Below are 42,771 nucleotides of genomic sequence, written 5' to 3'. Positions count from 1 at the left end.
AGGTATTAAAATACCTTGAGTAAAGTGTACTTACACACTTTATTTGACAAACCCCATATTGTGATAAAAGTCAGCTGTTTTGCTATGATAACCGAAATGCTCCCTTACCAAAATTCACTTAACTTTTCTTAGACATTCATATTTCAAATGGAAGACCAATCTCTTTTTGTGCTTTTTTTGGTAAATTTTTCAAGACTAGGTTGTAGGAATGCGCAATCAATTTTTCTATCAACTCATTTGATATGTTTGATTCAAAGTAAATTGAGTTCCAGTGTTTTTTATTCATATAATATCCGGGAATGACTGCTTCATTATCCTCTCGTAATTCCTCTGAAAGAATCGGATCACATTTTAATGTTAAGATGGGTTTCCCATTTGAATCTCCACCAATCATTGCATACATCTTGGTTCCGATAAAAAATCGGTCAGCTTCCCAATCCTTTTGGTAATCTTGGGTGGTACCTGCGAGTTTTAAACAATAGGCTTCAATGCTTTTTCTATCCATTTCATTACCTCTTCCTTATCTTTTCTCTTAAACCCATTACACTCACTTGCACTCCAAAGCTGTTTGGTTGAAAAAACAATATAAATGGCTCTCTTTTTGTATTTTATCATCTTTCATGTGACATTTAGTCAATTTTCTCTATTCTTTTTCAAATAGAACACCCCAAAGAAGGAAAATGACGAGAGTTTATCGAAAAAGAAAAGTAAGCGCTTTCTAATAACTAAGGGGGAGAAGTGTTTGAGGGAAGTTGTCATAGTTGAAGCTGTTAGGACACCGGTTGGAAAAAGGAACGGGATGCTAAGTCTTATACGCCCGGACGAGCTGCTTGCCATGGTTTTAAAGGAAATTACTGAACGGGCTGGTGTGGAAGCAAGCTATGTGGAGGATGTCATTGCCGGCTGCGTTACACAGACAAGTGAACAGGCGAATGATATTGCAAGGCTCGCAGTATTGATAGCGGGATATCCCATGACAGTTCCGGGAGTCACCATTGACAGACAGTGTGGTTCAAGCCAGCAGGCTGTCCATTTTGCATGCCAGGCGATTTTAAGCGGAGACATGGATGTCGTTATAGCTTGCGGAGTGGAGAATATGTCGCGAGTTCCCATGCTTTCGAATTTGCAGGGAGCTAGAAACAGTAAACAGCTAACGGATCGTTATGAAATAATTAACCAAGGATTGTCGGCGGAACGGATTGCAGAGCAATGGGGTTTTACAAGGGAAGAGCTCGACCATTTTTCCCTGGAGAGCCATGAAAAGGCAGTAAGAGCTATAAAGGAAGGGCGATTTGATCGTGAGATCATGAAAATCATTACTGAAAGTGGAATGATGAATAACGATGAAGGTCCCCGTGAAAATACATCAATGGAAAAACTAGCAGCTTTAGAACCTCCTTTTATAAAAACTGGAAAAATCACCGCAGGTAATGCGAGCCAAATCAGCGACGGGGCTGCAGCCATATTGCTCATGTCCCGAAAAAAGGCGGAGGAACTTGGGGTAAGACCTCGCTTTCGAGTTATTTCCAGGTCAGTAGTGGGGTCTGACCCCACCTTAATGCTGACAGGACCGGTAGCGGCAACGGAAAAAGCATTGGAAAAAGCCGGAATGAACCTTTCAGATATAGATTTATTTGAAGTAAACGAAGCCTTCGCCTCTGTTCCGCTCCAATGGCTGAAAGAAACCGGAGCGAACCCAGCAAAATTGAATGTGAATGGAGGTGCGATTGCATTAGGGCATCCGCTTGGTGCAAGCGGGGCAAGGGTTATGACGACATTGGTTCATGAATTGGAAAGGCAGAATAAGAAATATGGACTTCAGGCGATTTGTGAAGGTTTCGGCATGGCCAACGCGACAATAATTGAAAGACTTGAACAGTAAATTTCAATACAGGGAGTGGTATACATGGGAGGACCTACACTCAGGGATGTATTTGAGCAAACTGTTTCGAAGTTTCCCTTAAAGGAAGGGCTTGTGGATCGGAGACTAGGAAAAAGCTGGACCTACCGTGATTGGGATCTGGAGGTGAACAAGCTTGCCAATGCATTTAAACATGCGGGAGTAGAAAAAGGAGACAGGGTATCCACTGTTTTATATAACACAGCTGAATTTGCAACTACTCTGTTTGCCTGTATGAAAATCGGCGCAGTTTTCAACCCTATCAATTTTCGCCTGACGGGAAAAGAATTGGAATTCATTTTACGTGATGCAGCCCCGAAAATCGTGTTGTATGAAAAAGCAACGAGCAGTCCAGTTACGTATGCGGCACAGTCAATTTCGGATATCCAGTTTTGGTGCATTGACGAGCCCGATTCGTTTGCAAAAGATTATGACGAGGAAATGTTCAATGCTTCGACCGTGAGGCCAGCTTGTGAACTCAATGAAAATGATCCCTACGCCGTCATGTATACCTCTGGAACAACAGGGATGCCTAAAGGTGTCATACATTCCCATCGTAATATGGTGGATCAAAGTCTCATCATGTCGGCTGTTATGCGTGTGACAAAAAATGAGAGGGGTCTGTGTGTAGCACCTATGTTTCACTGTGCCGAGCTCCATTGTGCTTTCCTTCCACGTCTTATGATGGGCGGTTCCAATATAATTATGCATCAATTTAATGCAAAGGAGCTTATTCATGCTATAAAGGAGGAAAGAATCACCCATTTTTTTGGTGCACCAACAATGTGGAATATGATACTGCGTGAAGATTTAACAGAAGCTGATTTTTCCAGCTTGCGTGCTGGGCTTTACGGTGGAGCTCCTATGGCCCCGGTCCTTGTAAAAGAAGTAAATAATACTTTGGGGATTGATTTATTTCAGGCATATGGAATGACTGAAATGGGTCCTGCTATATCTGTGCTATATGATGATGAGCAATTGTCAAAATCAGGAGCGGCTGGAAAACCTTTGATTAATCATGAAATAAGAGTGGTCAAAGTAAAAGAAGGAGTGCCGTCTGATCCGCACGATATTTGTCCTCCTGGGGAACTAGGAGAAATCATCGTGAAGGGACCCAGTACAATGCTGGGATATTTTAACTGTCCGGATGCTACAAAAGAAGCAATGTATAAAGGATGGTATCACTCGGGAGATATTGGATACATGGATGAAGAAGGCGTTTTGTGGGTAAGTGACCGTGTGAAAGATATGATCATTTCGGGTGGCGAAAACATCTATTCAAGGGAAGTCGAAGATGTCCTTTTTGAACATCCCGGCATTTTGGATGCCGCAGTAGTCGGCGAGCCGGATGAAATGTGGGGAGAAAGGGTTGTCGCTTTTGTGGTGAAAAAAGACCCTTCGATAACGGCTGAGGAACTGGATAAATTTTGTACGGATAACAATCGCCTTGCTAGGTATAAAAGGCCGCGCCGTTATGAATTCATGGAGGACCTTCCGAGAAATGCCAGCGGTAAACTGCAAAAATTTATGTTGAGAGAGCAGGCTGCCATCGCTAAAAAATAAAACGAGCTCTAAACAGTATAAAGCACCCCTTTTCTTCAAATAATAGTACCGAATCAATAGTAAATGTAGCTGTTGGTTCTTTTGAAGACAAAAGGGGGTGTTCTATATGAGCACACTACGTAAAATTGCCTTGGCCCTGGTCATTATTGGAGCTATCAACTGGGGGTTGATCGGATTATTCAGGTTTGACCTCGTGTCTGCCATATTTGGCGGGCAAACTGCGGGCTTATCACGTTTAATCTATACCTTAGTTGGATTAAGCGGTCTTATTTGCTTGTCATATTTCTTCGATCGGGAGGAAGCGGACGAGAGTGAACGTTATACAAGCCCAGTTATAGATGAAGAAACAGGCGTTCGACCAAACTATGGAACGGAATTTGCCGAAGATCCAGATCTAGATCTTAACTTCAACCCATCCAAAAATTTGTATGATAATGAGGAAGAATAATTGAAGGCCATGCAAGCTGTAAAAGCGAGCATGGCTTTTTATTTGTTGATGTTAAACTTTCATTGGAGCAATATGTTGATTAATTAGAACGTATGTTCTATAATGATAAAAGAACTATTTATTAGCACATTAAAATGTGAGAATAAATATTTGTCTTATGAGAGCCTTTATGTTATAATTTCTCTCTGTGAGTAATGAAAGTTGCTCCTTGCCCTCGATTATTTTTGAGGGCCGCACAGACCATAAGGAGGTGGATCATTGATGAGAAAGTACGAAATCATGTACATTATTCGTCCTAACATTGAGGAAGAAGCGAAACAATCTGTTGTAGAACGTTTCGATAATATTCTTACTTCTGAAGGGGCTGAAATCATCGAATCGAAGGATTGGGGCAAGCGTCGTTTGGCATATGAGATTGAGGATTTCCGTGAAGGATATTACCGCTTAATCCATGCAAATGCAAATGCTGAAGCTGTTCAGGAATTTGATCGTCTTGCTAAAATCAACGATGATATCATTCGTCATATCGTAATTAAACAAGAAGAAAAATAAACAGAAATAAATGTTCCACGTGGAACATTGTAAGAATAGTAAATCGGGAAGAGGTTGATTCTGATGATGAACCGAGTAGTATTAGTTGGCCGATTAACTAAAGATCCAGATCTGCGTTATACTCCTAACGGAGTACCGGTTGCGAACTTCACATTAGCTGTTAACCGTACGTTTACAAATCAGCAGGGGGAACGTGAAGCAGATTTTGTCAATTGTGTTATTTGGCGTCGACCGGCAGAAAATGTTGCCAACTTCTTGAAAAAAGGAAGCTTGGCTGGGGTTGACGGTCGTTTGCAGACACGGAGTTATGATGATCAGAATGGAAAACGGGTGTATGTAACTGAAGTAGTTGCAGACAGTGTTCAATTTCTGGAGCCTAGAGGTGCTGCTTCACAAGATCGTGGCCGTGATTTTGGTGAAAGCCCGTATGGTGGCGGTGGCGGCCAACGAAGCCAAGGCTCATCCTACGGCGACCAAAAGAACCAGGGCTATACTCGGACAGATGAGGATCCGTTCTCAAATGATGGACAACCAATCGATATCTCAGATGACGATCTTCCATTTTAATAAAATTGTGAAGGAGGGTTTTAAATGGCAGGTGGACGCAGAGGCGGACGTAAGCGTCGGAAAGTGTGTTTCTTTACTTCGAACGGTATTACACACATCGACTATAAAGATGTTGATCTACTTAAAAAGTTCATTTCTGAACGTGGGAAAATTCTTCCACGCCGTGTGACTGGAACAAGCGCTAAGTACCAACGTAAATTGACTGCAGCTATCAAACGAGCTCGTCAAATGGCACTTCTTCCATTCGTGTCAGGAGAATAATCAAAAGGGAGCAATGAGGAGAAATCCTTGCTGCTCCTTTTTTGATTGTGAATAAACCTTAGAGTGTCACGTCTAGTATCGACGCAGCCAAAAGTCTTGGTGCAGGAACATCATCACAACTTTTTCAGCACTTCCCTAGACTTTAGTGGCATCCTCATATTTCATTCTTCTTTACTTTATTAGAGGTATCCAATATCCCCACCTATCTCAATAGCTGCATAAGATATCTAGCAGTACAATAAAAATGAGTCATTCAACCTCGGCAAATCCTTCCGCAAGATTCTTGATTTATCCGGTCCGAAGTAATCCGCTTACCAAATAAATGCTTACTTTAAGAATGTCCTTGTGGATTGTGACTTATCAGGTGTTTTTTGTTAAAATAGACTGGTACATACTTAATGAGGTGAAAAAGTGAAAAATACGCGCATGTTGACAGAAGGGGCGCTGATGCTTACGATTTTTACAGTGTTGCTGCTTTTTTCTGTCTTCGTTCCGATGGCGACGCTCGCCACTCAATTTTTTCTAATATTACCCTTTCTTTTCTATAGTTCAAAATATCCTTTGAAAAATTCAATTGTTTTAGTCGTAGGATCCATTTTTATGGCTATGGTAGCAGGGACGGTGCTTGCTGCTCCAATTGCTATCCTATATGGGACAACTGGTATAATGATGGGATATTGCATTCGGACCGGAAAAACTAAGATGGTTACCTATATGGCTTCGAGTTTGGTGTTTTTGGGTAATGTTTTATTATTTTACGTGCTTGCGACTCAACTGTTTGGTATGAATTTCTTTGATGAACTGATTCGGGTCTTTTCAAGTTCTGCCGACCAATATGCTGACATGATGAGAGCGCTAGGACAGGCTCCTGATCCTAACCTGCAAAAGCAGGTTCAGCATATGATCGGATTAATAAAAACCTTGGCCCCAAGCCTTCTGTTGGGTAGTGCATTCTTATACGTTATTCTTTTCATGGTGATCAACTTTCCGATTATTAAGAGGTTTGGGATTCATGTGCCGAAATTCCCTCCTTTTAGGACGGCTAAATTCCCAAAAAGCATCTTATGGTATTATTTAATCACCTTGATGGTTACCCTCTTCGTTAAACCTGCAGAAGGAACGTTTTTACATATGACCGTCGTCAATGCTGCTTATATATTGCAGATATTGCTGATGATTCAGGGACTGGCTTTCATCTATTACTACAGTCATGTGAAAAAGTGGTCCAAAGCTATACCGGTTACGGCAACGGTTATGACTTTTTTACTGCCATTGTTTTTCTCTATCATCAGGTTATTAGGTATAATTGATTTAGGCTTTGATTTAAGACAACGATTGGCAAAGAAGTAATGATATGAAAAAAATTAGTATGGAGTTAAGGGAGCTGAAAGGATGCCGCCGTATATAAATAGAAAGAAGAGCCTTCCTCCGATAATTGGGATTGTAGCTTTAAGCGCCATTCTTCTTGTAATCATCAGTCTTCGTTACTGGTGGGCAGGCGCGATAGGAGCTCTCTTGCTCGTAATTTTCGTGGTATTATTTTTAAATTCCCAGAAGGACAGGATGAGAGAGATTGAAAAGTATATTTCCACCCTTTCTCACCGTGTGAAAAAAGTGGGGGAAGAAGCGCTACTGGATATGCCGATCGGAGTGATGTTGTTCAATGAAGATTATATCATTGAATGGAGCAATTCTTACATGGCATCACGGCTGAATGAGCCGTCACTTGTGGGGCGTTCACTGTATGAAGTAGCCGAATCACTCATACCATCCCTTCAACAGGAAAAAGAATCTGAGATCATTACATTGAATGAACGTAAATATCGCGTACTTTTGAAGATTGAAGAACGTCTTCTTTATTTTTTTGATGTAACGGAAGAAATCGAAACGATGAAACGGTATCAGGATGAACGTCAGGTCATTGCGACCATTCTGCTTGATAATTATGATGATGCGACACAGGGAATGAATGATCAGACGAAAAGTGAACTCAATAGCACGGTTACGGCTTTGTTGAATAATTGGGCCTTGGAACACGGCATCTTTTTAAAAAGAACATCATCGGACCGGTTTATTATTTTATTTAATGAAAAAACATTGCATGAGCTAGAGCAGGATAAGTTTTCTATCTTGGATGTCGTCAGGGAAACGACAGCAAAGCAGCATGTGCCGCTTACTTTAAGCATCGGTGTGGGGCTTGGCGTTTCTGATTTTCCAGAACTCGGATCACTCTCCCAATCAAGCTTAGATTTGGCATTGGGACGCGGGGGAGACCAGGTCGCAATGAAACTGCCAAATGGAAAATTGAAATTCTATGGCGGGAAAACAAACCCAATGGAGAAAAGAACTCGGGTCCGTGCCCGCGTTATCTCTCATGCATTGAAAGACTTAATCCTGGGAAGCGACAAGGTGATCATCATGGGGCATAAATTCCCAGATCTTGATGCAATCGGAGCTTCGATAGGGGTCAGAAAAGCGGCAGAGATGAATGGAAAAGAAGGCTATATAGTCATTGACTTCAATGAAATTGATACAAGTGTCAGAAGACTTCTGGAGGAATTAAAGAACGAGCCAGACCTTTATTCCAGGTTCATTTCGCCTGAGGATGCCCTAGAAATTGCAACGGAAGGTACACTACTTGTCGTTGTAGATACACATAAACCTTCTCTAGTGATTGAGGAAAAACTGTTGAACAAAACCGACCGGGTCGTCGTCATAGATCATCACCGGAGAAGCGAAGATTTTATCAACAAGCCGCTGCTAGTTTATATGGAGCCATATGCTTCGTCTACAGCTGAGCTTGTGACAGAATTGCTCGAATACCAGCCGAAGAGTAAAAAGCTTCACAGACTGGAAGCGACGGCACTTTTATCTGGTATTATTGTTGATACGAAGAGCTTTACTTTGCGAACGGGATCCCGGACATTTGATGCGGCTTCTTATTTGCGGGCTCGCGGAGCGGATACAGTTCTTGTACAAAGCTTTATGAAGGAAGACATCGAATCTTATATTAAAAGAGCTAAGCTGATTGAAACAATGGAATTTTACGGAAACGGAGTGACCATCGCGACCGGCGTTGAAAATGTAGTCTATAGCCCGGTCATGATTGCACAAGCGGCTGATACACTATTGACAATGGATGGTGTAGCTGCATCGTTTGTTATCTCCAAACGAGCGGAAGAGGTTGTAGGAATCAGCGCGCGTTCCCTTGGAGAAGTGAATGTGCAGGTTATTATGGAAATGCTCGGCGGAGGGGGACACCTGACGAATGCAGCAGCACAGCTTCCGGGAATCACGGTAGTAGAAGCGGAGCTGCAGTTAAGACAGGTGTTGGATGAATATTTTGAAGGAGGTCAAACATCGTGAAAGTAATTTTCTTAAAAGATGTAAAAGGGAGAGGTAAAAAAGGGGAAGTGAAGGATGTTGCTGTCGGTTATGCACAAAACTTCCTTTTAAAACAAGGGTTGGCAGTTGAAGCAACACCTGGAAATTTGGCTAATCTTAAAAACCAGCAAAAGAAAGAGCAGAAATTGGAAGAAGAAGCTCTTCAGGATGCTAAAAACCTTAAAGAGAAAATAGAGAAGCTTACGGTTGAGATTAAAGCGAAATCTGGTGAAGGCGGACGATTATTCGGCTCTATTACCAACAAGCAAGTGGCAGATGAGCTGAAAAAGACGCATGACATCAAAGTGGATCGCAGAAAAATTGAAATGGATCAGCCGATCCGGGCGCTTGGCGTTACGAAAGTGCCGGTTAAACTTCATCATGAAGTGACAGCGACTCTCAATGTCCATGTACTGGAACAAAAATAATATACTTCTCATTGATCGATTCATGATAGAATAGAATAAACGATAAAAATGTGATCTGGTTACTACGGGTCACATTTTTTTACTGATTAGTAATGATAAAACACATAAATTTTAAAAAGTTTCATCCCATTATACTGGGACCGGCTTCTACGGAGAGGGGGGTCCCAGAGCCACCGACGGGACAGAACTTAGCCCACAAAGAAGATTGTGCTCCTGAGAAAGCCTCGTCACAAAGCTGCAGGAGTTTAATCCAAGAGGCATCCCATAATTTGAAACCAGTAGTTTGACTGAAGAATTGTCGTGTTTTCCCGCGCTGCTCCAGGAGCTTGCGCCTTTATTTTGGATCAATGAGGTTGAAGAAAGGGGAGGTGACCTGTACATTGAATGAGTTGATGATTGACCGTACGCCGCCGCAAAATATAGAAGCTGAGCAGGCGGTGATCGGGGCGATTTTTCTTGATCCTGCGGCTATCGTATTAGCATCTGAGATTTTGCTGCCGGAAGATTTTTACCGCAGTGCCCATCAGAAAATATTTGAAGTCATGATCCATTTAAATGAAACAGGACATGCCGTTGATTTGGTTACCGTTACGGAACAACTGGCCGCCTCAAAATTGCTGGAGGATGTTGGCGGGATCTCTTATTTGAGTGAGCTTTCCGTATCCGTCCCGACAGCAGCCAATGTTGGCTACTATGCCAGAATCGTAGAAGAGAAGGCTCTGTTGCGCCGTCTGATCCGAACTGCTACAGATATTGCAACAGAAGGCTATACGCGCGAAGATGAAGTGGAAGCACTCCTTGATGAAGCTGAAAAAAATATCATGGAAGTCGCCCAGCGCAAAAATTCAGGAGCCTTTCAAAATATTAAAGACGTCCTCGTCCGAACATACGACAATATTGAACTGCTTCATAACCGGAAAGGGGATGTGACGGGGATCCCGACAGGGTTCTCGGAATTGGACCGGATGACTGCTGGATTCCAACGCAACGATTTGATCATTGTTGCAGCACGTCCATCTGTGGGGAAGACAGCTTTTGCTTTGAATATTGCCCAAAATGTTGGAACGAAAACAGATGAAAATGTAGCGATTTTCAGCTTGGAAATGGGATCAGAGCAACTTGTGATGAGGATGCTCTGTGCAGAAGGGAATATTGATGCTCAAAATTTAAGAACAGGCTCTCTTACTGATGAGGACTGGCGAAAACTGACGATGGCAATGGGGAGCTTATCCAATTCAGGTATTTATATTGACGATACACCAGGAATCCGGGTCAGTGAAATCCGTTCGAAATGTCGGAGACTGAAGCAGGAAAGCGGACTAGGAATGATTTTGATCGACTACTTGCAGTTGATTCAAGGGAGTGGCCGTTCAAAGGAAAACCGGCAGCAGGAAGTATCGGAAATCTCCCGTTCACTTAAGGCACTCGCCCGTGAATTGGAAGTTCCGGTCATTGCTTTGTCACAGTTATCCCGGGGAGTCGAACAGCGTCAGGATAAACGGCCAATGATGTCCGATATCCGGGAATCTGGATCCATTGAGCAGGATGCGGACATCGTAGCATTCCTGTATCGTGATGATTATTATGACAAGGAAACGGAAAACAAAAATATCATCGAAATCATTATCGCTAAACAGCGGAACGGCCCGACAGGAACTGTATCGCTGGCATTTGTAAAAGAATATAATAAATTCGTCAACCTGGAACGAAGATTTGATGAAGCGGATGCTCCGCCTGGAGCATAGTTGTAGAGCACCTCTTGTATAGAGGTGTTTTTTTTTAATAAAGTATGAATTGGGATTACTCCAGACTTTTTTCATATAAGCAATATTTTAGTTAAATAAAACGCATCTCTAATAAAGGTTCCCGAATTAGGTGTGAGGTCGAAAAACGGTAACCAATCCAATAAAGTGCCCGTATTTGCCGGAAAACGAAAAAGACGGTACCAACTCCTTCGTTGATATCAAACTTATTATTTGTCCAAGTTTCACTCGAAACCTTATGAACTCTGTTCCCGTATATGACATGAGGGGTGAACAGATGTGAAGAAAGTTCTTTGGATCATTGTTGCTGTATTGTTTATTGTGGTATTAATCATAGGTTTTGGTACTTGGTTTATCAAAAAGGAGTTTAAAGAGGATGACCCCGAATTTGTTCTCCAGTTAATCAAAGAGCAGGCAGATTCAAAAAATGTTGCTTTATCAATCGTGCACAACGGAAAGCAGCTTGCGGATGTAAACAGTGACCAGCCTCTGCCGCTGGCCAGCACGATGAAGATTATTGTAGCGATTGAGTATGCACAGCAAGCTGCCGAAGGAACGATTGATCCAGAAGAAAAAGTAAGCCTTCAAGAATTAGAAAAATATTATATTTCGAAGACAGATGGTGGCGCGCATCAGGCATGGATTGATTCCTTAAATTCTTTGGAGCAGGTACCGATTAGCGAAGTAGCAAATGGAATGATTGCCTTTAGTTCCAATGCGAATACGGATTTTCTAATCAACCTTTTAGGGGTGGATCATATTAATGACGTTCTCATCCAAACTGAGCTTTCTGCTCATGAGCCGATCTACTCAATCGGAGGTGGGATGTTTATTCCTCTAACAATAATGGAAGAAGGGAATTTGTCCAAGAAGGAAGCATTAAAGGTATTAGAGGACATGTCCCTGGATGACTATCGGGCAAGAGCGAACGAAATATTCAAGAATTGGAATGAGAAGCCGCCAACTTCCGAGGAGAAAAAGGAATCGGCTTCAGCCCTTGATATGAAATTCCAAAAAATTTGGTCCGATCGTTTGCCGAGAGCAACGACAAGTGATTATGTTTCTCTGATGGAAAAATTAAATAGCAAACAGTATTTTTCCAAAGAAACCCATACTTTTCTTGACCCTGTTATGGAAGGGTTGATGCAAAATCCACAAAATCGCGAGTGGCTCAAACATGCGGGACAAAAAGGTGGTTCGACAGCCTTTGTATTAACAAAAGCCATGTATGCAGAGGATAAGAAGGGCAATCGGACAGAGTTTGCTTTTTTTGCCAATGATCTGGGTACGATTGAACAAATGCAGCTGACAAAAAAATTGAACAGTTTTCAACTTGAAATTTTGACGAATCCTTCTTTTCGGTCAAAAGTGGAAAAAATATTAGGAACTTCGAATTCTGTTAATCAAACTGAATAATAGGGGTTATAATAAGATTAGAGCAAAAAATAAATTGTAAAAGCGAACAAATAATATAAAAATCGCCAACAATGTTCGTCTTTTTATTGGTGTGTGGGATCCGTACTGATAAAATATAGATGTTCCATATTAGGGTTCGTCATGAACTGTCGGAGGTGCTTTTTGCATGTCATCAGTAGTAGTTGTCGGTACACAATGGGGAGACGAAGGAAAAGGGAAGATTACAGACTTCTTATCCGAGAATGCAGAAGTGATTGCCCGTTATCAAGGGGGCAACAATGCCGGCCATACAATCCAATTTAACAGCGTTACATATAAGCTGCATTTAATTCCATCAGGGATTTTTTATAAAGATAAGATCAGTGTGATAGGAAACGGGATGGTTGTAGATCCGAAAGCCCTTGTTCAAGAACTCGCGTATTTGCACGGACATTCCATTTCTACGGATAATTTGCGAATCAGCAACAGAGCGCATGTCATTCTTCCATACCATATTAAAATTGACGAAGTGGAAGAAGAACGTAAGGGTGCAAACAAGATCGGTACAACCAAAAAAGGAATCGGCCCTGCATACATGGATAAAGCTGCACGTATCGGAATCCGGATTGCCGACCTTTTGGATCGCGAAGTCTTTGAGGAAAAATTGACACGCAATCTTGAAGAGAAAAACCGTCTGTTGGAGCGTTTTTATGAAACAGAAGGTTTCACTCTGGAAGAGATTCTGGATGAATATTATGAGTACGGTCAACAGTTCAAGGACTATGTATGTGATACATCCGTTGTCCTGAATGATGCGCTTGATGAAGGCAAACGTGTCCTTTTTGAAGGAGCTCAAGGCGTCATGCTAGACATCGACCAAGGAACCTATCCGTTCGTTACATCATCCAACCCGGTTGCGGGAGGAGTAACGATTGGCTCTGGTGTCGGACCAACGAAAATCGACCATGTTGTCGGAGTGTGTAAAGCATATACATCCCGTGTGGGAGATGGACCATTCCCAACAGAATTGAAAGATGAGATCGGTGACCAAATCCGTGAAGTGGGACGTGAATATGGTACAACAACAGGGCGTCCGCGCCGCGTCGGCTGGTTCGACAGTGTCGTTGTTCGCCATGCTCGCAGAGTCAGCGGATTAACGGACCTTTCGTTGAACTCCATCGACGTGTTGACAGGAATTGAAACGGTAAAAATTTGTACAGCATACGATTATAAAGGTACATTAATCAAAGAATATCCAGCTAACTTAAACATTTTAAAGGATTGCAAGCCTGTATATGAGGAACTCCCTGGTTGGACGGAGAATATCACAGGTTGTAGAACATTGGATGAACTGCCTGCAAATGCGCGCCATTACCTTGAGCGTGTATCCCAATTGACAGGTGTACCTCTTTCCATCTTCTCAGTTGGACCGGATCGTTCACAAACCAACATAGTGAAGAGTGTGTGGAGGTAGAAAAGCGGAAGGCGTCGTTTAGCGACGTACAGACTGGACGACTCCTGACGAGATAAAGGAAACACGGCGACGAAGGCCGCCTCAAGCCGCCACGTCCTGTGGCTTCTGTGGCACTAGGACGTCCTGTCCGTCGGCAGGCTCAGAGCGCGACATTCTGTCGCTTCGATTGCACTAGTACTTCTCCTGTACGTCGGAGCCGATGTTGACTTATCGTAGGAAGGAGAAGGAAGTCTGCTAGTCGCTGACGCCTGTAGCTGGACAAATGGAAAACGCAAGTCGCTGTTTAACAACAAAAGTATATATTATTTAAGTAAGGCATGGGATTTTACAACTCCATGTCTTTTTCTTTTTTTGGGCAGGTGCTGCCCAAAAGATCAGTTCGTGCGCTTATCTCCAGAACAACGGACAAAAATAGGTGGGGAATCCCTACTGGCATCGCTATCTCTACAATACTTTCTTCCTAGCCTGAACAAGATCTTTTTTAGTAAAAAAGGATGATTCCTTTCGGTTTCGCTATTCCTTTCGAAAATCCAAAGTTAGAATATGCTTAAGACTCCAATGGAAAGGAAGAAGAAGGTGAAAAGATTACTGTTTGCGATTTTGGCTACCGGGGTCATTGTTGGTGGCTGTGGCAAGGCGGAGAAGACGAAAAAAGAGTCGGAGCCTGATCTATCTGTTGAGGGCAGTACCGCTGAGGAGACGGAGGTAAAAGACGCCTGGTGGGAAAAAGAACTGGAAGTCTATGAATCGACAGATTTGCCGAGAGAGATGACGAAAGACGAGAAGGACCTCATGAGGAAACCCGGTGAATTTAGCGGGGATCAATATGATGAGCAGGCGGCTATTGAAAAGCTCAAGGAGCTTCCTGATCATTTGACCAGTGAGCAATACTCGGAAGCGATCGTGAAATTGGTAGCTGAAGATTATCATGAGGAAGTTCAGGAATTGATTAAATTTGACCCTACGATTGAAGCAACTGGCAGCCGACCTGATGAGGAAATTGATGAACCGACTGTGAACGGTGTCCATTACGCCATTTTATTGGATGCCAGCGGCAGTATGAACGCCCAAAACAAGGGCGGAACAAGAATGGAAGAGGCCAAAAGCGCGATCCTGAGTTTTATAGATGTCCTACCTAAGGAAAGCACGGTCTCCCTTCGAGTATACGGGCACGAAGGAACCGGAAGTGATGCGGATAAGGAACGCTCCTGCGCATCCACCGAAACACTTTATAATGGAGCAAACGATCCGGGCAAGGTGAAGTCTGCTCTGAATCAAGTAAAACCAGCAGGCTGGACACCGATTGGAAAAGCGATTGCCGAGACCAAAAAGGATATTCCAAAAGATGCTGGTTCCGCCATTGTGTATGTGGTAAGTGACGGGATTGAAACATGCGGGGGAGACCCTGTAAAAGAGGCCAAACAACTGGCCGCGGAAGGAATTGAGCCGATTATCAATATTATCGGTTTCCAAGTGGACAATGAAGCCCAGCAGCTTTTAAAAGAAGTGGCCGAAGCTGGGAACGGTGAGTTCACACTTGCCAACTCCAAACAAGATGTAGAGAAATATTGGCAAGAAGAGTACCAGCGTTTAATGAGGGCATGGGAAAAGTGGCAGCGGGAAGGCCTTAAAGAAGTGGAAGCTAAGCAACAGGATCTTATGAAGAAAGCGGAAGGCTTGGGCCAATCCGTCATGAAAAAATCTGAAATTGAATTCAAACATGCTGAAGCCCTCCATATCGCCCTTTCAAAAGAAGGGATTCAGGAGGAATACGATATTACTAACAAAGTTTGGAACTTGCTTTATGACCGCCAGCAAAAAATTTGGAGATATGGATATGAGACCGGAACTAAAACATGGAGAGAGGCCTACGAAGGCGGAAATAAAGTTTGGAGAGAAATTTATTACGAAGGAAACAACAAATGGCAGGAATATTATCATAAACAATAAAGGTTTGCATAAACTATTTTAAACAGAAAAGACAACCCGCTCAAATTGTAAACATTATGTGACAATCCTAAGAAACTAGTTTTTTTCTTGGAAAATCGTGTCTGCATTTGTTGCACACTCAAAAATCCTGTGATAATATACGATTTATTACATCATCCATCAAGAAGCATTGCGACGACATTGACTCTCGCAGTGCTTTTTCTATTATCCAGGGAATGATTGGAAAAATAATAACGTTGGAGTAGTCACTTTTTGCTGTGTTCAGCTCTGATGGACAAGTACGAGTTTAATCGCAGTGACAAGCGCTGCGTCCCAGGCTGTGGCGCTTGAAACGTGATCAAGTTTGTCTGAAACAAATGGCTGTGGTAGCTAAAAAGCTGCCTCTCCAAATAAATACTGCACTTAGAACCTTTATAGGAGTGGTCCCAGCGGGCTCTTGCCCCATTTGGACTAGTCCTTTTTTTATGATAAAATAGTTAGATTAAGAGACAAAAATAATTTTGTAGAACATATATGATAAATATTGGTTGATGGGAGGAGACGGGGCACTGTGGAGAAGAAGATTTTAGTAGTTGACGACGAGAAGCCGATTGCCGATATCCTGCAGTTTAACTTAAAGAAAGAGGGATTTACGGTACAATGTGCCTACGATGGCGAAGAAGCGCTTGAACTCGTTGAAGAAATGCAGCCTGATATGGTTTTGCTTGATATCATGCTTCCAAGCCGTGATGGGATGGAAGTCTGCAGGGAAATCCGAAAGAAATATGAAATGCCGATTATTATGCTGACTGCCAAGGATTCAGAAATAGATAAAGTTCTTGGACTTGAGCTTGGCGCGGACGATTATGTAACAAAGCCTTTCAGCACGAGGGAATTGATTGCGCGGGTGAAGGCGAATTTACGCCGGCACGCACAAATCGCTGATCAACTGACGGAAGAAGAGAATGATGAAATCACTATTGGTTCACTGACTATTCATCCCAATGCCTATGTCGTGTCCAAGAATGGAGAAACCATTGAATTGACACACCGGGAATTTGAGCTTCTCCATTATCTAGCAAAGCACAGCGGACAAGTAATGACCCGCGAGCACTTGCTGCAAACGGTATGGGGCTATGATTACTTTGGAGATGTCAGGACAGTAGATGTGACTGTAAGGCGCCTCAGGGAAAAAATAGAAGACAATCCAAGCCATCCTACGTGGATTGTTACGAGAAGAGGAGTAGGCTACTATTTACGCGTACCTGAACAGGAGTAGTCCCATATGGAAAAAGTAGGTTTTTTTCGATCTGTACATGTTAAGTTTGTAACAATCTATTTATTGCTTATTTTGATTGCCATGCAGATCATCGGCGTTTACTTCATTAATAAGCTCGAAGATCAATTGGTCCGCAATTTCCAGCAATCTATCGAAGGAAGATTACCTTTGCTGGAATACAGTCTTGTCGAGGAAATGATGAAGGATCGTGCGGATGAAAACATTCCTCCGCTCGAAGAAGAAGTGGGGAAGCTCCTCGCTGACTTTTCAGCCCAGGATATTTCAGAGGTTCGAGTCATCAATAACAGAAGCTTGATCATCGGGACCTCGGAACGGAACAATCAGAGCATTGTTGGCCAGAAAACAACCGATGTAATGGTAAAAAGGATTTTGGCTGGCGGAAAAAAAGAAGATAAAATTTTTATAGATCAACAGTCCGGAAACCGTGTTTGGATTTTGGCGACACCTATTAAAATCGGTGGGGAAGTGGCTGGTTCCATCTACCTTGTCGCAAAAATAGAAACAGTTTTTGACCAGTTGGAAGAAATCAACCAAATCTTCATATCTGCTACGTTGATTGCTATGCTCATTACAGCAATACTGGGTATCCTTGTGGCAAGGACGATTACAAGGCCGATTTCTGACATGAAGAGACAAGCAGTGGCCATGGCAAAAGGAAATTTTTCACGGAAGGTCCGTGTCTATGGAGAAGATGAAATCGGGCAGCTTGCTATTTCGTTCAACTACTTGACTCGAAAGCTGCAGGAAGCGCAGGCTATGACCGAAGGAGAACGCCGAAAGCTTTCCTCGGTTCTTTCCAATATGACGGACGGCGTCGTTGCGACAGATAGGAAGGGACGAGTCATTTTAATCAATGAGCGGGCTTCCCAGATGCTGAATGTTTCACGTGAAACAATGATCTCCCAGCCGGTGACAGAGCTGCTCCTTTTGGATGATGAATACAGCTTTGAAGACCTTCTGGATCAGCAGGAACCGATTGTACTTGACTACAGCACGGATGATTCTCTCTTTCTTTTACGGGCTAATTTTTCCGTCATTCAAAGGGATACAGGCTTTGTAAACGGGCTGATTGTCGTTCTTCATGATGTGACGGAAGAGGAGAAAATTGAAGCGGAACGCAGAGAATTTGTGGCGAATGTTTCACATGAGCTAAGAACGCCGCTCACAACTATGCGCAGCTACCTTGAAGCGCTAACTGATGGAGCATTGCATGATAAAGAGCTGGCTCCGCGTTTCTTAGATGTAACACAGAATGAAACGGAGCGGATGATCCGCCTCGTAAATGATCTTTTGAAACTGTCAAAAATGGACAGCAAGGACTATGAGATCAATACGACATGGGTTGATTTTGTATCATTCTTCAACCATATCATTGACCGCTTTGAGATGACGAAAGAGCGCCATGTCACTTTCAAGCGGATGCTGCCTGACAAAGCAATGTTCATCAAAATTGATGAGGATAAGCTGACGCAGGTCATTGACAATATCATTTCAAATGCTCTTAAGTATTCTCCGGAAGGTGGCCGGGTGACATTCAGGCTGAAGGTACTTGATGATCAGATTCAAATCAGCATCAGCGACCAAGGCTTAGGTATTCCGAAGGAAAACCTGGAAAAGGTGTTTGAACGTTTCTACAGGGTGGATAAGGCCCGGACGAGACGCCTCGGGGGAACAGGTCTTGGACTTGCGATTGCAAAAGAAATGATAGGTGCCCATGGCGGAGATATTTGGGCAAGGAGCGTGGAAGGAAAAGGGACGACAATCATATTTACGCTCCCTTACGATCCGGAACAAGAGGATGATTGGTCGTGAGATACGAAACAATTAAATCAGTGCTGCTTGTTTTTCTTGTCATTACCAGTGCCGTATTAACTTGGACTTTATGGACTTTTCAGCCGAAATATGAGTTTAATGATAAAAAACAAGTTCATGAAGTCTCCATTTCTGATTCGAAGGATGTAGGGGAGGTCATCAGACCGGTTAAACTCCTACTTCATATGGACAGCGGTCACTTTGGTATAGTAGACGAAAAGAAAATCGGGGAGACGTTACAGGAACTCAGCAGTTGGAGCTTTTATGATCTTGGCGATGCAAGGTCCTATTCGCAGGATCAAATCAGAGCTATAGCTCAAAGAGAGAATTCGCTGGAACTCATCTTCCCTGATCTCGTCCCTTTTGATTTATATAAAGGGATCCTTAGATTTGAGGCGGAAAGTTTGCCGGGAGGATCATTTGACCGTTTGGTTATCCATTGGGAGGGCGAGTCCAAGGAAGACGGTATCGGCTATTTTATCTCGAACAAAGAAGGAAAAGTCTATGAAAGCCACGTCAATCATGAATATATACAAGCTCTTTTAAACCGCTTGGAAAAACAGACAAGCCAATTTCCTGAATTCAAAGCGTATGAGTTGCCGGATGGCAGGGTAAAGTATCTTCCTGCGAAAGAGACAGTGATGTACAGATATCATTATTATGCTGATTACATCGATCCTAATAAGTTTAAGGAGGCACTATTTAAGGACCCCAGTTTGGTAAGAAAAATCAGTGAGGATGCAATCGGTGAAAAATTAACTGACCCGACCAGTATGATGAATGTGAATAAAGCGAATAGCACGATCGATTATGTAAATCCGAGTCAGGTAGTAGATACGGCAAACGGCCAGGCCAATATTGATCTACTTAAGAGAAGCATCGATTTTATAAACGAACATGCTGGCTGGACGGACAATTATAAATATTTTGGTATGGACCCAACTACTCAGAAGACGACTTTCCAATTGTTTTTGAAAGGTTATCCGGTATTTAATGCTGAGGGTATGTCTGAAATCAAACTATATTGGGGCAAGGAGGAGGTTTACCAATATCGCAGGCCATATTTCAGCCTTGATATTCCGTTGCCTCATCCTGAAAAGGTCTATTTGTCCTCCGGGGAAGAAGTAATGGATACCTTACTGGCGGATCCGAACATAGACATCAATAAACTACAGGAGCTGATCCTTGGTTATAGAATATACAAGAACCCGGAGAATTCGAAAGTGATTATTCTGGAACCTTCTTGGTACTATTTATACAAGGGTACTTGGGAGCGATTTGAAGTGAAGGAAGCTAGGGGGAATCTAAGTGGATTGGGGTAGACTGAAGACCATTTTCATTATCGCATTCTTAATCCTCGACATTTTCCTTCTGACTCAATTGATGAATAAACAAAAGGATAACAAGCTCGAAGTGAGGACAGATGTCTCTTTGGAAGAAAACCTGCACAACGACGGTATTGATTACAGTGGCATTCCGAAAAACCCGATCAGGGACCAATATATGAGTGCTAACACAAAGGTTTTCAGTGAAAAAGAGACTGAGAAGCTGAAGGACCAGTTTACCACCATTGTAGACGGCTCCATTATTTATTCTAAACTGGCGAATCCCGTCAAAGTGCCGGATAAGCTTAATGTTCAAGAGATGGAACAGTATGTGCGAAATAATGTTCTTTACGGAGACCAATACGGCTTCGGTAACTATGATGAAAAAGCCGGGACCATTACCTTTTACCAAAAACACCAGGATAAATTGCTCTTTAAAAATAGAAGCGCACACCTCGTTTTTTATGTCGAGAAAAATAATGAAGTCTATTCATATGAGCAGACGATGCTTGAAAAGATTGAGCCAATCAGTGAAAAAGAAGAGGTATTGCCGGCAATTCGTGCGGTGGAGGCAATTTACCGGAATAAGCTGCTGAAGCAGGACAGCAAGATTGTCCGAGCTGAGCTGGGTTATTATACGGTTGTCAATATGGAGGCATCTCAGGTGCTGACACCAACTTGGCACGTGGTTGCCGAACATGAAGGCGAGAAAGAGTCAATGCTTGTGAATGCATTTGAAGGACAAATTATTCAGGAAAACACGGGAAGTGGGAAATCGGTATTGGAGGTAAGATGAATGTCGATGCAATTTAGCGTACTGGCAAGTGGCAGTTCAGGGAATGCTTTTTATATAGAGACAAAGGAACATTCCTTTCTTGTAGATGCCGGGTTGAGCTGTAAAAAAATCGGTGAGCAGATGGAGCAGATTGACCGTGATCCGGCCAAGCTAGACGCAATTTTCATTACCCATGAACACAGCGATCATATCAAGGGGCTTGGGGCCATGGCGAGAAAATACAAGCTGCCCGTTTACGCGAATGAACGGACGTGGAAAGCAATGGACGGCCTTGTTGGGGAAATTGCTGTTGATCAAAAATTCACTTTTGACATGGAGACAGTGAAATCCTTTGGCAGCCTTGATATTGAATCGTTTGGTGTGTCGCATGATGCTGCTGAACCAATGTTTTACATTTTCAGAACTGGAGAAAAGAAGGTTGTTTTGATCACAGATACTGGATATGTCAGTGATCGTATGAAAGGAATGATCTCGGACGCTGACGTCTATATTTTTGAGAGCAACCATGACACAGAGATGCTAAGGATGGGGAGGTATCCCTGGAATATCAAACGGAGAATACTAAGCGATGTTGGCCATGTCTCCAATGAAGATGCGGCTCTTGCTATGAGTGATGTCATTGGTGATCGGACAAAACGGATTTATCTTGCTCACTTAAGCAAGGATAATAATATGAAAGACTTGGCAAGGATGAGCGTAACACAGACGCTCGCTACAAGAGGAATAGAAACTGGCACTCAGTTGGATCTTTTTGATACAGATCCGTACATACCAACAGGGTTAACTGCTGTATAGAAGGTTTAAGGTTCAACCAATAAGGAAAAGAAATGAAGATAATCGGTTAAATGGCCGCTTATTTTCATTTCTTTTTTACATTTTTTTGAATAAGAATGTTTTTTTATGTGCTTTCTGGCCAGGCGGATTATAATTATCTTTATAGAAGGGAAACTTATCTTCATGGATGCTAATGAAAGGAATGGTGAGCAGTGGGATTATACGATGATCATAGTCCGAACCGTTTCAAAAACCGAGGCGGCAGAGGGGGCTTTTTTACGGGATTGATCGGCGGGCTGATCGGAGCATTGATTATTGCCATACTGGCTCCATCAATTTTTGGGATAAAGAACAACGAAAACCCAAACAATACGACAATCCAACAAAATGAAGGAAAGTCAACAAAAGAGCAGGTTTCGCTAGATGTGACAACGGATGTAACGCAAGCTGTAGAGAAGGCTGGAAAAGGCGTTGTGGGCATTACTAATATCCAGACAGCCAATTTCTGGACAACTGGTCAGGAAGGTCAGCAGGCAGTGGGAGTCGGTTCCGGCGTTATTTATAAAAAACAAGGGGACAAGGCTTATATCGTAACAAACCATCATGTTGTGGAAGATGCCACCGAACTGGAAGTAACGCTTTCGGATGGAAGAAAAGTTCCGGGTGTGCAGCGGGGAAGTGATGTATGGACAGACCTTGCCGTTGTTGAAATCAGTTCCAAAGATATTGGAGAAGGATTTGTGAATGAATTTGGAGACTCTGATGCCTTACATATCGGAGAGCCTGTTCTGGCGATCGGAAATCCTCTCGGTCTGGAATTCGCCGGCTCCGTGACACAGGGAATTGTTTCTGGTGTGAATCGAACTGTCCCTGTCGATATTAATAGAGATGGCGTGCCAGATTGGAATGCGGAAGTCATTCAAACTGATGCGGCCATCAACCCTGGAAACAGTGGTGGAGCATTGGTTAATATTGCTGGTCAGGTTGTCGGCATCAACTCCATGAAAATTGCTCAAAGTGCCGTTGAAGGAATCGGCTTTTCCATCCCAATTAATTACGTCATACCGATCATCGAAGACTTGGAAAAGTACGGTGAAGTAAAACGTCCAGCCATGGGTGTTACGCTGCGGGATGTCGCTGAAATCTCCGCCTACCACCAAGAGCAGACATTGAAGCTTCCAAAAGACATAACATCTGGTATCATGATCGAGCAAGTATTGGCCAATTCACCGGCAGCAAAAGCAGGGCTGAGAGAGCTGGATGTCATTGTTGCGCTGGATGGTGAGGACGTCGAAGATGTCGTGGCACTCCGAAAATACCTGTACAACAAGAAGAAAGTCGGAGACTCCATGAAAGTCACCTACTATAGAGGTGGTAAAAAACAAGATGCAAACGTCAATCTAACGGACGAGACAAGATTATGAACTGTTAGCGGGAAGGCCTGGGAGGCTTTCCCGCTTTTATATTTTATATGGTAAAATGAATGTGGATAAATTTTGGCAGTTGATGGTAGAAATTGAGCGGTGGGGCTGTAATGCGCACAATTATTGAAGCAGTTAACAAGTAAGATTGATGCCGTAAAAAATGATGATTTTTAGTAGAAAAGAGGACCAAGTATGATTTATTGTTGTAAAGAACATGTTGAATTGGCGTTAGACATTATTGTAGATGAAGAGGAGACAGCACCTATATTAGAGAAGCTGGAAGCGGAAAACGGGTTACCCACACCCTGTAAATATTGCAATAATCCGGCAGAATATATAGTGGGGAACTAATATTCCCACACTAAATGTGGATGAATAATGTGGATATGTGGATAACCACTGTGGATAACCACTGTGGATAAAGTGTTTGCTGGATGTTTGTAACCTGTGTGTAATCTAACGGAAGGAATTGGACAACATGAACATCACCATTATTTCAGTCGGAAAAATAAAAGAAAAACATATGAAACAGGGCATTGATGAATACCTCAAACGCCTTTCGGCCTACACCAAAATCAACATCCTTGAACTCCCCGACGAAAAAGCTCCTGAAAAGCTAAGCCAAACCCAAATGCAGCAAATCAAGAAAAAAGAGGGAGATCGTATCCTCGACAAAATCCATCCCGACGCCTACGTCATCGCCTTGGCGATCGAAGGTAAACAGGCGAGCAGCGAACAATTCGCGGAGCATCTGGGCCGCCTGTCTGCATCTGGGAAAAACAGCGTTGTCTTTGTTATCGGCGGATCCCTTGGATTGAGCAACGAAGTGATGCGGCGAGCGGACGAAGCACTCTCTTTTTCGAAAATGACTTTTCCGCATCAGTTGATGAGATTAATCTTGGTCGAGCAGGTGTATCGGGCGTTTAGGATACTGAGGGGTGAACCGTATCACAAGTAAGTGAGGTTTTTTGTTAAGATTATTAGCCTAACTTATTTAGTTAAGCTTTTTTATATGTTATAACTTTCTATGAAATTAGCAATTCCTAGCATGAATATTTGATAGTTGGAGGATATATGAATACTGTTGCTAGAGCTTCAAAAATACTTAATACAAAAATATTGGAGAGTAATTTAGTTACCTATTATATAGGCTGTGACTTGAACGATGATGTAGAGAAGGTGTATCGATTAAAAGAATTAATAAAATTATCTTATAAACATCATTCCAATTTGTATTACTTGACGACAGCCATAAAAATAGGACAAAGGAGTTACTCTCCCTTGTCCTATAGGTTTTCGTTGATTTTCCTAGTAACCCTTATTTTGTGTAGTTGTCGAAGTAGCCCTGAATAAAGACAATCGGTGTCCCTTTATCACCGCTGCCTGAAGTTAGATCGGACAGTGAACCGATTAGGTCTGTTAGTCTCCGAGGTGTAGTTCCTTGGGCTTCCATTGCTCCGACTAAGTCATCCTCTTTCTCATCAATGTACTTAGAGATGGCTTTTTTTAGTTCTTCACCTTTTAAGTCAGCAAATTGATTGTCAGCCAAGTACTTTAATTTAATTTCATTCGGTGTTCCTTCTAATCCAGCTGTATAAGCAGGGGAAACAACCGGATCTGCCAGCTCCCAGATCTTTCCTACAGGGTCTTTGAATGCACCATCACCATAAACCATTACCTCAACCGTTTTACCTGTCTTTTCCTTCAGGATTTCTTGAATGTTATCAACGACAGGCTGACAATTGCGCGGGAATAACTTTACACTATCTTCTGTTGCCTTATTCGAGCCCAATAAACCATAAGCCTCATTAAAACCACTTCCGTCAATTGATTCAGAAAGAATATTATCGAGACTATAAATTTTTTCGCCGCCATTAGCCCTTAAAATTCTTTTCGTTCTATCCCGTGAATGAATATCACAACAAAGTACACTCTTTGTGTACTCTAAAATCGTCTTTGGATGATTTGAAAAGATTACTTCGCATTCTACTCCATATTCTTCAACCAGAGACTTGTAATAATCAATATAATCTACGCCTGTGAAGGTATGTTTGTTGTAGCCAAAGTGCTCACGAAATTGCTTTTCTGTTAGAACATCTGTCCAAGGGTTTATCCCTTTTTCATCAAGTGTATCTAAATCCACTAAATGATTGCCTACTTCATCGGAAGGATAGCTTAGCATTAATACGATTTTCTTGGCTCCTTTTGCGATACCGCTAAGACAAACAGCAAAGCGGTTACGGCTAAGGATAGGGAAAATCACACCGATTGTATCATCGCCAAATTTGGCTTGAACATCTTTGGCAATATGGTCAATGGTGGCATAGTTTCCTTGTGCACGTGCCACAACCGACTCTGTAACAGTTACAATATCTTTATTCTGAATTGTAAAGCCTTCAACTTCTGCTGCTTTTAATACGCTATCAACAACGATATCTTCAATGCGATCTCCCTTATTGATTATGGGACAACGAAGTCCCCTGGCAATAGTTCCTACAACTCTTTCCACAATCATTCGCTCCTTCTTCGCAATCTAACTATATTCGATAAAAAGGGTCAATTTTTTTAAAAGTATCATACTAATACATCAACAATCCAAACAGTCTCTTCTTGTAATATACGGTTTTTAATGATATAAGTAAAGTCAATATATCTAATATGGGGTATAAGGGTGGATTATATGGTGGGCAAATTGGATTTATATTATCTTTTTTATACTGTTGGTAAAAATAAAAGCTTTTCTAAAGCGGCAAAAGTGCTATATATGTCACAGCCAGCAATAAGTCAATCAATTGCACAATTAGAGAAGGAATTAGATACAAGGCTTTTTAATCGGCTATCTAAAGGTGTAACGCTAACTGATGAAGGAAATTTATTATTTGAATATGTCAGTTCAGCACTGCAAATTATACAAGCTGGTGAAGAAAAGCTTTTAGAATTTAAAAATTTAATCCTTGGTGAGTTTAAAATAGGGGTTAGCGATACTATTTCGCGATACTTTTTACTTCCCTATTTAGAAACTTTTCATAATCGATATCCAAATCTTAAATTCAAAATAGTCAATGGGACAACGTGGGAAATTATAGCTGCCTTAAAAGCGGGAGAAGTGAACATCGCCATCTGTAATCTTCCCATTGATGACAAGTCATTAGAAGTAAAGCCTTTACTGGAAATCCAAGATACCTTTGTATATGGCGAAAAATACCGAAAAGTATTTTCTAAGCCAATGAAATTTGAGGAATTGGTGAAGTTCCCGCTTATTTTATTGGACAATTCGAATTCCCGAAGATATGTTGAAGAATTTTTCCTTACAAAGGGAATTAAAATTCAGCCGGAATTTGAGTTAGGTTCACATGAACTTCTGTTAGAATTTGCAAAGATTAATCTTGGTGTTGCTTGCGTTACAAAAGAATTCTCTGAACAGTTTTTGAGAAAAGGCCTACTTCATGAAGTGACCTTAATGGAACCTATACCTAAAAGAAGTATTGGTATATGTTATTTGAAAAATGTTCCTTTAAATAGAGCTACGGAAAGGTTTGTTGACCTTATTGAAGAAAATATAAGAAATTTCTTTTAGCAATAAGTGTACGATTAGTTTAGTTAAAATTAGAAGATGTATGTAGCAAAAAAATAATATGGTTCATCTTGAAAATATCTTAAAAACCACGGACTGGAAGCCGGCGAAAGAATCTTCATTTAGATGCGTGACGGTGAGCTGTACCATAAGTAAATGAGGTTTATTACATTATGCTCTATCATAAGTAAATACAAAGTGATTTTTAATAGGAGCGTCAAAGCCACTAAGTTTTTCTTTGACGCTTTTTTCAACGGCTATTTTATTAAGTCTAAACTAGCTTTTTTAAAAAACATACGTGCGCACCATTTCACTATGGTACTTCTTAAGTATTTTGATTTTCTTCGGCTCTTCCTCAACTTTGTCTAAATAAGAAATTGTCCAGGATTAAACTTCTCGTATTCTTCTCTTCGATGTTTAAACTCTTCTTTATCAATAATAGCTACGCCCCCTACGATCGCGTTTATGAGGGACAATACTGCGGGACCGGTATCAATAGTTGATGTAGCTGATGCTGAAGTAGATAGGTTTATCGGTAGTATAATATCAGAGAACTCGTTAAGGGGAGAAAGAACCGAGTCCGTAATTCCAATTACATAAGCTCCTTGTTTCTTTGCTAGTTCCGCTAAATCCAAAGTCATTGATGAATAGCGGTGAAATGTTATACCAATAAAAACGCTTTGATTGTCTAAGTTTGATAACAGATAGTTAATATCATCGACTCCCGGTTGAATTAAGTGTGAATTTCCCTTTACGATATTCAAAGTAAATGATAACCAGTTAGCTAAAGCGAACGAGGTCCGAACGCCAGCTACTAGTATATTATTAGAATCGTATATTCTCCTGGCGATTCGATATAAATCTTCTTCATTAATTTGTTCGATAACAGCATGAATATAATCTTGATCTCGTTGCATACTTTTAACAAAAAAATTAGATTGGCTGGAATCCTCAGAATTAACGGCTTGATAGTAATGTAGACTGCTCTTATGAAAAATAAGATACTTTCTTACCTCTATTTGCAATTCACTATAACCACTATATTCTAGGGCATAACAAAATCGAATAACAGTAGTTTCGCTAACCCCAATAACCTTTCCTAGTTGACTTGCCGATTTCATGGCAACTTCCTGTGGCTGATCAAGTACATATTTACCTACCTTTTTATGACCGGAAGATAAAGTATGATACTTTAACTTAATTTTATCTATAAATGTGGTCATTTATGCTCAACTCCGTCGCGAAATTACTTTATTATTTAAAAAAAAGAGATTTAACTTCATTCAGCAGAAGTCTCCCACTTCTGTAAGTGGTGAGATGAATGCATATTGGTATTTCATTCAGTGGGGTTCAAACCCCAGCTGAATAAAGTCAAAGCCTCTGGCGGATGCCACAGATTTTCAGAGGAAATTTATCGAGCGGAGCTCGATAAAATCTGGGCGCAAATACGCCAAGGCGCATTTGATACTTCTTTTTCCCTTTGTCTACTTTTACAGTATCAGACCAATAGTTTACTGACAATATTTTTTGTATGATTTGAAGTATTGTAATATAGAGAAAATTATTATTGATAAGAAACAGAACATATGTTAAATTCGATAAAAAGTATTAACTTCATATTTTGAAATAGGAAGCTTAGGCTTAATTTTATAAAATGTGGGATTATATACTTTAAAAATCTAAAGATAATGAGGGGGAAAGTATTAATGAAAAAAATCAGCTTTTTTTTATTAATATTAGTTCTGGTTTTTTCGTTGGTTGGGTGCTCATCGGGGAAAAAGACATCTTCAAAAGAGTCTAAAAGTGGAGGGGAAATCAAGGTAGCTTATAATGCTCAACCACCGACCCTAGATCCATTACTAACAACTGCTGTTGTAACACGCGATATTTCTAGACATATTTTTGAAACATTAGTAACTTTTAATCAAAACTTTGAAGTAAAGCCAATGCTTGCTGAATCTTTTGAAGTAAGCGAGGATGGAAAAAAGATTACGTTTAACTTGAGAAAAGATATTACATTTCATAATGGTGAAGAAATGACAGTTGAAGATGTAGTGGCTTCCATGAATCGCTGGAAAGACACTACTCCGTTAGGAAAGTCCTATTTTCCAAAGGCAACCTTTAAAGCAGACGGTGACAATGCTGTTGTGTTAGAAATGCCTGAACGCTTGTCAACAGCCTTAGCGATGTTGGCTGATCCGGGACAAGCTGCAATTATTACACCTAAGGAAGTTAATGAAGGGGTAACAGAGAAAGGGTTAACTGAATTTATTGGAACAGGTCCTTATAAGTTTGTAGAATGGAAAGCTGACCAGTATGTGCAATTAGAGAAATTTAAAGATTACCAATCCTTAGATACAGAAAGTAGTGGTCTAGCTGGTAAAAAAGAAGCTTTCTTGGATAATATCTATTTTCAGTTTGTAACGGATGCTTCCACGAGATTATCTGGTATCCAAACAGGTGAATACGATATAGCCAATGCGATTCCATTTGATAATGCAGAACAATTAGAAACAAATAAAGATATTACTAATCATGTTGATCACAATGGTTTTAATGGCATCGTCTTTAATAAGAAAGAAGGAATTTTTAAAGATGTTACCGCTCGTCAGGCTATTAATGCAGCTTTAGATCAGGAAGCTATTTTAATGTCTTCATTTACGAATGAAAATTTCTATGAATTAGAACATAGTTTGATGATCAAGGATCAATTGGACTGGTATAGTGAAGCAGGTAAAGATCAATATAACCAGAACGATAAGGAAAAGGCCAAAAAGTTATTAAAAGAGGCCGGATATAACGGTGAAGAAATTGTTATTTTAGCCAGCAGAGATTATGAAGATCATTTTAACGCCGCCGTGGTTGTGCAACAGGAGCTTGAGAAAATTGGAATGAAGGTTAAGCTCGATGTTTATGATTGGCCAACCGTACTTCAAAAGCGTGAGGATCCAACCGCTTATGATATGTTTATAACCGGGTTCCCAACAGAGCCTATCCCTGCTAAATATGTATTTTTAGATTCTGCAAATGAATGGCCAGGATGGAGCAATAGCCCAGAAATGGATGAATTATTGAACCAAATTAATAGTGCTGCTTCCCAAGAAGAAGCTAAGAAATACTTTGATAAACTTCAAGAGGAATTCTATAGCTATCTACCAATAATTAAATTTGGAAATAAAACTACCATTACAACAACTCGCTCTAATATTGAGGGAATGGGCTTTTTACAAGGTGTCATTTTATGGAATGTTGAGAAGAAATAGCTAGTAGTTCTAGGGTGTGAATTTCCTCAGTAAAACAAAAAAAGTGTTGACAATACTTTTTTCTATGCTAGTATTGGATTTGCGTTAAAAAACAACAATTGAACATCCTCGTTAGGTGAGGCTCCTATACAAACATAGGCCACTGCCCAGAAATATCGAAAGATGCCCATGGGTAGAACAGGAACTGCCGGATTAAGGCTTTTCTTAAGGTGGCTAAGAGATTGAGCAATCTCAATCTCTTTACGTTATATAGTGCCAAAACTCGACTAGGGGGAGATAGAATGCTTTTTTCTTGTGAATGCTTTTTTTGGTGCGTTCATTTTTAACCCTCTAGGTCTCCTGGAGGGTTTTTTACTTTCCAAAAAACGGCAGTTCCAGGAAATTCATTCTACGAAAGGAGGGGGTCCGTATAGAAAGTCCAAGTATGGCCGAAGGCGATAGTTGCACGAGTGAAGAATTTAGGGCTGTTAAAGTCCAACAGATGAGGAGGACGTTTCGATGCTTAAAATCTATAAAAGCAACGAAGAAGCGCTGTTTCAAGAACAGTCGGAGAGCGTTCATTACAACTGGGTACAGCTCACTAACCCGTCGGAAGAGGAGATACAGAACGCAGCAAGTCGTTTTGGGGTGCCTGCTGACTTTATCCGCGATCCCCTCGATGCCGATGAACGTTCCCGCATTGAAAAAAATGAAGACAATTTGTTATTCATCATCAATGTGCCTTTAAAAATGGCGGATGGTGAATCCGTACCATACCGTACGATTCCTATCGGAATCATTCAAACGCGTGATGTAATGATTTCAATTTGTCGTGTCAATCATCCAATTTTACAAGAATTGAGCAAGAAAACAGTAAAGCCATTTCTTACTAAGGTGAATACACATTTTCTTTTTCAGTTATTGCTCTTATCTTCGCGTTATTATTTACATTTACTTGATGATATTAATCAAAAAATAATCGATGCGGAAAAGAAGCTGCAAAAATCGATCAGAAATAGTGATTTGTATACTTTACTCAATATAAACAAGAGTCTCGTTTTTTTCTCAAATTCGCTTAAAGTTAATCGTATCATGATGCAGAAATTGTCAAGAATACAGCGCTTTGAGATAAAAGAAGAAAATGAAAAACTGATGCAGGCTGCCTTTATTGAAATGCAGCAAGCACTTGATACGTCTGAAATTTACAACGAGAATTTAGGGAATATGATGGACGCCTATTCTGCAGCGATTGAAAATAACCTTAGCGCTGTAGTGAAAGTATTAACAGCCTTTACGGTCATCTTCACGTTTCCATTAGTGGTCGCGAGTATATACGGGATGAACTTTCCGTTACCTGTGCAAGATGGTGTGTACACTCTCGCAGTTCTGATGTTAATCGGCGGTGTCATCAGCTTGGGAACTGGCTGGATATTTTACAAAAAACGTCTATTTTAGAAAAGAAAGCGAGGAGAACAAGATGCTTACCATTTTTCAAAGCAATTCAACAAGTCGATTACAAAAAGAATCCGATATTGCACACAACACGCTGCTTTATCTTGCAGCGCCAACAGACGCTCAGATTTCACAAGTTTCAACTAAACTTGGTATTCCTGAGAGCTTCTTCCGTGATTCGTTGGATAACAATGAACGACCACGGATTGAAAGGGACGATTCGTCCTTGCTTATCATCCTTAATGCCCCGATCGCGATAAATGAGGAAAAGTTATATGATGAGATCCCTTATCGGACGACACCAATAGGGATAATACATGTAAAGGATCATCTGGTGATTGTCACAAAGGAAGAGATTCCATTATTAAATGATGTGTTTTCGGGGAAATATGGGCCATTTCAAACACATATGAAGACACGCGTGACATTGCTAATTTTTGAGGCGATTGCACAATCATATCTCGATTTTCTGAAACGGATTAAGGTGCAAGTTGGTCGGTTACAGCAAGAATTAAAAAAATCTCATAACAATCGAGAGCTATTCGGCTTAATTCATATTAATAAAAGCCTTGTTTACTTTTCAACGTCTTTGCGTGCGATGCGCAATGTTTTTCAGCACCTATCCAAGGGGCAAGATATTAAATTGTATAAAGAAGATGAACGGATGCTTCATAATGCCCTAGTGGATATCGAACAAGCAGCAGAAGTGACTGAAATGCGGAGTCTCAGTTTGGCTGGTCTAATGGACGCTTATGCTTGTATTATTCATAATAACTTGAATAGTGTATTGAAAATCCTTACGACACTTACAATTGTGCTTGTGATTCCGACGATGATGGCAAGTATCTTCTCGATGAACGTTGCATTGCCTTATGAACATGAACCATTCATGTTTACCGTAGTTATGGCACTTATGGCAGCACTCAGCGGGGGGCTTGTCTACGTATTTTACAAAACAAAATTTTTACGGTTCTAATACGCAAGGAAGGATGTGGAGAAAATGCTTTTAATATATAAGAGTACATCTGAAGGAAAGCTTGAAAAAAGAGCAAACATCACAAATAATAGTTGGCTTCATCTTGTAAAGCCAACATCCAAAGAAATCGACCATATGGTTAAAGAACTTGCTATTCCAAGAGACTTTATAATTGACTCACTTGATATTGATGAACGGCCGCGAATTGAGGAACGGGATGGGGCGGTCTTGATAGTGATTCATGTTCCATATGACCAATTAGATGTCAAAAATTCAAATGATGACGTGAAGTATCGGACAATTCCCATGGGGATTATTCATACGAAAGATCATATGATTACCATTTGCAATGAAGAAATACCCTTCATGAAGGATATTTTTAACAGTAGGGTGAAGGATTTTGCAACACATATGAAAACACGTAACACATTAAAGATATTAAATGTAACAGCTCAAGCATATATTCGTTTTTTAGCCACAATCGAGCACGAAATCGCGTTGGCAGAAAAAGAACTTGCTAAGTCGTATCGTAATCGTGAGATGTACACCCTTCTTTATCTGAATGAAAGTCTCATTTATATGGTGACGTCTTTAAAACAGATGAAATTTACAATGCAAAAAATATTACACGGTGACTACATCAAACTATATGAGGACGATGCAGATATTTTAGACGATGTTCTGATTGAATTGGCGCAAGCGTACGAAATAACAGAAATTAACCAAGACAATTTAAATAACGTCATGGATGCATACGCCAATGTGGTTCAAAACAATGTGAACCGTGTCCTTAAGTTACTAGCAGCATTTACAATCATTTTGTCAGTACCAATGCTCATTGCCAGCATTTATGGAATGAATGTTCCTTTGCCTTTTCAAGATTTGCCAAATGCGTTTTGGGGTGTAATGACTTTCACGTTCGTATTAACTGCTTTATGTGCCTTTGTTTTTTACAAAAAGCAATATTTTGCACGTTGATAGAAAAGCATGGAACATATTCAACGCTGGAACTACTAATCTAATATTACCTCGTTAGGTGAGGCTCCTGTATGGAGAGATGCTGCTGCCCAGAAATGTCGAGAGACACCAATGGGTCAACAGGAACCATCGACATAAGGTGGTTTTTAATGTAGCTGGATTTAATCCTATGCCATACAGTGCTAAAGCTCAATGAATGGTGGGGTCATTTTTGTCATGTAAAAAACACGCCTTCATTCGTGGGAGGCGTGTTTTTCTATTTGGGAAGGGGGGATGAGAAATGGAGAATAAATCCGATTCGGAAGAAGACCAGAAGGGTCACTGTATTTTTACATTAATAAGACATTTGATTCATATCTCATCCCTGGAGGTGGAAAATATGCTAAAAAGACGCGAAATGAATGAGCAAGAACAGCATGTTTTATTTGAATTGATGACACATCCTGATGTATTCCCATTTGTTAGACAAAAAGCAACAACATTTGATGAGTTTATGATATTAAATAAGCAGACAATCGAGGCTGAAGAGCGCGGAGATATAATTTCCAGGATCATTGTCGATGAGTGGAAAAATCCAATCGGTACCATTAATTTGTTCGATATTCAAGAGCAGTGCGGTTTCTTAGGTACTTGGATCGGAAAGGACTACCATGGAAAAGGTTTTAATACCCTTGCGAAAATTGCCTTTTTACAGGAGCTATTTGGTGAGCGGAAGATTAACACTGTATTTATGCGTATTTGCAGAGAGAATATACGTTCAAGGAAAGCTGCTGAAAAGCTTTCTTACGCAGTAAAAGCAAATGAATCACGTTCATCTATATTTCAAGAAGTGAATCGTGAGGGATATAAGTATGATTTATATGAAATTCCAAAGGATTTATTTGCGATGAGCTATTTAACGGAAGAAAATATGATCCATTGAAGATAAGCTTTATTAATATGTAAAATGGTTATTTATCTATCCTATTGGTGTTTTCTATCGGAGCATTTTGCTGGCAAATGTTTTATTCTGATATGGCTGCAAAATATTCTGTCTGGAATATAAGTATCGGCTAAAAAAATAAATATAAGAAAGATAATATCCAAGTTTGTTATTTCAAGAGCACAATTCTGTTACTAGAAAAAGTCGAGCATTTGATATTAAAAAAATTAAATAAGGGTATGAAAAATTAATCGAGAAACCTCATTTAGATACATCACGGTAAACCGTATCATAAGTGAGTGAGGGTGTTGGCATTTATCTTACAAGACTAGCAGAGATGTCAGTTACCAAATGAGACCATTAACTCCCCGCTAAAAAAGGATCATACAGGATTAACAGCTTCGGTTAACTACCCCAAACAATAAAAATATAAAGTTAAAATGAGTATTAAGTTGTTTATGAATTTAATACTCATTTTTATTTTAGACAGCCCCTTCCCTTTTGATTAAACGTTGTATACATAAAACTATGGTAACCGGTGTGAAACAGTATACGAATGTATTGTGTTGAATTGCTTTGCTGATGGATGATGGCAAATTAATTAATAAAACCGAGGAAAAGAGGGAAAAGTAAACTTTGTAAAGAGCATATGAAAAACGAGGTGGAAGACATTGGAGCATAGCATTTTAATACATAAACCTGAAGATCATGTCGGTGTCGCGATAAGAGATATTGATTCGGGAGAAACAGTAGTTGGACTTATAACAGAAAACAATGATCTCTATGAAGTTAAAGTCATCCATAAAATTCCTTTAGGGCATAAAGTGGCTCTTAAATCAGTTTCAGATGGAGAGCCTATTCTTATTTACGGGTCGAATTGCGGATTAGCCCTGGATGCAATCTCCAAAGGTGAGCATGTTCATGTTCACAATATGGTGAGTGCGAGGTGGAAGTAATGAGGCCAATTACTTTTAATGGATTTCGCCGTACGAATGGAGCCGTAGGAATACGGAATCATGTAGCTATCATCCCTGTCGACGGATTGGCAAATCTTGCGGCAAAACATGTGGCTCATATAGCCCACGGTTCCGAGGCATTTGTTCATCCTTTCGGAGAGTTGCAATTTGGTTTGGATTTAGAGTTGACATTTAAAACTGTGATTGGGATTGGAAGTAATCCCAACGTAGCGGCTGCAGTAGTAATTGGCCAAGAGCCTGAATGGACCAAAATTGTTGCCCAAGGCATCGCTGAGACGGGGAAACCAGTCGCTTACTTTACTATCGAGCGATATGGGGACTTAGCAACGATCGAAAAGGCGACTAGAAAAGCAATCGAATTCATTCAATATTCCAGTGAATTACAAAGAGAAGAAACTCCCATATCTGAGCTGGTCATTAGCATAAAATGCAGTGAGTCTGACCCCACTTCCGGGCATGGCAGCAATCCTACCCTAGGAAAAACCGTGGAAATGCTTCTGGACATGGGAACAACAATTATTTTTGGAGAGACTACTGAATTAACGGGAGCGGAGCATACTATAGCATCACGTTTTAAGAACCAAATCGAACAAGAGAAGTTCTGGCAAGTCTATAATGAGTATATAGGATTCCTCAAAAGCCAGCATGCCCACCTGTTAGGTTCCCAGCCAACTCAGGGAAACATACGTGGTGGACTCACCACAATTGAAGAAAAGGCTTGGGGTAATATACAAAAAATTGGTCAAGCAATGATCGAAGGGGTTCTGCATACTGCTGATTCTCCTCCAGGAAAAGGGCTCTGGTTTATGAATACATCTGCTTCTGCCGTAGAAGTGGCAACCGTATTTGCAGCGGCAGGAGCTACACTACAAATCATCACTACTGGACAGGGAAATATAGTCGGTAATCCGGTAACGCCTGTAATCAAAATGTCAGCTAATCCTCTGACAGTATCCACTATGTCTGAACATATTGATTTAGATGTGAAGGAAACACTCTATCGTACGAAGACCTTTGAACAGTGCAAAGAAATGTTGATGGATCTACTGATTCGGACAGTGAATGGTCGATTAACTAAGTCGGAAGTCCTTGGACATCGTGATTTCTTACCGCCTAAACTATACCGTAATCCATGAACCTCCCCCACTTAGCCGATTATAAAACAAATTGTCTTGAACTGAAGCTGCATAACCGCATCCATTTTCAAGAGTGTCAGGGAAAATCTCATTTAGTATTGTTACGGTGAACCGTTTCATAAGTGAGTGAGGTTTTATTATTTAATCAACCTCTTCCCTGTCAAAATCATGTATAAAGGACAATTACATAGATTCCAAAGCCAGATTTGTCCGTTATAAGCCGAATGAGGGCATTTCCGTGGTTTCAAGGAAGAGATTTGTTCTTCACAACAGAAGAATTAAGCAAATTATTTTAGTGCCTGGCACTACACGTATTTTGTAGAATGAAGTCTTGATTCTTCGGTAATTTACGGGTTGTGGCAGGTATTTTTGATTTTACTGCGCTCCCCCGATTACTTTTTGATTTCTTAAATGGTCAAAAAATGGATCGATAAACGTTAAAGTATTATCGTCCATTACCTTTAACTTCATTCAGCAGAAGTCTCCCACTTCTATAAGTGGTGAGATGAATGCATATTGTTATTCCATTCAGTGGGGTTTCAAACCCCGGCTGAATAAAGCTAAAGCCTCCGGCGGATGCCACAGATTTTCAGAGGAAATTGATCGAACGGAGCTCGATAAATCTGGGCGCAAATACGTTTGATATATGGGGTATTCGGATTACTGAATTTCTTTTCAACAAAACATCTTTTGACCTTGAAATTAAGTTACATGGGATGGTAGTTCGGACACACAAGTTAACAAAAAATCCTACTGTTACCAACATCTTATTAAACTATTTAGACCTTACATGAGGAAGAGCGCATTTCTTATGCGCCCAAACTTGCTTACTTATTTTTTTCAATCAATTTATACCATTTCTTAAAAATAAACCTGCTTAATTCAACCCATCCCCAGCTATATATAAAAGAAAAAATGTAAATAAAACCAAAAACCTTTAATGAAAGAGATGTACTGGCGATTGGTCCTAAAATAGGGAAATGGACAATATATAAAAGGAAACCAATTCCACCCAACAATAATAAAGACGTAAAAACGATGATGTAGATTCGTCTTTTTAAAATGAGAAGCGCTATGCCGATTCCTAAACCTATAAGCCCGGTTGTAAACGGGAAAACGAAAAATTCGCTAGGTTGGATTAGAATTATTAATAGAAACGTTAAAACGTAACTTTGAAGTCCAAAGGGAATAGATATCAAGGTACACATCAAAATAGGAGCTGTAGCAAAAGGACTAATTAAATACCCGACACCTGGCAGAAGGTTTCCAGCTGACTGTAGGATAGCTGCAAGAGCTGAAAGAAAGGCGGTTAATACGAGCTTTTTAGAATGAGGAAATGTTTTTAAATAATTGTGAAGCTTGTATGGTTCATCTGATAAAATGCAAAACCAATACATAAGTTGCTCCTTCTTACATACCTTTTTTGTATGTCCATCTTTTTTTCTTGGCATAAGAAACTTCACATAAAACGCCTATATTCATTTAATTTCATTCAGCAGAAGTCTCCCACTTTTATAAGTGGTGAGATGAATGCATATTGTTATTCCATTCAGTGGGGTTTCAAACCCCGGCTGAATAAAGTTAAAGCCTCCGGCGGATGCCACAGATTTTCAGAGGAAATTTATCGAGCGAAGCTCGATAAAATCTGGGCGCAAATACGCCAAGGCGCATTTGATTCACAATTAATTACAACACTTGTTCTTATAACATCTTTATTAGTCCAAACTTGTACAAGAAGTCCGCAGGATATAACTTTTTCAAAGGCGGATAGTTATCTCACGAGGACAAGCAAGATAATATCCGTAAGAATTTGAATGAATTCAATGTGTTCGTGTTCGGGCTAAATTGCAGGAAAAAAATCAAACGGGAGCATGATTAAGCACTTGTTAGTTTTATATTTTGATTCAATTAAATCCATGAAAAAGATTTATCAGGTATTATTGTTTTGAATCTGGAACAATTTCAAAAACAGTACCTTTGTTAAAATCAGTGGCTTTCATAGACCCATAAACACCTAAAAATAGTGTGGTTTGATCCAGATTCGTTCCCAAACTAACATAATAAGCTGATTGAGACCCAAAATTATAATCGATATTAATAACACTAAAATCATTTAGTTTACTATCTGTTCCTACCCTGGTATAAGCTAAAACCCCTCTAACCGGAGGTTGAGATTCTTCATTCCGGGCAAGATCAGTAAAAACAACACTTCCCTTTAAATCGGGGATTCCATTCCCCATATAGGCTTGCACTCCTGTCAGTGCAGTTCCTCCAAATTTATCGGGTCGGGGATCTTTCTGAAAATAACTAGTTAAAGGCTGAAGACGCTTTACTGAAGTTTGTACTGCTTCATTGTAATAAGCAATTGTTTTCTCATCCAAAGTCGGATTTGAAGAGCAGCCCATTATAAACGAAGTAGGAAAAGCACCTTCCCACCCTCGCCAGCCAAAGTTAATAAATCCTTCTTGGTCAGGTTCAGATTTCATTAAAGAAGCTTGAATAAGCTGAGTAACCGGTATTGGTTTATAATAAACGAATGAAAAAATCGACTCTACTATATCCTGTCCAACATTTCCCACATATTTGATATATTGATTATTCACCCTTTGAAATGAAATACCTGGTATATTGCGAACCCCTTTGGCAATGACTGTAAGTGTTTCCTGAATAGTTACGGGAAGTTCATTAAAACGTGTGACGACGGTTGGATTATTGAAAAATGTATTTTTACCTACATCAATTTCGATTATTTTACCGGCAATTTCCATATCATTCTGGCTTAAATTAAATGGGTCATATCCTGATCCACCATCCCCGGTAGTTAAAACAAGTTTTCCGGTTTCAGGTGAAAAATTTAAGCTATTGACACCATTATGATTAAAAAATGGTCTTCTTAAGTTAAGTAACGTCCGGCGTTTTTGAGGTTGACCATTCGATCGTAAAAACCATTCTTCAACTGTATCAATGTGATCATAGTGGGTTTCTCTATTGATCCATCTTAGGTTTAAAGTTTTGGGATCACACGGGTTAGGCTTAAAACGTTCAGAAAGAGCACCTGGACCTTGTGTTCCAGCTACTGAATAATGAAGATAAAACAGACCGTTATAATAAAAATAAGGGTGAAATGCTAGTCCAATTAATCCCCGTTCATCATATCCGCGACCAGAAACCCCTGGTTCAGAAGTACCTAGTTTTAAGATTCGCGGGCGAATATCTAAAAAAGTCCGTAAACTTCCGTTCCCTATGTAAAAGATCTCTCCTACCTGAGTTGCAATAAATAAACTTTCAAATGAGTCACCTGGAAGTATAGCTGTTTTCAAAACAGTGGGTAAATTTAGCTTACCTACAATGGGCCGTAAACTAACCTTAACTTTTATCAACTAACTTTACACTCCTTCTTATTGTTTCCTTTTATAAGAATATGATTATAGCTGTTCTATTAGTACCAAATTAGGGCCGAGGAATCTGGAAAGGAATTGCCCTATCCGCACAACCTGCCTAACTAAAGGGCTATGTGAGTTTAAGAAAAAATAAGCTGTTTGTATCTGTTTTTCTCATTTTTGTTCCTTCATTATCGGGCTATTTGAAGCTTTGCATGAGAATCGTAAAGACTCTTATCTCCAATTTATTGAAGACTATTAGTTCAATAAAGTAAGGTCTAGTACTGGTAATACCTATAGGCAAATAATTGGCCGAAGAAGAGTGGCCAGCTTAATCTTAGGTAAGAAAAAGTAATCCCTCAATCGCCAGGGCCACAGGTAGTGGCTAGGGTGGTTGGGGGATTACTTGTCTGTGACATAGAATTTGTTCGAAATTTAAATAAACTGGGATAATTATTTATTATGAAACAAAATGAAAATACCTATTGACAATGAGAATCATTTTCAATTAAAATAAAAATAGATACTGATAATGGTTCTCATTTAGGTAATTGAGAACAACCTAAAGAAAATCAAACGAAATGAAGATAGGATACTAAAGTCGTTATTTGTGTAAGGAGTGGTGGTTTCATGACGGTGAAGAGTTTGTTGGTAAGACTATGACAGCGGTATGACTCATTGTCTATGCCACGACTCAAATGATGGTAGAAAGATTTAACTTCATTCAGCAGAAATCTCCTACTTCTGTAAGTGGTGAGATGAATGCATATTGGTATTCCATTCAGTGGGGGTTCAAACTGAATAAAGTCAAAGCCTGCGGCGGATGCCACAGATTTTCAGAGGAAGTTTATCGAGCGGAGCTCGTTAAAATCTGGGCGCAAATACGCCAAGGCGCATTTGATAATAATTATAGTTATGGAGGAGGAATAATGCGCTCTTTACTTATTGTAGGGGCGGATCATTTAGGTATTATACCTGAAAAATTATCGTCCCTAGGATTTGATGAAGTCCTACATATTAACGGGAGAAAAGCAAAAATGGTCAAAATGTCCATACCGGAAAATACAAGTTATATTCTAGTGTTAACGGATTATGTGAATCATAATCTATCAACAATGATCAAACAGCGAGCCAAAAAGCAGGCTATTCCCATTTTTTATGCTAAGCGTTCTTGGTGTTCAATCTTTAAAGCACTTAAAAATATATTATAGTTTTTTTGATTATGATTATTTGAAGGGGAGTAAAAATGTCAAAGATCATTTTGATTTTTACAAGCATGAGTGGAAATACAGAAATGATGGCAGAGGCAATTGCTGAGGGTATAAGAGAGGTAGAGGGAAAATTAGACATTATAAATATAATGGATGGTCTAGAGGCGACTGATCTAGAGAATTATGATGGGATTTTGCTGGGGACTTACACATGGGCTGACGGAGAATTGCCTGATGAATTTTTGGATTTTTATGAAGAGATGGATAATGTTCATTTAACAGGAAAGAAAGCAGCTGTTTTTGGTTCTTGTAATTCAGCCTTTCCGCAATATGGTGCAGCGGTGGATATTTTAATCGAAAAGTTAGAAGTAAGAGGAGCACAAGTGTACTCAGAGGGATTAAAAGTTGAGTTAACGCCAGATCAGGAAGATATAGAGGTCTGCCGTGAGCTGGGAAAGAATTTTGTTGCATTTTTAAATAAATACATTTGTGTTGCATAAAACTCCCTTTAGATAATCAGATCAAAGAACATGCTTTTTTTTAAAAAAGTCAACAGAGACATGAACGGTAGTTTTTATACACGTTTTTACTCAAGATAACTTAAAACCCCATCTTTAAGCTCGTTATGAAAAAAATCATAGATTTGCATAAAGGTGTTATTCAAGTCCAAAGTGACCTCGGAAAAGGAACTGAAATAACCATAACGTTAAAACAAACTTTCGAGTAATTTGTTAATGTGCTTTTGTATAAGCACTTAAGATAGTGTGGGTATGGAGACCGGGAGTAACTAACTGAAAGAAATAGTATACGTTCATTACGCATTTTAACTTCATTCAGCAGAAGTCTCCCACTTCAGTAAGTGGTGAGATGAATGCATATTGGTATTCCATTCAGTGGGGGTTCACACCCCGGCTGAATGAAGTTAAAGCCTCTCGGCGGATGCCTCAGATTTTCAGAGGAGTTTTATCGAGCAGAGCTCGATAAAATCTGGGCACAAATGCGCCTTGGCGCATTTGATATATATCAAAGGGCTCATTCACGCGCTTTAATGGGAATGAGCCCAATTTGTTTTTTTTTCGAGTTTTTAAATGAGAAATAATTAAATCTACTTGGTAAGGAAACAGAAGTAACTGTAAACCTTTAAAGTGGCTTGATGGTATTGAGTATTTGGCATGTTGCGCCTGCTTTCGAAGAACCATTTACATAGTAGATTACGATGATATAAATAGTTATATGTGGGAAGGAAAAACTTCCCTCCGCAAAGGCCTCAACATCTCTTTAGAAATTCCATTATTTAGCTATCAGCGTTTTCCCATGTTGTTTTCGAATGACAATGACACATAAGCTTGCAAATAAGCATAATATACCTGCTCCAATAAAAGCACTTGTATAGGTATCATAGCGTTCAAAGATAGCTCCTCCACCAAATGCAGCTACAGCTGCTCCAATTTGATGAGCGGCGGAGATCCAACCATAAATGATGACGCTTTTCTCTAAACCGAATATATTTCTAGCAATATTGACTGTCGGTGGTACTGTGGCAATCCAATCAAGTCCATAGAAAACAGCAAAAATGAGGAGTAAATTAAATGAACCTTCAAAAAGAGCGATGGGTAAGAGGATTAGTGAAATTCCTCGCAATGTATAATACCAAAATAGTAACCAACGATTATCAAAGCGATCAGATAACCATCCAGACAAGGTGGTCCCTACTAAGTCAAAAATGCCCATAAAAGACAACATGGATGCTGCTGTTACTGCTGCAAATCCAAACCCTATACAATATGAAACGAAGTGAGTACCAATTAATCCTGAAGTAGATAACCCG

Annotated in this window: 40 protein-coding genes and 2 riboswitches (1 of these 42 running past the window's edge); of the genes, 34 read left to right on the top strand and 6 right to left on the bottom strand. The window is 40.2% G+C overall.

Annotation, left to right across the window (positions count from 1 at the left end):
- Positions 1 to 136 precede the first annotated feature (136 nt).
- Positions 137 to 505, bottom strand: a complete 369-nt coding sequence (locus D5F11_RS10660; protein ID WP_120115816.1) for an MmcQ/YjbR family DNA-binding protein — start codon at positions 503 to 505, stop codon at positions 137 to 139.
- Between the two features lie 237 nt (positions 506 to 742).
- Between D5F11_RS10660 and D5F11_RS10655 the strand changes: the two genes are divergently transcribed.
- The 21 genes from D5F11_RS10655 to rlmH all read left to right on the top strand — a co-directional run bounded on the left by D5F11_RS10655 (position 743) and on the right by rlmH (position 24,053).
- The gene (locus tag D5F11_RS10655) at positions 743 to 1,882 is read left to right on the top strand and encodes a thiolase family protein (RefSeq protein WP_120115817.1); all 1,140 of its coding nucleotides are present in this window, start codon (positions 743 to 745) and stop codon (positions 1,880 to 1,882) included.
- Positions 1,883 to 1,906: 24 nt separating this feature from the next.
- Complete coding sequence (locus D5F11_RS10650) at positions 1,907 to 3,463, top strand: fatty acid--CoA ligase (protein WP_120115818.1); 1,557 nt, start codon at positions 1,907 to 1,909, stop codon at positions 3,461 to 3,463.
- A 106-nt stretch (positions 3,464 to 3,569) separates the two neighbouring features.
- A complete protein-coding gene (locus tag D5F11_RS10645) occupies positions 3,570 to 3,911 on the top strand; it encodes a DUF378 domain-containing protein (RefSeq protein WP_120115819.1) in 342 nt (113 codons plus the stop codon).
- A 261-nt stretch (positions 3,912 to 4,172) separates the two neighbouring features.
- Positions 4,173 to 4,463, top strand: a complete 291-nt coding sequence (gene rpsF / locus D5F11_RS10640; RefSeq protein WP_120115820.1) for a 30S ribosomal protein S6 — start codon at positions 4,173 to 4,175, stop codon at positions 4,461 to 4,463.
- A gap of 63 nt (positions 4,464 to 4,526) precedes the next feature.
- Complete coding sequence (gene ssb / locus D5F11_RS10635) at positions 4,527 to 5,030, top strand: single-stranded DNA-binding protein (RefSeq protein ID WP_120115821.1); 504 nt, start codon at positions 4,527 to 4,529, stop codon at positions 5,028 to 5,030.
- Positions 5,031 to 5,054: 24 nt separating this feature from the next.
- Positions 5,055 to 5,291: a 30S ribosomal protein S18 gene (rpsR, locus tag D5F11_RS10630; protein ID WP_120115822.1), complete on the top strand. Its 237-nt coding sequence runs from the start codon at positions 5,055 to 5,057 to the stop codon at positions 5,289 to 5,291.
- 411 nt (positions 5,292 to 5,702) lie between these two features.
- Positions 5,703 to 6,641: a YybS family protein gene (locus D5F11_RS10625; protein ID WP_120115823.1), complete on the top strand. Its 939-nt coding sequence runs from the start codon at positions 5,703 to 5,705 to the stop codon at positions 6,639 to 6,641.
- 42 nt (positions 6,642 to 6,683) lie between these two features.
- The gene (locus tag D5F11_RS10620) at positions 6,684 to 8,657 is read left to right on the top strand and encodes a DHH family phosphoesterase (protein ID WP_120115824.1); all 1,974 of its coding nucleotides are present in this window, start codon (positions 6,684 to 6,686) and stop codon (positions 8,655 to 8,657) included.
- Positions 8,654 to 9,103 (top strand): 50S ribosomal protein L9, encoded by a 450-nt coding sequence (gene rplI / locus D5F11_RS10615; RefSeq protein ID WP_120115825.1) that lies wholly within the window; start codon positions 8,654 to 8,656, stop codon positions 9,101 to 9,103. Before D5F11_RS10620 ends, rplI begins: the two co-directional genes overlap by 4 nt.
- A gap of 392 nt (positions 9,104 to 9,495) precedes the next feature.
- On the top strand, positions 9,496 to 10,848 hold the full coding sequence (gene dnaB, locus D5F11_RS10610) for a replicative DNA helicase (protein WP_373316410.1): 1,353 nt from the start codon (positions 9,496 to 9,498) through the stop codon (positions 10,846 to 10,848).
- 297 nt (positions 10,849 to 11,145) lie between these two features.
- Positions 11,146 to 12,282: a serine hydrolase gene (locus D5F11_RS10605; protein ID WP_120115827.1), complete on the top strand. Its 1,137-nt coding sequence runs from the start codon at positions 11,146 to 11,148 to the stop codon at positions 12,280 to 12,282.
- 166 nt (positions 12,283 to 12,448) lie between these two features.
- On the top strand, positions 12,449 to 13,735 hold the full coding sequence (locus tag D5F11_RS10600) for an adenylosuccinate synthase (RefSeq protein WP_120115828.1): 1,287 nt from the start codon (positions 12,449 to 12,451) through the stop codon (positions 13,733 to 13,735).
- Positions 13,736 to 14,311: 576 nt separating this feature from the next.
- Positions 14,312 to 15,685, top strand: coding sequence for a vWA domain-containing protein (locus tag D5F11_RS10595; RefSeq protein WP_185830630.1), 1,374 nt, complete (start codon positions 14,312 to 14,314; stop codon positions 15,683 to 15,685).
- A 550-nt stretch (positions 15,686 to 16,235) separates the two neighbouring features.
- A complete protein-coding gene (gene yycF / locus D5F11_RS10590) occupies positions 16,236 to 16,943 on the top strand; it encodes a response regulator YycF (RefSeq protein ID WP_120115830.1) in 708 nt (235 codons plus the stop codon).
- A 6-nt stretch (positions 16,944 to 16,949) separates the two neighbouring features.
- Positions 16,950 to 18,776: a cell wall metabolism sensor histidine kinase WalK gene (walK, locus tag D5F11_RS10585; protein ID WP_120115831.1), complete on the top strand. Its 1,827-nt coding sequence runs from the start codon at positions 16,950 to 16,952 to the stop codon at positions 18,774 to 18,776.
- The gene (locus tag D5F11_RS10580; RefSeq protein ID WP_185830629.1) at positions 18,773 to 20,098 is read left to right on the top strand and encodes a YycH family regulatory protein; all 1,326 of its coding nucleotides are present in this window, start codon (positions 18,773 to 18,775) and stop codon (positions 20,096 to 20,098) included. Before walK ends, D5F11_RS10580 begins: the two co-directional genes overlap by 4 nt.
- A complete protein-coding gene (locus D5F11_RS10575; RefSeq protein ID WP_120115833.1) occupies positions 20,085 to 20,897 on the top strand; it encodes a two-component system regulatory protein YycI in 813 nt (270 codons plus the stop codon). The genes D5F11_RS10580 and D5F11_RS10575 overlap by 14 nt, the downstream gene beginning before the upstream one ends.
- Positions 20,898 to 21,692, top strand: coding sequence for an MBL fold metallo-hydrolase (locus D5F11_RS10570; RefSeq protein WP_120115834.1), 795 nt, complete (start codon positions 20,898 to 20,900; stop codon positions 21,690 to 21,692). It begins immediately after the preceding gene.
- Positions 21,693 to 21,883: 191 nt separating this feature from the next.
- The gene (locus tag D5F11_RS10565) at positions 21,884 to 23,095 is read left to right on the top strand and encodes a S1C family serine protease (protein ID WP_120115835.1); all 1,212 of its coding nucleotides are present in this window, start codon (positions 21,884 to 21,886) and stop codon (positions 23,093 to 23,095) included.
- Positions 23,096 to 23,287: 192 nt separating this feature from the next.
- Entirely contained in the window at positions 23,288 to 23,446 is a 159-nt protein-coding gene (locus D5F11_RS10560; protein WP_120115836.1) for a CxxH/CxxC protein, read from the top strand.
- Positions 23,447 to 23,573: 127 nt separating this feature from the next.
- Positions 23,574 to 24,053: a 23S rRNA (pseudouridine(1915)-N(3))-methyltransferase RlmH gene (gene rlmH / locus D5F11_RS10555; protein ID WP_120115837.1), complete on the top strand. Its 480-nt coding sequence runs from the start codon at positions 23,574 to 23,576 to the stop codon at positions 24,051 to 24,053.
- Between the two features lie 360 nt (positions 24,054 to 24,413).
- On the opposite strand, the gene D5F11_RS10550 is transcribed toward rlmH, so the two are convergent.
- Positions 24,414 to 25,604 (bottom strand): coenzyme F420-0:L-glutamate ligase, encoded by a 1,191-nt coding sequence (locus D5F11_RS10550; protein WP_120115937.1) that lies wholly within the window; start codon positions 25,602 to 25,604, stop codon positions 24,414 to 24,416.
- A 171-nt stretch (positions 25,605 to 25,775) separates the two neighbouring features.
- Between D5F11_RS10550 and D5F11_RS10545 the strand changes: the two genes are divergently transcribed.
- Positions 25,776 to 26,672, top strand: a complete 897-nt coding sequence (locus D5F11_RS10545) for a LysR family transcriptional regulator (RefSeq protein WP_120115838.1) — start codon at positions 25,776 to 25,778, stop codon at positions 26,670 to 26,672.
- Positions 26,673 to 27,034: 362 nt separating this feature from the next.
- On the opposite strand, the gene D5F11_RS10540 is transcribed toward D5F11_RS10545, so the two are convergent.
- A complete protein-coding gene (locus D5F11_RS10540) occupies positions 27,035 to 27,892 on the bottom strand; it encodes a MurR/RpiR family transcriptional regulator (RefSeq protein WP_120115839.1) in 858 nt (285 codons plus the stop codon).
- 105 nt (positions 27,893 to 27,997) lie between these two features.
- On the opposite strand from D5F11_RS10540, the gene D5F11_RS10535 reads away from it, so the two are divergent.
- The 9 genes from D5F11_RS10535 to D5F11_RS26325 all read left to right on the top strand — a co-directional run bounded on the left by D5F11_RS10535 (position 27,998) and on the right by D5F11_RS26325 (position 36,995).
- A complete protein-coding gene (locus D5F11_RS10535; RefSeq protein WP_126646556.1) occupies positions 27,998 to 28,204 on the top strand; it encodes a hypothetical protein in 207 nt (68 codons plus the stop codon).
- A gap of 171 nt (positions 28,205 to 28,375) precedes the next feature.
- The gene (locus tag D5F11_RS10530; protein ID WP_185830628.1) at positions 28,376 to 29,932 is read left to right on the top strand and encodes an ABC transporter substrate-binding protein; all 1,557 of its coding nucleotides are present in this window, start codon (positions 28,376 to 28,378) and stop codon (positions 29,930 to 29,932) included.
- A gap of 100 nt (positions 29,933 to 30,032) precedes the next feature.
- Positions 30,033 to 30,212: riboswitch (M-box (ykoK) riboswitch) on the top strand.
- 218 nt (positions 30,213 to 30,430) lie between these two features.
- Positions 30,431 to 31,366, top strand: a complete 936-nt coding sequence (locus D5F11_RS10525; RefSeq protein WP_120115841.1) for a magnesium transporter CorA family protein — start codon at positions 30,431 to 30,433, stop codon at positions 31,364 to 31,366.
- Positions 31,367 to 31,388: 22 nt separating this feature from the next.
- Positions 31,389 to 32,339, top strand: a complete 951-nt coding sequence (locus tag D5F11_RS10520; protein ID WP_120115842.1) for a magnesium transporter CorA family protein — start codon at positions 31,389 to 31,391, stop codon at positions 32,337 to 32,339.
- A 24-nt stretch (positions 32,340 to 32,363) separates the two neighbouring features.
- Positions 32,364 to 33,317: a magnesium transporter CorA family protein gene (locus D5F11_RS10515; RefSeq protein ID WP_120115843.1), complete on the top strand. Its 954-nt coding sequence runs from the start codon at positions 32,364 to 32,366 to the stop codon at positions 33,315 to 33,317.
- 43 nt (positions 33,318 to 33,360) lie between these two features.
- Positions 33,361 to 33,525, top strand: a riboswitch (M-box (ykoK) riboswitch).
- A 171-nt stretch (positions 33,526 to 33,696) separates the two neighbouring features.
- On the top strand, positions 33,697 to 34,239 hold the full coding sequence (locus D5F11_RS10510) for a GNAT family N-acetyltransferase (protein ID WP_120115938.1): 543 nt from the start codon (positions 33,697 to 33,699) through the stop codon (positions 34,237 to 34,239).
- A gap of 671 nt (positions 34,240 to 34,910) precedes the next feature.
- Positions 34,911 to 35,195, top strand: coding sequence for a UxaA family hydrolase (locus D5F11_RS10505; protein WP_120115844.1), 285 nt, complete (start codon positions 34,911 to 34,913; stop codon positions 35,193 to 35,195).
- The gene (locus D5F11_RS10500; RefSeq protein ID WP_120115845.1) at positions 35,195 to 36,352 is read left to right on the top strand and encodes a UxaA family hydrolase; all 1,158 of its coding nucleotides are present in this window, start codon (positions 35,195 to 35,197) and stop codon (positions 36,350 to 36,352) included. Before D5F11_RS10505 ends, D5F11_RS10500 begins: the two co-directional genes overlap by 1 nt.
- A gap of 505 nt (positions 36,353 to 36,857) precedes the next feature.
- Positions 36,858 to 36,995, top strand: a complete 138-nt coding sequence (locus tag D5F11_RS26325; RefSeq protein ID WP_185830627.1) for a hypothetical protein — start codon at positions 36,858 to 36,860, stop codon at positions 36,993 to 36,995.
- Positions 36,996 to 37,179: 184 nt separating this feature from the next.
- Here D5F11_RS26325 and D5F11_RS10495 read toward each other — a convergent pair whose 3' ends face one another.
- Entirely contained in the window at positions 37,180 to 37,803 is a 624-nt protein-coding gene (locus D5F11_RS10495) for a hypothetical protein (RefSeq protein ID WP_245998177.1), read from the bottom strand.
- Positions 37,804 to 37,878: 75 nt separating this feature from the next.
- Here D5F11_RS10495 and D5F11_RS10490 point away from each other — a divergent pair, with 75 nt between their 5' ends.
- Positions 37,879 to 38,166: a hypothetical protein gene (locus D5F11_RS10490; RefSeq protein ID WP_126646555.1), complete on the top strand. Its 288-nt coding sequence runs from the start codon at positions 37,879 to 37,881 to the stop codon at positions 38,164 to 38,166.
- Positions 38,167 to 38,289: 123 nt separating this feature from the next.
- Here D5F11_RS10490 and D5F11_RS10485 read toward each other — a convergent pair whose 3' ends face one another.
- Positions 38,290 to 39,732 carry a PQQ-dependent sugar dehydrogenase gene (locus tag D5F11_RS10485; protein WP_120115847.1) on the bottom strand — a complete coding sequence of 481 codons (1,443 nt, stop codon included), beginning with the start codon at positions 39,730 to 39,732 and terminating at the stop codon, positions 38,290 to 38,292.
- Between the two features lie 758 nt (positions 39,733 to 40,490).
- Between D5F11_RS10485 and D5F11_RS27920 the strand changes: the two genes are divergently transcribed.
- Positions 40,491 to 40,943: a DUF2325 domain-containing protein gene (locus D5F11_RS27920; protein ID WP_313433049.1), complete on the top strand. Its 453-nt coding sequence runs from the start codon at positions 40,491 to 40,493 to the stop codon at positions 40,941 to 40,943.
- Positions 40,944 to 40,978: 35 nt separating this feature from the next.
- Complete coding sequence (locus D5F11_RS10475) at positions 40,979 to 41,443, top strand: flavodoxin (RefSeq protein ID WP_120115848.1); 465 nt, start codon at positions 40,979 to 40,981, stop codon at positions 41,441 to 41,443.
- Between the two features lie 790 nt (positions 41,444 to 42,233).
- On the opposite strand, the gene D5F11_RS10465 is transcribed toward D5F11_RS10475, so the two are convergent.
- Positions 42,234 to 42,771, bottom strand: the final stretch of a protein-coding gene (locus tag D5F11_RS10465) for an MFS transporter (RefSeq protein WP_120115850.1). 728 nt of this gene lie beyond the right edge of the window; the window shows 538 of its 1,266 coding nt (coding positions 729–1,266); its start codon lies off the right edge, out of view; its stop codon occupies positions 42,234 to 42,236.

Origin of the sequence: Siminovitchia terrae (assembly GCF_003605405.2) — a bacterium.
Classification (GTDB): Bacteria; Bacillota; Bacilli; order Bacillales; family Bacillaceae_C; genus Siminovitchia; species Siminovitchia terrae.
Note: the sequence above shows the minus strand (reverse complement) of the source record. Positions and strands in the feature narration are given on the sequence as shown.

Bases quoted from the DNA above. Each gene is read 5' to 3' on its own strand.
- D5F11_RS10660 (WP_120115816.1), bottom strand. From the start codon at position 505: ATGGATAGAAAAAGCATTGAAGCCTATTGTTTAAAACTCGCAGGTACC.
- D5F11_RS10650 (WP_120115818.1), top strand. From the start codon at position 1,907: ATGGGAGGACCTACACTCAGGGATGTATTTGAGCAAACTGTTTCGAAG.
- D5F11_RS10645 (WP_120115819.1), top strand. From the start codon at position 3,570: ATGAGCACACTACGTAAAATTGCCTTGGCCCTGGTCATTATTGGAGCT.
- rpsF (WP_120115820.1), top strand. From the start codon at position 4,173: ATGAGAAAGTACGAAATCATGTACATTATTCGTCCTAACATTGAGGAA.
- ssb (WP_120115821.1), top strand. From the start codon at position 4,527: ATGATGAACCGAGTAGTATTAGTTGGCCGATTAACTAAAGATCCAGAT.
- rpsR (WP_120115822.1), top strand. From the start codon at position 5,055: ATGGCAGGTGGACGCAGAGGCGGACGTAAGCGTCGGAAAGTGTGTTTC.
- D5F11_RS10620 (WP_120115824.1), top strand. From the start codon at position 6,684: ATGCCGCCGTATATAAATAGAAAGAAGAGCCTTCCTCCGATAATTGGG.
- dnaB (WP_373316410.1), top strand. From the start codon at position 9,496: ATGATTGACCGTACGCCGCCGCAAAATATAGAAGCTGAGCAGGCGGTG.
- D5F11_RS10600 (WP_120115828.1), top strand. From the start codon at position 12,449: ATGTCATCAGTAGTAGTTGTCGGTACACAATGGGGAGACGAAGGAAAA.
- walK (WP_120115831.1), top strand. From the start codon at position 16,950: ATGGAAAAAGTAGGTTTTTTTCGATCTGTACATGTTAAGTTTGTAACA.
- D5F11_RS10570 (WP_120115834.1), top strand. From the start codon at position 20,898: ATGTCGATGCAATTTAGCGTACTGGCAAGTGGCAGTTCAGGGAATGCT.
- D5F11_RS10560 (WP_120115836.1), top strand. From the start codon at position 23,288: ATGATTTATTGTTGTAAAGAACATGTTGAATTGGCGTTAGACATTATT.
- rlmH (WP_120115837.1), top strand. From the start codon at position 23,574: ATGAACATCACCATTATTTCAGTCGGAAAAATAAAAGAAAAACATATG.
- D5F11_RS10545 (WP_120115838.1), top strand. From the start codon at position 25,776: ATGGTGGGCAAATTGGATTTATATTATCTTTTTTATACTGTTGGTAAA.
- D5F11_RS10540 (WP_120115839.1), bottom strand. From the start codon at position 27,892: ATGACCACATTTATAGATAAAATTAAGTTAAAGTATCATACTTTATCT.
- D5F11_RS10530 (WP_185830628.1), top strand. From the start codon at position 28,376: ATGAAAAAAATCAGCTTTTTTTTATTAATATTAGTTCTGGTTTTTTCG.
- D5F11_RS10525 (WP_120115841.1), top strand. From the start codon at position 30,431: ATGCTTAAAATCTATAAAAGCAACGAAGAAGCGCTGTTTCAAGAACAG.
- D5F11_RS10520 (WP_120115842.1), top strand. From the start codon at position 31,389: ATGCTTACCATTTTTCAAAGCAATTCAACAAGTCGATTACAAAAAGAA.
- D5F11_RS10515 (WP_120115843.1), top strand. From the start codon at position 32,364: ATGCTTTTAATATATAAGAGTACATCTGAAGGAAAGCTTGAAAAAAGA.
- D5F11_RS10510 (WP_120115938.1), top strand. From the start codon at position 33,697: ATGCTAAAAAGACGCGAAATGAATGAGCAAGAACAGCATGTTTTATTT.
- D5F11_RS10500 (WP_120115845.1), top strand. From the start codon at position 35,195: ATGAGGCCAATTACTTTTAATGGATTTCGCCGTACGAATGGAGCCGTA.
- D5F11_RS26325 (WP_185830627.1), top strand. From the start codon at position 36,858: ATGAATGCATATTGTTATTCCATTCAGTGGGGTTTCAAACCCCGGCTG.
- D5F11_RS10495 (WP_245998177.1), bottom strand. From the start codon at position 37,803: ATGCCAAGAAAAAAAGATGGACATACAAAAAAGGTATGTAAGAAGGAG.
- D5F11_RS10490 (WP_126646555.1), top strand. From the start codon at position 37,879: ATGAATGCATATTGTTATTCCATTCAGTGGGGTTTCAAACCCCGGCTG.
- D5F11_RS27920 (WP_313433049.1), top strand. From the start codon at position 40,491: ATGAATGCATATTGGTATTCCATTCAGTGGGGGTTCAAACTGAATAAA.
- D5F11_RS10475 (WP_120115848.1), top strand. From the start codon at position 40,979: ATGTCAAAGATCATTTTGATTTTTACAAGCATGAGTGGAAATACAGAA.